The organism is Wolbachia endosymbiont of Phyllotreta cruciferae, from assembly GCF_918697765.1.
Lineage (GTDB): Bacteria > Pseudomonadota > Alphaproteobacteria > Rickettsiales > Anaplasmataceae > Wolbachia > Wolbachia pipientis.
In genome coordinates this window covers 576,715-634,385 of sequence record NZ_OU953855.1, presented here as the reverse complement: position 1 = coordinate 634,385, position 57,671 = coordinate 576,715, and the positions used below count along the sequence as shown (strand labels likewise).

At 34.7% G+C, this 57,671-nt stretch carries 44 protein-coding genes, 1 tRNA gene, 2 other RNA genes and 9 pseudogenes (2 of these 56 only partly in view); 29 read left to right on the top strand and 27 right to left on the bottom strand.

Annotated features, from left to right (window positions below; genetic code table 11):
- The 3 genes from NL281_RS02985 to NL281_RS02975 form a co-directional block, all read left to right on the top strand.
- Positions 1 to 511: the end of an ankyrin repeat domain-containing protein gene (locus NL281_RS02985; protein ID WP_253303595.1), read on the top strand. The gene continues 527 nt to the left of window position 1, outside the view; only the last 511 of its 1,038 coding nucleotides appear in the window; the start codon falls outside the window, past its left edge; the stop codon is at positions 509 to 511.
- Positions 454 to 1,095 carry an ankyrin repeat domain-containing protein gene (locus NL281_RS08695; RefSeq protein ID WP_370274053.1) on the top strand — a complete coding sequence of 214 codons (642 nt, stop codon included), beginning with the start codon at positions 454 to 456 and terminating at the stop codon, positions 1,093 to 1,095. Before NL281_RS02985 ends, NL281_RS08695 begins: the two co-directional genes overlap by 58 nt.
- A 145-nt stretch (positions 1,096 to 1,240) precedes the next feature.
- Complete coding sequence (locus NL281_RS02975; RefSeq protein ID WP_253303594.1) at positions 1,241 to 2,569, top strand: hypothetical protein; 1,329 nt, start codon at positions 1,241 to 1,243, stop codon at positions 2,567 to 2,569.
- A gap of 297 nt (positions 2,570 to 2,866) precedes the next feature.
- On the opposite strand, the pseudogene NL281_RS09140 reads toward NL281_RS02975, so the two are convergent.
- Both NL281_RS09140 and NL281_RS02960 read right to left on the bottom strand, forming a co-directional pair.
- Positions 2,867 to 3,968: pseudogene (locus NL281_RS09140) on the bottom strand (IS3 family transposase).
- Between the two features lie 142 nt (positions 3,969 to 4,110).
- The gene (locus NL281_RS02960; protein WP_253303592.1) at positions 4,111 to 5,631 is read right to left on the bottom strand and encodes an HlyD family type I secretion periplasmic adaptor subunit; all 1,521 of its coding nucleotides are present in this window, start codon (positions 5,629 to 5,631) and stop codon (positions 4,111 to 4,113) included.
- A 266-nt stretch (positions 5,632 to 5,897) separates the two neighbouring features.
- Here NL281_RS02960 and fabG point away from each other — a divergent pair, with 266 nt between their 5' ends.
- On the top strand, positions 5,898 to 6,632 hold the full coding sequence (gene fabG, locus NL281_RS02955; RefSeq protein WP_253303591.1) for a 3-oxoacyl-[acyl-carrier-protein] reductase: 735 nt from the start codon (positions 5,898 to 5,900) through the stop codon (positions 6,630 to 6,632).
- An 88-nt stretch (positions 6,633 to 6,720) separates the two neighbouring features.
- Positions 6,721 to 7,056, top strand: coding sequence for a TrbC/VirB2 family protein (locus tag NL281_RS02950; protein ID WP_236514837.1), 336 nt, complete (start codon positions 6,721 to 6,723; stop codon positions 7,054 to 7,056).
- Between the two features lie 28 nt (positions 7,057 to 7,084).
- On the opposite strand, the pseudogene NL281_RS02945 reads toward NL281_RS02950, so the two are convergent.
- The 4 genes and pseudogenes from NL281_RS02945 to NL281_RS02930 all read right to left on the bottom strand — a co-directional run.
- Positions 7,085 to 7,783: pseudogene (locus tag NL281_RS02945) on the bottom strand (tetratricopeptide repeat protein); the annotation flags it as partial.
- Positions 7,784 to 7,810: 27 nt separating this feature from the next.
- Positions 7,811 to 9,048 (bottom strand): annotated as a pseudogene (locus tag NL281_RS02940) (IS4 family transposase).
- 106 nt (positions 9,049 to 9,154) lie between these two features.
- A pseudogene (gene ltrA / locus NL281_RS09135) lies at positions 9,155 to 10,252 on the bottom strand (group II intron reverse transcriptase/maturase).
- Positions 10,253 to 11,232: 980 nt separating this feature from the next.
- Positions 11,233 to 11,382 carry a WPE palindromic element domain-containing protein gene (locus NL281_RS02930; protein WP_253303448.1) on the bottom strand — a complete coding sequence of 50 codons (150 nt, stop codon included), beginning with the start codon at positions 11,380 to 11,382 and terminating at the stop codon, positions 11,233 to 11,235.
- A gap of 41 nt (positions 11,383 to 11,423) precedes the next feature.
- Here NL281_RS02930 and NL281_RS02925 point away from each other — a divergent pair, with 41 nt between their 5' ends.
- The 3 genes from NL281_RS02925 to NL281_RS02915 all read left to right on the top strand — a co-directional run bounded on the left by NL281_RS02925 (position 11,424) and on the right by NL281_RS02915 (position 15,296).
- Positions 11,424 to 12,380: an IS5 family transposase gene (locus tag NL281_RS02925; protein ID WP_253303449.1), complete on the top strand. Its 957-nt coding sequence runs from the start codon at positions 11,424 to 11,426 to the stop codon at positions 12,378 to 12,380.
- Positions 12,381 to 13,404: 1,024 nt separating this feature from the next.
- A complete protein-coding gene (locus NL281_RS02920; protein ID WP_010082437.1) occupies positions 13,405 to 14,025 on the top strand; it encodes a superoxide dismutase in 621 nt (206 codons plus the stop codon).
- Complete coding sequence (locus NL281_RS02915) at positions 14,022 to 15,296, top strand: M16 family metallopeptidase (protein WP_253303590.1); 1,275 nt, start codon at positions 14,022 to 14,024, stop codon at positions 15,294 to 15,296. The genes NL281_RS02920 and NL281_RS02915 overlap by 4 nt, the downstream gene beginning before the upstream one ends.
- A gap of 6 nt (positions 15,297 to 15,302) precedes the next feature.
- On the opposite strand, the gene NL281_RS02910 is transcribed toward NL281_RS02915, so the two are convergent.
- The 3 genes from NL281_RS02910 to nuoE form a co-directional block, all read right to left on the bottom strand.
- On the bottom strand, positions 15,303 to 15,620 hold the full coding sequence (locus tag NL281_RS02910; protein WP_253303589.1) for a WD_0736 family protein: 318 nt from the start codon (positions 15,618 to 15,620) through the stop codon (positions 15,303 to 15,305).
- A gap of 191 nt (positions 15,621 to 15,811) precedes the next feature.
- Positions 15,812 to 17,026 carry a tRNA guanosine(34) transglycosylase Tgt gene (tgt, locus tag NL281_RS02905; protein ID WP_010082445.1) on the bottom strand — a complete coding sequence of 405 codons (1,215 nt, stop codon included), beginning with the start codon at positions 17,024 to 17,026 and terminating at the stop codon, positions 15,812 to 15,814.
- Positions 17,027 to 17,527, bottom strand: coding sequence for an NADH-quinone oxidoreductase subunit NuoE (gene nuoE / locus NL281_RS02900; protein WP_182320564.1), 501 nt, complete (start codon positions 17,525 to 17,527; stop codon positions 17,027 to 17,029).
- Positions 17,528 to 17,751: 224 nt separating this feature from the next.
- On the opposite strand from nuoE, the gene NL281_RS02895 reads away from it, so the two are divergent.
- Both NL281_RS02895 and NL281_RS02890 read left to right on the top strand, forming a co-directional pair.
- Positions 17,752 to 19,479 carry a hypothetical protein gene (locus NL281_RS02895; RefSeq protein WP_253303588.1) on the top strand — a complete coding sequence of 576 codons (1,728 nt, stop codon included), beginning with the start codon at positions 17,752 to 17,754 and terminating at the stop codon, positions 19,477 to 19,479.
- Positions 19,480 to 19,595: 116 nt separating this feature from the next.
- Positions 19,596 to 20,684 (top strand): IS481 family transposase, encoded by a 1,089-nt coding sequence (locus NL281_RS02890; RefSeq protein ID WP_253303703.1) that lies wholly within the window; start codon positions 19,596 to 19,598, stop codon positions 20,682 to 20,684.
- Positions 20,685 to 20,718: 34 nt separating this feature from the next.
- Here NL281_RS02890 and NL281_RS02885 read toward each other — a convergent pair.
- Together NL281_RS02885 and ltrA (NL281_RS02880) are read right to left on the bottom strand one after the other, a co-directional pair.
- Positions 20,719 to 21,252, bottom strand: a pseudogene (locus NL281_RS02885) (helix-turn-helix domain-containing protein); the annotation flags it as partial.
- 65 nt (positions 21,253 to 21,317) lie between these two features.
- Positions 21,318 to 22,277 (bottom strand): annotated as a pseudogene (gene ltrA, locus NL281_RS02880) (group II intron reverse transcriptase/maturase).
- 851 nt (positions 22,278 to 23,128) lie between these two features.
- On the opposite strand from ltrA (NL281_RS02880), the gene NL281_RS02875 reads away from it, so the two are divergent.
- Positions 23,129 to 23,467 carry a hypothetical protein gene (locus NL281_RS02875; RefSeq protein ID WP_253303587.1) on the top strand — a complete coding sequence of 113 codons (339 nt, stop codon included), beginning with the start codon at positions 23,129 to 23,131 and terminating at the stop codon, positions 23,465 to 23,467.
- 224 nt (positions 23,468 to 23,691) lie between these two features.
- Here NL281_RS02875 and gatA read toward each other — a convergent pair whose 3' ends face one another.
- Entirely contained in the window at positions 23,692 to 25,161 is a 1,470-nt protein-coding gene (gene gatA / locus NL281_RS02870) for an Asp-tRNA(Asn)/Glu-tRNA(Gln) amidotransferase subunit GatA (protein WP_044471200.1), read from the bottom strand.
- Positions 25,162 to 25,550: 389 nt separating this feature from the next.
- Between gatA and mtaB the strand changes: the two genes are divergently transcribed.
- Both mtaB and NL281_RS02860 read left to right on the top strand, forming a co-directional pair.
- Positions 25,551 to 26,777, top strand: a complete 1,227-nt coding sequence (gene mtaB / locus NL281_RS02865; RefSeq protein WP_253303586.1) for a tRNA (N(6)-L-threonylcarbamoyladenosine(37)-C(2))-methylthiotransferase MtaB — start codon at positions 25,551 to 25,553, stop codon at positions 26,775 to 26,777.
- A gap of 66 nt (positions 26,778 to 26,843) precedes the next feature.
- Positions 26,844 to 27,782, top strand: coding sequence for an outer membrane protein (locus NL281_RS02860; RefSeq protein WP_253303585.1), 939 nt, complete (start codon positions 26,844 to 26,846; stop codon positions 27,780 to 27,782).
- Positions 27,783 to 27,789: 7 nt separating this feature from the next.
- Here NL281_RS02860 and NL281_RS02855 read toward each other — a convergent pair whose 3' ends face one another.
- The 3 genes from NL281_RS02855 to NL281_RS02845 all read right to left on the bottom strand — a co-directional run bounded on the left by NL281_RS02855 (position 27,790) and on the right by NL281_RS02845 (position 32,298).
- Positions 27,790 to 29,277, bottom strand: a complete 1,488-nt coding sequence (locus NL281_RS02855; RefSeq protein ID WP_253303584.1) for a type II secretion system protein GspD — start codon at positions 29,275 to 29,277, stop codon at positions 27,790 to 27,792.
- A gap of 134 nt (positions 29,278 to 29,411) precedes the next feature.
- Complete coding sequence (locus tag NL281_RS02850; RefSeq protein WP_155968480.1) at positions 29,412 to 30,776, bottom strand: ankyrin repeat domain-containing protein; 1,365 nt, start codon at positions 30,774 to 30,776, stop codon at positions 29,412 to 29,414.
- An 847-nt stretch (positions 30,777 to 31,623) separates the two neighbouring features.
- Complete coding sequence (locus NL281_RS02845; protein ID WP_320157037.1) at positions 31,624 to 32,298, bottom strand: septal ring lytic transglycosylase RlpA family protein; 675 nt, start codon at positions 32,296 to 32,298, stop codon at positions 31,624 to 31,626.
- A gap of 26 nt (positions 32,299 to 32,324) precedes the next feature.
- Between NL281_RS02845 and murC the strand changes: the two genes are divergently transcribed.
- The 4 genes from murC to NL281_RS02825 all read left to right on the top strand — a co-directional run bounded on the left by murC (position 32,325) and on the right by NL281_RS02825 (position 37,447).
- Positions 32,325 to 33,848: a UDP-N-acetylmuramate--L-alanine ligase gene (gene murC, locus NL281_RS02840; protein WP_253303582.1), complete on the top strand. Its 1,524-nt coding sequence runs from the start codon at positions 32,325 to 32,327 to the stop codon at positions 33,846 to 33,848.
- Positions 33,849 to 33,852: 4 nt separating this feature from the next.
- Positions 33,853 to 35,127 carry a phosphopyruvate hydratase gene (gene eno / locus NL281_RS02835; RefSeq protein ID WP_253303581.1) on the top strand — a complete coding sequence of 425 codons (1,275 nt, stop codon included), beginning with the start codon at positions 33,853 to 33,855 and terminating at the stop codon, positions 35,125 to 35,127.
- On the top strand, positions 35,115 to 36,137 hold the full coding sequence (gene cgtA, locus NL281_RS02830) for an Obg family GTPase CgtA (protein WP_253303580.1): 1,023 nt from the start codon (positions 35,115 to 35,117) through the stop codon (positions 36,135 to 36,137). The genes eno and cgtA overlap by 13 nt, the downstream gene beginning before the upstream one ends.
- A gap of 353 nt (positions 36,138 to 36,490) precedes the next feature.
- Positions 36,491 to 37,447, top strand: a complete 957-nt coding sequence (locus NL281_RS02825) for an IS5 family transposase (protein WP_253303014.1) — start codon at positions 36,491 to 36,493, stop codon at positions 37,445 to 37,447.
- Between the two features lie 334 nt (positions 37,448 to 37,781).
- On the opposite strand, the gene NL281_RS02820 is transcribed toward NL281_RS02825, so the two are convergent.
- The 3 genes from NL281_RS02820 to ffs form a co-directional block, all read right to left on the bottom strand.
- Positions 37,782 to 38,114: a YbaB/EbfC family nucleoid-associated protein gene (locus tag NL281_RS02820; protein ID WP_010963017.1), complete on the bottom strand. Its 333-nt coding sequence runs from the start codon at positions 38,112 to 38,114 to the stop codon at positions 37,782 to 37,784.
- Between the two features lie 3 nt (positions 38,115 to 38,117).
- A complete protein-coding gene (dnaX, locus tag NL281_RS02815; protein ID WP_253303579.1) occupies positions 38,118 to 39,602 on the bottom strand; it encodes a DNA polymerase III subunit gamma/tau in 1,485 nt (494 codons plus the stop codon).
- A 15-nt stretch (positions 39,603 to 39,617) separates the two neighbouring features.
- Positions 39,618 to 39,717: signal recognition particle sRNA small type (gene ffs, locus NL281_RS02810), an RNA gene on the bottom strand.
- Positions 39,718 to 39,949: 232 nt separating this feature from the next.
- On the opposite strand from ffs, the pseudogene NL281_RS08670 reads away from it, so the two are divergent.
- Both NL281_RS08670 and NL281_RS02800 read left to right on the top strand, forming a co-directional pair.
- Positions 39,950 to 40,066: pseudogene (locus tag NL281_RS08670) on the top strand (WPE palindromic element domain-containing protein); the annotation flags it as partial.
- A 107-nt stretch (positions 40,067 to 40,173) separates the two neighbouring features.
- Positions 40,174 to 40,827, top strand: a complete 654-nt coding sequence (locus NL281_RS02800; RefSeq protein WP_065094500.1) for a glutathione S-transferase family protein — start codon at positions 40,174 to 40,176, stop codon at positions 40,825 to 40,827.
- Between the two features lies 1 nt (position 40,828).
- On the opposite strand, the gene NL281_RS02795 is transcribed toward NL281_RS02800, so the two are convergent.
- Positions 40,829 to 41,476, bottom strand: a complete 648-nt coding sequence (locus tag NL281_RS02795) for an O-methyltransferase (RefSeq protein WP_253303577.1) — start codon at positions 41,474 to 41,476, stop codon at positions 40,829 to 40,831.
- 250 nt (positions 41,477 to 41,726) lie between these two features.
- On the opposite strand from NL281_RS02795, the gene NL281_RS02790 reads away from it, so the two are divergent.
- The gene (locus NL281_RS02790) at positions 41,727 to 42,005 is read left to right on the top strand and encodes a DUF2671 domain-containing protein (protein ID WP_006279425.1); all 279 of its coding nucleotides are present in this window, start codon (positions 41,727 to 41,729) and stop codon (positions 42,003 to 42,005) included.
- A gap of 29 nt (positions 42,006 to 42,034) precedes the next feature.
- Here NL281_RS02790 and NL281_RS02785 read toward each other — a convergent pair whose 3' ends face one another.
- From NL281_RS02785 to ssrS, 3 genes are all read right to left on the bottom strand, one after another.
- A complete protein-coding gene (locus NL281_RS02785; RefSeq protein WP_065094498.1) occupies positions 42,035 to 42,739 on the bottom strand; it encodes a DsbA family protein in 705 nt (234 codons plus the stop codon).
- A 54-nt stretch (positions 42,740 to 42,793) separates the two neighbouring features.
- The gene (locus tag NL281_RS02780) at positions 42,794 to 43,255 is read right to left on the bottom strand and encodes a type II toxin-antitoxin system RatA family toxin (protein ID WP_010963012.1); all 462 of its coding nucleotides are present in this window, start codon (positions 43,253 to 43,255) and stop codon (positions 42,794 to 42,796) included.
- 19 nt (positions 43,256 to 43,274) lie between these two features.
- Positions 43,275 to 43,435, bottom strand: a non-coding RNA gene (ssrS, locus tag NL281_RS02775) — 6S RNA.
- Positions 43,436 to 43,551: 116 nt separating this feature from the next.
- On the opposite strand from ssrS, the gene NL281_RS02770 reads away from it, so the two are divergent.
- Entirely contained in the window at positions 43,552 to 44,142 is a 591-nt protein-coding gene (locus NL281_RS02770) for an MlaC/ttg2D family ABC transporter substrate-binding protein (protein ID WP_182321265.1), read from the top strand.
- Positions 44,139 to 45,428: a bifunctional folylpolyglutamate synthase/dihydrofolate synthase gene (locus tag NL281_RS02765; protein ID WP_253303576.1), complete on the top strand. Its 1,290-nt coding sequence runs from the start codon at positions 44,139 to 44,141 to the stop codon at positions 45,426 to 45,428. Before NL281_RS02770 ends, NL281_RS02765 begins: the two co-directional genes overlap by 4 nt.
- Here NL281_RS02765 and NL281_RS02760 read toward each other — a convergent pair.
- On the bottom strand, positions 45,396 to 45,908 hold the full coding sequence (locus tag NL281_RS02760; protein WP_246484378.1) for a hypothetical protein: 513 nt from the start codon (positions 45,906 to 45,908) through the stop codon (positions 45,396 to 45,398). The genes NL281_RS02765 and NL281_RS02760 overlap by 33 nt on opposite strands.
- A gap of 256 nt (positions 45,909 to 46,164) precedes the next feature.
- Between NL281_RS02760 and NL281_RS02755 the strand changes: the two are divergent.
- Positions 46,165 to 47,104, top strand: a pseudogene (locus NL281_RS02755) (IS110 family RNA-guided transposase).
- 480 nt (positions 47,105 to 47,584) lie between these two features.
- On the opposite strand, the pseudogene NL281_RS08665 reads toward NL281_RS02755, so the two are convergent.
- Positions 47,585 to 47,713, bottom strand: a pseudogene (locus NL281_RS08665) (DnaJ domain-containing protein); the annotation flags it as partial.
- 849 nt (positions 47,714 to 48,562) lie between these two features.
- On the opposite strand from NL281_RS08665, the gene recA reads away from it, so the two are divergent.
- The 6 genes from recA to plsY all read left to right on the top strand — a co-directional run bounded on the left by recA (position 48,563) and on the right by plsY (position 54,831).
- The gene (gene recA, locus NL281_RS02745; RefSeq protein ID WP_010963008.1) at positions 48,563 to 49,630 is read left to right on the top strand and encodes a recombinase RecA; all 1,068 of its coding nucleotides are present in this window, start codon (positions 48,563 to 48,565) and stop codon (positions 49,628 to 49,630) included.
- Between the two features lie 187 nt (positions 49,631 to 49,817).
- Positions 49,818 to 50,510, top strand: coding sequence for a phosphatidylserine decarboxylase (locus NL281_RS02740; RefSeq protein ID WP_007548750.1), 693 nt, complete (start codon positions 49,818 to 49,820; stop codon positions 50,508 to 50,510).
- Positions 50,507 to 51,277 carry a CDP-alcohol phosphatidyltransferase family protein gene (locus tag NL281_RS02735; protein WP_015589351.1) on the top strand — a complete coding sequence of 257 codons (771 nt, stop codon included), beginning with the start codon at positions 50,507 to 50,509 and terminating at the stop codon, positions 51,275 to 51,277. The genes NL281_RS02740 and NL281_RS02735 overlap by 4 nt, the downstream gene beginning before the upstream one ends.
- A 22-nt stretch (positions 51,278 to 51,299) precedes the next feature.
- Positions 51,300 to 52,643 (top strand): alanine/glycine:cation symporter family protein, encoded by a 1,344-nt coding sequence (locus NL281_RS02730; protein WP_038199325.1) that lies wholly within the window; start codon positions 51,300 to 51,302, stop codon positions 52,641 to 52,643.
- A gap of 1 nt (position 52,644) precedes the next feature.
- Entirely contained in the window at positions 52,645 to 54,111 is a 1,467-nt protein-coding gene (locus NL281_RS02725) for an alanine/glycine:cation symporter family protein (protein ID WP_077188354.1), read from the top strand.
- Between the two features lie 147 nt (positions 54,112 to 54,258).
- Entirely contained in the window at positions 54,259 to 54,831 is a 573-nt protein-coding gene (plsY, locus tag NL281_RS02720) for a glycerol-3-phosphate 1-O-acyltransferase PlsY (protein WP_253303573.1), read from the top strand.
- Here the strand turns inward: plsY and NL281_RS02715 are convergent.
- From NL281_RS02715 to NL281_RS02705, 3 genes are all read right to left on the bottom strand, one after another.
- Positions 54,826 to 56,646, bottom strand: coding sequence for a hypothetical protein (locus NL281_RS02715; RefSeq protein ID WP_370274019.1), 1,821 nt, complete (start codon positions 56,644 to 56,646; stop codon positions 54,826 to 54,828). The two genes, plsY and NL281_RS02715, sit on opposite strands and share 6 nt — an antisense overlap.
- A gap of 52 nt (positions 56,647 to 56,698) precedes the next feature.
- A complete protein-coding gene (locus NL281_RS02710) occupies positions 56,699 to 57,595 on the bottom strand; it encodes a cation diffusion facilitator family transporter (RefSeq protein WP_077188352.1) in 897 nt (298 codons plus the stop codon).
- A gap of 26 nt (positions 57,596 to 57,621) precedes the next feature.
- Positions 57,622 to 57,671 (bottom strand) — tRNA-Val (locus tag NL281_RS02705) (it continues 23 nt past the right edge of the window).

Sequence of the window (57,671 nt, the reverse complement as noted above, 5' to 3'; positions counted from 1 at the left end):
CTATCGTGGCACTACCCCCTTACATGCTGCTGTTAAAGGTGGTTACTTAGACATAGTTAAATATCTTGTAAAAAACGGAGCTACTCTTGATCTACAAAGCAAGAAGGGTGATACTCCTTTATATGCTGCTGCTTTAAGTGGTCACTTAGATATAGTTGAATGTCTTGTAGAAAACGGAGCTCCTCTTAATCTACAAGACCCGATTGGTAGTATCACTTTATACTGTGCTGCTTCAAATGGTCACCTAAACATAGTTAAATATTTTATAGAAAAAGCTGATGTTGAGACAAAAAACAGTTATATCTACACTGCTTTCTATTTTGCTATTTCAGAAGGTTACTTAAACATAATTGAATATCTTGTAAAAAATGGAGCTGCTCTTAATGTGCAAGACTCGATTGGTAATACCCTTTTACACCATGCTGCCACTAAGGGTTACTTAAACATAGTTGAATATCTTATAAAAAACGGAGCTACTCCTTACACCATGCTGCCACTAAGGGTTACTTAAACATAGTTGAATATCTTATAAAAAACGGAGCTACTCCTGAGGCAAACTATCGTGGCACTACCCCTTTACACCATGCTGCTTTAAAGGGTCACCTAAACATAGTTAAATATTTTATAGAAAAAGCTGATGTTGAGACAAAAAACAGTTATATCTACACTGCTTTCTATTTTGCTGTTCTAGGAGGTCACTTAAACATAGTTGAATATCTTGTAAAAAACGGAGCTGCTCTTAATGTGCAAGACTCGATTGGTAATACCCCTTTACACCATGCTGTTTTAAACAAGCACTTAGATATTGTTAAATATCTTGTAAAAAACGGAGCTGCTCTTAATGTGCAAGACTCGATTGGTAATACCCCTTTACACCATGCTGCTTTAAAGGGTCACCTAAACATAGTTAAATATTTTATAGAAAAAGCTGATATTGAGACAAAAAACAGTTATATCTACACTGCTTTCTATTTTGCTGTTCTAGGAGGTCACTTAAACATAGTTGAATATCTTGTAAAAAACGGAGCTGCTCTTAATGTGCAAGACTCGATTGGTAATACCCCTTTACACCATGCTGTTTTAAACAAGCACTGATTACAATGATCTCATCTCTTCACTTCTGGATAGTGGAGCTAGATCTGATATATGTGATAAACAAGGAAAGACCCCACTAGACATAGCAATTGATAATTGTAACTACTATGCTGAAGGTTATCTTTTAACTGAGGATCACAAAAGGTTGCAGCAAGAATTAGACTGTATTCTTGGTGGTGTTGACAAAGATAACCCTTCTTCTCTAAGTAAAGGTCTTACTGTATTAGAAAAGTTTTTGAATGAACGCAAGGGTACTCAAGACTTAAAGAGAGTTTTAAGCCTTCATAACAATAAAGGGAAGTTACGAATCTTTCAATATATCAGAAATGTTTTTCATAGTGATGAAACTTGTTGTAAAAAAGCAGAAAGATTGTTGCTGGCAGCAGGAATAAAAGATTTCAAAGGGTTAGATAGTGAAAAGCATCTGCTTAAATCTAGGACTCTATGGGATAATTTAATACTAGACCAGCAGGCAAAGTTAGAAGTGTTTTTAGATGAAGTAGGTAAAGCGCAAGACATGAATCAATTAGAACAAGTTGTAAACGAAGCTATAAAGTCTGGAATAAGGTTTAATTTTCCTCATCAAGGAAAGCTATATGGAAAGATGTATGAAGATAAGTATAACTTTATGGATTGTGTGATGAAAAGAATAAAAGAGATTAGTGAATTAGAAAAGAACTCCAAGGTTGCTAGTGATATAATATGTAAATTAGTATCAAAAGGAGCGGTGTGGTATGTTGTAGATAGTATGTATGTGCTCAATACACTGGAATTAGAATTTGAAGATCATGAAACTAATATGATAAAAGCTCATGGAAGTTGTGCAAATCTTACTCTCAAGTTTATGGAAGTTGTTAGAGGTGCAACTAATGGTAAGTTAAAAGATGCAAAAATGGACAACTCTACTTTCTACTTAGAGTATTCAGAGGATAGCATAATAGATGTCGCAAAGATAACAGATGGGGCAAGGAGCTTAGGGTTAACTCAAGGAAAAATAGAATACGGAAGAGATATAGTAAAGATCGGTAAAAGTGAGGTAGAAATTATAACGGAAAATGGCATAAGGCATTACACTAATCTTGCAGACAATAGTAATATAGTGTTAACTTTCTCTACTAGTTTAGGAGAATTAGAAGTTAATTTGTACCCTGACAAGCAAGATAAAATAATAGTAGAAGTTAGTAACAAAAAGGAAATACTGGAAAAGTTCAAAAATTGTAAAGAAGAATTAGGTGAGAATTGCTCGCTTGGTGGATATTGGGTCTACGATGCTATTAAACAGGGATATTTTGAAAGGTCTGGAAAACTTTGTCAATCTTTTGAAACAATTAGTCTATCTAAAAAAGTCTCAGAAGGAGTCAAAGCAGCGGTAAAAGGTTTAAAGTGTGGTGATATAGTGAGTTCTTCATCCAGTAATATATTTCCTCCAAAAGCGATTATGCAGGAAGGTAAAGCAAGAGTACCAGGAGCATGAACTCAAAGTTGCTTAGGGTCAAGTTTTGAGTATTTTACTAAAATAGCTTTAACATTTTTTGGGGAATGTTTTAAATCCTATGGTGATGTTAAGTTAATAGCTTAAGAGATATTCTAAAGGAGTTATCTTATTTAAAAATTACTTGGACGCTTATAGTTTTTTGAGCATAGCCTTTCATGTTAGATTCAAAGAAGACTGAATAGGCTGCTCCACACTTTCTACTTTCTCGAGCTTGGTGTTGGGCTTAAAGGTATTGACCTTACCCAGAAAAAGTGGAGAGAAAGTTTGGAATGTTTTTCACAAAGAGAATGATGAATCAAAATGCTCAGGAATGCAATAGTTAATAGTGACGTTGTTTGTTATAAAAAATTTCTATATATTCAAATATTGCAGTTCTAGTTTGTTGAGCAGAGTGTTGTGAAGTATCAATAAGTATTTCTCTTTTCAATGAGCTAAAGAAGCTTTCTGCAACAGAATTGTCGTAACAACAGCCTTTATTACTCATCTATATTCTTTACAGCTAAGAGATATTGATAACCTTGCGAAGTATATTGTGAACCTTGATCACTATGTAATAGTAGATTTTTGGCAGGTTTACGCTTGTTAACGGCCATTAATAAAGAGTCCATAACCAATTGTTTATTTATTGAACTGCTCATTGACCAGCCAACTACCATGCGTGAATATAGATCGATTATTGTTGCCAAATATAGCCATCCTTCTTTGGTTTTTATATAAGTAATCCCATACTTTATTTGGTTGATCGACAATAAAGTTTTGGTCTAATATATTGGGAGCTACTGTCCGTTTGTTGTTTCTTAATTTTAAATTTTCTTCTCAATATAGCCTGAATACCATTTTTCTGCATAATACTTTGCACTGTTTTTAAGTTGCAACTTTTACCCAAAGCCTTTAATTCAGCATGAATTTTAGGAGCTCCATATCTACATTTAGAAGCTTGATATATTTTTTGAATATCTGCTAATAACTCTTTATTTGCTGATTCTCTACTGCTTATTTTCCTTGTAGTCCACTTATAGTAGCCACTAGCAGAAAACCCTACATAATTCCTGCACTTTATAGTGTTTACTATGCTCTTTTATGAAAAAATATTTTACTCTTTTTGACTGGCCAGGGCTTTTTTTAAAATGTCTCTTTCTCTTGTTACTTTTGCTAACTCTTTCTGTAAATCAAATCTCTCTTTGTCATAAGGTGCTACATCTGGAAATGCATTTGCCGCTGACTTTTTTTCGTTATATTTCTTCATCCATTTTCCTAATACACTATCCCTTATTCCTAGATCTCTTGCTACTTTTGCAACTGGTTGACCTACCTTTCTTTGTTCATTTGCCAGCTTAACAGCTTCCAATTTAAATTCTGCCGTATATTCTCTTGCCATTTCTAATCCTCCAAAATTTTATTTTACCCGAAAAAACTCCTTTCTTTCTCTCCACTTTTTCTGGGTAAGGTCAAAAAGCCTATTGTCTAATTATGTACCTAAATTTTATTACGGCACTTTCACTACTACTTTAACGAGTGAGCTACCTTTCTATAAAAGACCTATCGACTGTTGCAATTATAGGCGTAAACAAGAATGATAAAAGAGTACGAGATTGAGTAACTATGTACACTTCTGCTGGCATACCAGGGTATAGGTATACGTTTTTAAACTGAGCAAGCTCTGGTTTTGGTATCACTACACGTACTGAATAATAACGCCCTAGCCTTGGATCATCAAGGGCATCGGGAGAAATATTGCTTACTATACCATTAATTAAACTTAAACGACGTGCACTGTAAGCACTTAAACGAACTTTAACCTTTAGCCCTTCTAGCCCATCAATAGAGACTATATTGCTATCTTTCTTTTGTGCTGACAGTATCTCTTCTATGTTTCTGGTCTGAATTTTAGCATCTATTATTAGGTCATCATCCGATGGCACTACGCTCATGATCGGAACTCCAGATTGTATAACACCACCTTCAGTATGGTATCTTATATCTGTCACTATCCCATCTTGAGGCGATTTTATTATTGTACGTGCTAATGAATCTTCAGCAACTATCAGCCTCTCTTTCAAGTCTGCAATAGACGTACTAACTTCCTTAAGTTCAGCGTTTGCTCTTTCTTGAGAATCATTTTTTACGTTTATAATTTCTAATTCATTCTCTCCAATTTTTTGCTGCACTTGAGATATTGCAGAACGGTAATGTCCAACTCTGCCTTCAATTTCAGCAAACTGTTTTTCTAAAGCTAAAATGTGTGGTTTGCTTATATGGCCACTATCAAGTAATTGTCTTTTTGTTTCCAACTCCTCAGTTATCAAGTCATATTGCTTATGAGCTGCATTTAGTTGAAAGTTTAGCCCCGCTAATTCATCATTTAACTGCTTTATACGTTGTTGCAGTATGTCTGTTTTTCCCAATATGCTCTTTCTCTGAGAGTTGAACAACTTTACTTGATTCTTTATCGCTTTATTTACAAGTTCATCGTGAGATAATTTTTTAACCTCATCAGGAAACTCGAGCGTGTCCAAATCTACTCTGATTGCAAGAAGCCTTGCTTCTGTTGCTAAAAATGATAAGAGCTTCTCTTTGATGATACTTAAATTCGCCTTCTCGTTAACATCACTCAACAAAACTAGAGGCTCATCTTTTTTAACTGCTTGACCCTCTTTTACTAAAATTTTGCTTATTATTCCTCCGCCCAAGTGTTGAACTATTTTTCTATTTGAAGATACAATAACTTCTCCACTTGCATGCACCGCACCGTCAATTGGAGCTATAGCCGACCAAATACCACCTATCCCAAAAAAGATGAGTATTACTACCAGACCAAAAAATAGTGGTCCCCATGTTACTTTCAGGACTTCATTTACGTTATTACTTTCGCGTTTTAAAATAAAATTTATCACTGCATCAATCAATGCAAACGTCTTATCCAAAAATTTTGGGTACTTCTTCTTTTTATTTTTTGCTCCTTGCATATTTATATTATCACCATGGCCAATCAAGCCTGTCAAAGAAAATCCAGCGCTAAGCTTTTTTAACTTACTTATCATAATACTACTGTGAATTTGTGTTAACTCAAGATAACACACAAAAACAAAGAATCTATAATTTAAGCATTCCATTTAGACTGTAGAGCACCAGAATAAACTATTTAGTAACAATTCCTGCATCAACTATGTTTTTAAAATTTTTTGACGTTTAACTTTATTATAACTTTTTCTTTATTTTGTGAATATCTGAGTTACTTATATTATGTAAGAAATCTATTGCCAACTAGTCAATATTCTGTTAGGAATTAAGATAATATAAAGTTATTATGCTTAAATTGGAAAGCAGAAAGTTCCTGATTACTGGCGCATCAGGCGGAATAGGGCAAGCAATTGTAAAAATTATGCACAAAGCCGGAGCAACTTTATGTATTTCTGGCACAAAAAAAGAAGTGCTCGAAGAAGTTGCTAAACAATATGAAAAAAATATGCACGTACTCCCTTGTGATTTATCAAATGCTGAGGAAGTAAATCAACTAGTAAACAGAGCAAGTGAGTTGATGGAAGGCTTTGACGGGCTTGTATGCAACGCGGGCATTACGCAAGACAGTTTATTATTGAGAATGACAGATGAAGCATGGCAAAAAGTAATTGATATTAACTTGAGCTCTACATTTAAGCTGAGTAGAGAAGCATGCAGGAAACTAATTAAGAATAATTGGGGAAGAATTATAAATATTTCCTCAATAATAGGGCTAACAGGAAACGCCGGGCAAGCAAATTATGCAGCGTCTAAAGCTGGAATAATAGCCATGAGCAAATCTATAGCAAAAGAAGTTGCAAGTCGTAATATAACAGTAAATTGTATTGCTCCTGGGTTTATAGATACTAAAATGACTGAAGTTTTAAATGAAGGACAAAAGGGAAAAATATTAGATAATATTCCAATGAAAAGAATGGGAACAGGGGAAGAAATAGCAGCAGGGGTCTTGTTTTTAGCAAGTGATGAAGCAAAATATATAACAGGGCATGTGCTCAATATTAATGGTGGGTTATTTATGTAGCAACACTTATGTATGGACAAATTATAATTTTTACTTTAAAATAAAAAATGTGTAGGTTTACGTTAATTTATTACTTAGAGGCAAAAAAATGAGCTCTATAATAGGATTTTTTGGTGTCTTGTGTGTAGTATTGCTTTTCTCTTTCTCAGGTTACGCAGCTATCACTGGTCCTGATATGGATGATACAACACAAGTAATATGTAATATTATTGGTTATGTTTGGGGGATAGGCGGTCCACTTATGACGGTAGTAATAATTGGTGCAGCTTTGCTTGCAATATTTGGCAGGATGCCGTGGCCAGCCCTCTTTGCTCTAGGCGTGTTTTGTGCTGTATTTTTTGGCGCTAAGACGATTATAATAAAAGTTATGCCCAATGTAAGCGATGAAGCAAAAGCTATGTTGGAAAAGTGTGGAAAGAAATAACCCATAAAAGTACAGAAATGCTTTTTTGTTATCCATTAAATCGCTTCATATCTTCAACTTGCAACAAATAAGGGCTATCTTTTGGTAAAGTTTTAACAGCTAGCTCAGCATATTTTGTAAATTGCTTTAAATCACCTTCAATACAAGCCTTTTTTGTCAAGGCAAAATAATGCATTGCCGTATCAGCTTCACATTTATATGCAATGCTTAAATACTTCCAGACAAAAGCGTTATTTGGTTCTATATTCAAAATCTGCTCCAGGTAAAAAATCGCCTTTTTTGCATCACCGTGTAATAATAAAGTATGAGATAATGCAAGTTTCACTAAATAACTGTTTTTCTCAGATAAATACCTAAGCGATTCCTCATACATTTTTATTGCTTCACTTAAATTTCCGGCCTTGTATAGCATTTCTGCTTTTAATTCATATAGGTATGGGTCATTGCGTGACTCTTGAATCAATGAATTAACTTTAGCAATAGCCTCTTCTATCTTTCCTTGCCTATAGCAAACTATAGCATTTACATACTCAGAATTATTTTCATATTTATTAGATAACACATGAATAGGAGCAAAGAAAGAGTCTAGCTTGGCAACCACACGCTCAAACTTTAGTAACTTATCCGCAAAAATTGGTTTTACGTTGTTTTTAACCTTATAATTTTGTACAGCAAATATACGTTTCTCACTAAGTGGGTGAGTGCGGAAATATTCCTCGGTGTTCTCACAATGGCGTCAACTTAAGAACTTTCATTAGCAAACTCTCCTAAAGACATGATGGCGTTTGGGCTTATCTACCTTATCGCGGCTATACAATCGTCCCGGTCGGATTTTAACTTTAGCGCGTATACTTGCTCTATCAAAAAGGGCTTGAAAGTTTTTTGGCGCAATAAGTACCTGATAGAGTTTCTGCCTCATTACACCAAATAAAACCGAAAAATTTAAACGATACTCAGCAATTTGATCTGGATTCCAAGGCCCTTGTGCATTACACATATGAAGCGACAATATATTACACATGACTAAGTTTGCCCAAAATTCTTGTAATACAGCCTCTAAATTTACGCCAGAAAAATTCTCTAATTCTGCACCTATTTTGAGTCGTTTATAGCACTCCTCTATATGCCACCTTAACACATAAGCTTTGCTGATATCTTCCAAAGTAAATTTTACTCGGTCAAAAAGTGAAGTAATCAATACCTCTGTTTCTCCGTTGGCTAATGTCAGCACTATTACTCTTACTTTCTGTCCTTTCATTTTATTTTTTAGCTTTTCATTTTCTAATATAAAATCGAAATCTAATTCTCCAGATGCAATTCGTTCCCATAGCTTGCTATAATTTCTTTTTTGCAAGCGAAAAATAAAATCTACTTCCAAATCATAATGCTGCTGAATGAATTTTACTGAAGACGATCATAGATAAATAATAATTTCTTTTGATTTAATGAACGCATTTGAGTGATAACTTCGGGTAATTGCTCTTCCGCCAACGTTTGTTCACCTATATTCCAAGCCGCAAGACGAGCACTACAAATCAGCGAAGTACACAAATCAACAAACAAATTGCCAATGGTGGCATTATACCTGTTGTTCCATTTGGTTTAAAACGGCCAAACTCGGATACAATTTCTTCAGAGCTCGGTAATCGAATACCAGAACCATCTGCTGCAATAAGCCTATAGCCTCTCCAACTCAGGCTCATCTTGATAGGCTGTTTGGATGCTTAAATTCTTTAAAACCTGTATGACAAATCTTATATCTTGCTTTAGAAAAAGCTTGCTTTGAGGGTACATGTCAATGGCTCCATAAGTTCACATTCTATTCCCAAACTTTTTTTAACTAACTTTAAAATCATAGAAAATACTGTCGAAAAAGGAAGTTTTCTTGTTCGTGTAAAACTCAACACAATGGATTCTCTGAAAAGCTTTCGAGTATATTATATTTTTAATTTGTAGAATAAGATTTTTTCCTTTTTGTTTGGTAGAAGTCATAGTTTTAAATCCTCCTGATTAAGTTTTATCGCTATGACTCCCCCACCAGAACCGTGCTTGCAGCTTTCCCGCACACGGCTCCACAATGTAGTATTCACAGCATTTCCTATTTTGTATATAATGAGTAGCATATTCTTGGTTTTGGTAATGGATTAACTTGTAGATAGTGTATAAATTGCTTTGAATTCATACTCTTCTTCTGACTACGTCGGTTTATCCATTTATACGCTAGCTTGATTACCCGCCAGAAGAATTTATTCAACCACCGGTAATTTCCGCTAACTCCGAAGTAGTTATAGTGTCCTGTTAGTTTTGCTTTAAGTATTGACCACCAATCTTTAAGGTGAACTTTATTTCGAATCTTTTTCACCCATTCTTTGATTTCTTTAAGTTTTCTAGATAGATTTTCTTTCGAGGTTTTATGACCTACCATTACTCTACCTTTACGACTCCTTGTACCATAATGGGTGAATCCTAGAAAGTTGAAACTTTCCGTTTTTCGTTTCTCCCTTATTCCTTGTTGCCACTCCTTTTTGCCAAACTTTACTATTCTTGTTTTGTCTTCAGATATTTCCAGTCCAAATTTTCCTAGCCTTTGTTTCAGTGACTCTAAGAGTTCTCTAGCATCTTTTTCTCTTTCGCAGCAAATCAGGTGATCGTCTGCATACCTAACTAGCTCCATATAACCTTTAGATCTTAGCTTGAATTTCTTTTCAAACCACAAATCCAGCACATAATGCAACTATATATTAGCTAGTATAGGACTTACTATTCCCCCCTGAGGTGTGCCTAGTTCAGTTGCTTCATAATGTCCTGCTTCGACTACTCCTGCCTTAAGAAATCGTTTTACTAACCACAGTATGTTTGGGTCTGTTATCCGTTCTCTCAAGCATCTCATTAGCCATTTGTGCTGGACATTATCAAAGAATTTCTTGATATCAACTTCTACTACATAGTTAGTTGGTCTGTACATAACTGCTTTATTTAGTGCATTTACCGCTTGATGACAGCTTCTACCAGGACGAAAACCATATGAGTTATCCAGAAAGTTAGCTTCATAAATATTTTCTAATATCTTCTTCAGCATTATCTGGACTAACTTATCTTCTGTAGACGGTACTCCAAGCCCGCGTTTCTCTTTGCTTCCAGCTTTTGGTATATATACTCTTTTCACTGGTTGCGGTTGATATCGCTTTCTTTTCATACTATCCACCAGAGTGTTGAGCTTCTCTTCAAGATTTTCTCCATAAGCTTCTACTGTCACCTGGTCTATACCGCATGCTTTGTTATGCTTTAGCTCTTTATAACATTCAGCAAGATTCTCTGCGTTTATCAGATGAATTAACGATTAAATTTCAATCGTTTATCTTGCCTGGCTCTTACTGCTATCTGATTTAGTTTTCTTTGCACGTTATTCCAACCTCCGTTGTATTGGCATAGCAATTCCTAAACCAGTCACTATATTGCTGACCGCTTCCCCTTGTATGTGGCTTTCCCACACTCTGAGTACTATCAATCAGTCCGACTTCCTTTATATCTTCCGTCAGTACTCGCCTTTGTTGACTTGTTCCAACGTACCTTAATAGGAATACAAAGGATCTCCCAAGTTTACGTAAACTCCATCTCAACACGTGATACGGCCTCAGATCCCGATAGAGTGAGTGATAACTTGCCCTATTGTTACCCTTCTTGCTGTCTTCCACTATATGCAACGTGTCGACCTCTATGACATCGAGAATTTCGGGACTCAATACCTTCACTTTCGTTGTACCCTGTGTTGTCCATTCCACTAGCTTTACTACGCTCGTTACCTTACGCAGCATAGTGGTTTGTTCCAGCCTGCTGGCTAGGCTTTGCCTGGGTTGGATTTTCACCAACTGGACTTTACGCACTTTGCTTGGCGCACGCATGTTTCACCTAAAAAGGACACATTTTAAACTTCTTTGTTGAAATAAAATAGAAACAAAAGTGCTGTTTCCTGCGGCTTCTGGATAATTTAATGGTAAAAGTTTTAGAGAGAAATTTTATACACTATCGCTGATATTTTTCCTTAAGTTGACGCCATTGTCCGTTCAGCAGAGTGGCAAAGTAGGTAGGCAAGATAAACTAAAAAATCAAGAAAAAGTGAGTGTACAACAAATGGTGTCATGCAAGTAGCTGACACTGGTTCACTTTATGATGGTGTCATCCCAGTGCTCCCTTTCTTGTCATCCCAGTGCTTGACACTGGGATCCAGCTTTTGATCGAAAATGTTGTATAGTGCACAATCAATTTTTCTGGATTCCAGTGGGCTTTGTTGCATAGCAACTGAAAAAATCTGGTGGCTACTGACAAAATTCATTATAAAATAGCCATTTAACCTTGAAAGAAAAAATATGCCACAAAAAATGAGGGTCAGTAACCATAGCGAATATAACAAATTTCTAGAAAAAAGAGGAAATATTTTTCATTATATCAACGAAGCCATAGAAAAGTGGTACGAGAATGGTCCAAAAATACCAGGTGGCAACAATATTTATAGCGATAAAGTTGTAATTTTGGTGCACATAATAACTTGTTTATTTAGAATAGGCCTGAGGCAAACAGTTGGGTTTATAGCAGGATACCTTGAGCAAATTGGGAAAAATTTGCAAGTTATCAGCTATTCACAATCATCAAGAAGGTTTAAGAAACTCAATATTAAGATCAATGATTGCAGAATTGATAAAAATAATATGGAAGATATCGAAATTACTATAGACAGTACAGGAATTAGTATATACAACAACACTCCTGGTCATAGCAAAGAAAATAGCGAAGATAGAAAGTATCGCAGCTATGAACAGACAAGAAAATTGCATGTAATGTTGAATACAAACAGCAAAAAAGCCATAGCTGTAAAATACAGTAACGGTGTCTACTCTGATCACTATGGAGCTTGTGATTTGCTAAAAGAAGTCGATTTTCAGTATGTCATAAAAGTACTATATGCAGATAGGGCATATGACAGAGAAAAGCTCTATAAGCTGTGTAATCAATATGGTATAAAAACGAAAATTCCTCCGAAAAACAACGCAGCAGAGCATCCAAAATTGGATTATATGCTTGATAGAAATGCCGCTATTCAGTTAATGAAATTACATGGTGAGAATGGTATAAAAAGATGGAAAGAAGAAGTAAATTACGGAAAAAGATCGTATATTGAAGGATTTTTCTCAAGGTTGAAGCGAATATTTGGGTTTAGTTTTAGGAGCAAATCTGAGATTAATCGTGAGAAGGAACTGCTACTCAAGTGTTATTTGCTTAACAAATTTACTGAAATAGGCATGGCTAAGTTTGAGATAGCTTCATGAATTTATTGTACGTTACCTACTATCCGAAGAGCGATACAACAAAGCCCACTGGGATCCAGGAATTTTATTAAGTTGGTAAGCATAAAAGTAGCCGTTTTATGTTAAAACACAACGTTCTTGATGAGATTACGGCAAGGCTGGATCCCAGTGTCAAGCACTGGGATGACACCCTTTTTGGGTCCTCTAAGTAGCCTATATAGTGTCATCCAAGTAGCTGACACTGGGATCTAGCAAGCTTTGCTTGCAAATAAGTCTAATACGCGTCGCGTTTTATGCCAAAACACAATTGGAGTTACATGCAAAATAGATCCCAGTGTCAGCTACTTGGATGACAAAAAAAGGAGCACTGGGATGAAACCATTTGTTGTGTTTAACAAAGTTCGTACTTAGCTTCATGTTAGCTACAAATATTAAGAAATTTACTAAATGAAAAAAAAGGCAAAAGAAGCCCCGTGGTTATTATCCGCTTTAAAATATTGGCGTTTTTTATGTTTTAAACGCTTGACAAGCGAAATTCAGCTGCTTTTAATTGCAACTAACTTACGCTGCAAACGTTTAAGAAATTTACTAAGCAGAAAAAAAGACAAAGAATCCCCGAGTTAGCTAGTCTTTTACTATCTCTGTCGAGTATTGGCATTTTTTGATGTCTTGTAACGCTTTATAAGCGCGTTCAGCTTATTTAGATAAAAATCTAGATGTAGATGAAGTTTTGTAAAGACATACAGTATCTATATACTGCAAAAAATTAAACATAAGACGCCGATACATTAAGTAATCCTTACCTTTTAATCTGCAGATTGGCGAAAGCAAATACAATAGCTTCACTATCATGATAAGGGCGCTGGCGAAGGGTGTCAAGTAACTTTTGCATTTAATCCATTTCTATGGCTTATATAATAATCGTTATTGTAGTATAATTTAGAATAATGCAATAGATACCTAAATGTTTTAGCTATTAATTATATGTTGCATAAAAGCATATATTGCCCTACCATCCAAGTAGGTCAAAAATAAAGAGGTTGGCATGAGTTTTACTTTACCTGAATTACCATATGATAAAACAGCTTTGGAGCCTTACATATCTGCAAAAACTTTGGATTTTCATTATGATAAGCACCATAAAGGATATTTAAATAAACTCAATGAGCTAGTTGAAAATACGGATTATCAACATGTAAAAATTGAGGAATTAATAACAAAAGTGCATGGTAATAGCGGCAACTTGCCTATATTTAATAACGCAGCACAAGTTTGGAATCACACTTTTTATTGGAATTCAATGAAAAAAAATGGTGGTGGTAAGCCTAAAGATGGTAGTCTTCTAGCAAAAAAAATTCAAGACGATATCGGTGGCTTTGATAAATTTTATGAAGAATTTTCGAGTCATGGAGTAAGCCAATTTGGCAGTGGATGGGTATGGTTAGTGCTCGAAAAAGGTAGGTTAGGAAAGCTCAAAATCACCAAAACTCCAAATGCAGATTTGCCAATAATTTATGGCCAAGTGCCACTACTCACTATGGATGTGTGGGAGCACGCCTATTATTTAGATTGTCAAAACCGTAGAATTGACTACATAAAAGTTTTCCTTGATCATTTGATTAATTGGGATTTTGCAGAAGAGAACTTAGAAGAATATATGAGATGAATATACCCCGGGTAACAAAATTAGATAATGGTCTGCGCATAATAACTGAGCAGGTGCGTGATATTGATTCCGTAGCTTTAAGCATACGAGTTGGTGTTGGCAGTAGAGCAGAAAGTGCAAAGCAAAATGGAATATCCCATTTTTTAGAACACATGGCTTTCAAAGGGACGAAGACAAGAACTGCCTTTGAAATTGCAAAAGCTTTTGATGACATAGGTGGGGTTTTCAACGCCAGCACTGGTAGGGAAAGCACCACCTATTATGCAAAAGTCCTCAAGAAAGACATCAAAACTGGTATTGATATACTAATAGATATATTGATGAATTCAACATTTCCAGAAGATGAATTGGAGCGTGAGAAGGGCGTTGTAATACAAGAGATTTTTCAAACTAATGATTCACCAAGTGACATTGTTTTCGATAAATATTTTGAGGCAGCTTATAAAGATCAACCTTTCGGCAGGTCAATCTTAGGCACGCAAGATACTGTAAAATCTTTTACTCGAGGAGATCTAGATAATTACATAAATGAGCATTACTTTGGCGAGAATATGCTATTTGCCGTTGCAGGAAATGTTGAACATGAAGAAGTTGTTGCATTAACCAAAGATTTTTTCTCAAAGATTCATTCTAAAAAGCTGAAAAAAAGCCAAAATGCGACGAGCCACACTGGTGGTGAGTATTTAGAACATCGTAAATTAGATCAGGTACACTTGCTAATTGGTCTACCTAGTGTTTCTCGCCATGACGATAAATATCACACGTTTCAAGTGCTTGATTCTATATTAGGGAGCGGAATGTCATCACGTTTATTCCAGGAAGTAAGGGAAAAGCAGGGATTAGCTTACTCTGTTTATTCATTTAATTCCAGCTATACTAATACAGGAATGTTTTCCATTTTTGCTGGTACAGACAGTAGTAACTTAGATAAGCTTTTAAAATCTATAACGACAGAGTTGAAGAAGTTGTCTACAGATGATCTGAAGGAAGAAGAAGTAAATAGAGTGAAAGAGCGAGTAAAATCCCAAATTTTAATGTCACGCGAAAGTGTTAGCTCACGTGCTGAAACATTGGGACACTACTACGGTAACTATAATAGGTACATCAGTAAAAATGAATTAATAGAAAAAATTAGTGCAGTTACCACTGCTAACGTAAAAAAAGCAGCAGAAGAATTGTTATCTCAGCATGAAAAAACCACTCTAGCTGCAATTGGAGAAATTGAATCATTGCCAAGTTACGATAAAGTGGTTTCTATGCTTAAAGCTTAGTGTACTTTAATTATGTTGCTTAAGCTCACTAAAAAGTTCAATGAACGGTTGCAAAATCCTTTCTATAAAAAGTTTGCTTTCTGGTTCATCGCGTATATTACTTATCAGTTTATTCAAAGTTTTCTCGCTGTTTCGTAAAAATAAATAGCTTTCTACTGCTTGCACACCAGACAAGACAGTCAAAATTCCTTCTATCACTAGACAAGCAGCTATAGCAGGTACGGTACCCACTGCAATTGCAGTTGCGATTAATGATAACCCAGCTAAGAATGTAACGGCTGAAACGCAAAACGCTATTTGATGTTTTTCTTTATTGTTAACCATAAATACCTCACAAAAACTATATTTTTAACATACCAGTGTTGTCATGTATTGTCAAGTTTTTAAAGAAGATTAAAAAATGCAACGCACATGTGCAAAAAACGCTAACTATGGATTAGCCAAGGAAGAAAGAGTAGGAAGAGGAAGGCTTTTTCTGTTTTAGGGAATATAAAATAAGCGTAGAAAAATATGAACTAGGTGTATAATTCACAGTGTAGTGGTGTCTCACTAATCCAATTATTTTTCTCCCGATCTAGCCTATCATCTAATATAGCCTGCCTTATTGATGCCATTAACTTATTCATAAAGAAAATATTATGAATGGTAACGAGCGTGTAAGCCAGGAGCTCTTTAGCTTTCAGTAAATGGTGTATATAAGCTCTTGAATGTTTTCTGCAGGTAAAACATAAACAGTCACTTTCAATTGGGTTGTTGTCCAGCTCAAATCGTTGATTCCGCAAATTAATATGCTCTTTGCACTTTGAAGAAATAGAATTTCTGTTTTTTACTTTAACAAGTGCGCCACCATGCCTTGCTAAGCGGGTTGGATGCACGCAATCAAACGTGTCAATTCCAAGCTCTACTCCGCGAAAGATGTCCACAATTCCACCAATACCAAGCAAATGAGTAGGCCTGTCTTTTTTCAGGTGGTCCATAGTGAAAGAAACTACATCATGCATCTGCTCTTTACTTTGACCAAGTGATCCACCTATTGCTTGACCAAAAAATGGCAAATCGTTGATAAAATCACAACTTTCTCTACGTAAATCTTGATACACTCCGCCTTGACTAATTCCATACAGTGCCTGCTTGCCATTATTGTTTTTTTCAAATTCATTTAAAGAACGTTCAGCCCATCTGTGGCTCATGAGCATTGATTTTGCTGTGTATTCTTTGCTTACGTGAAATGGAGTGCATTCATCTAAAACTAGGATTAAATCTGCACCTAATTTCTGTTGAATTTGTACAGATTTTTCAGGAGTTAAGCAATAAATTTTACCATTAATGTAAGAACGGAAAATTGCCCCATCCTCATTAATTTTGATCAAAGTTTTTTGTTTTTTTCTTATTCCTTTTATCTCTTCCGAAACTGATCCGTGGCCTAAGCTAAATATCTGATATCCACCTGAGTCAGTTAGCATTGGCCCATTCCATCCTATCATCTTGCGCAAACCACCAAGTTTTGCAACAGTATTCTCTCCTGGTTGAAGCATTAGGTGATAGGTGTTGGAAAGTATGATTTGGGTACCAGCTTCACTTATTCTTTCAATATCTGCAGCTTTAATTGCAGCTTTTGTTGCGCAGAATATAAAAGCGGGGGTTTCTACGCTTCCATTTGGAGTTTTAATTGTTCCAACTCTTGCAGAACCTGATTGCTTGATTCTCTTGAATGAAAATTCTTCTTTCATCTATTTGCCTGAAAGTTCTGTTATGATGTTTTCTACTTTCTCAGGAGTAAGATTTTCATAGAAGTCATTATTGATCTGCACAACGGGAGCATTAACGCATGCACCTAGGCATTCAACTTCTTTTAAAGTGAACAAATTATCTTTAGTAGTCTCACCGATATTGATTCCAAGTTTTTTTTTAAAGGTATTTAAAACTTCTTCACTATTGCACAACCAGCAAGGAGTTGTTCTACAAATTTGTATTAGATATTTGCCTACTGGTTTTAAATTATACATGGTGTAAAAATTTGCCACTTCATATACACGAATATGTGGAATATGCAGCATATCAGCAACATAACGCATAGCAGATTCAGAAACCCATCCGCATTGCTCTTGAACCAGATATAGTAAAGGCATAACAGCACTACCTTCTCTACCTTTGGGATACTTCTCTATAAACTTTCCCGCTTTCTTGAGGTTTTCTGATGTAAAACTAAACTGCTCTTCTTTTTCTATCATTCATGAGACTCGTGTAAACTTTAACAGATTATACCTGTAGAACCAATGATTGCAATTGTTGGTTTTTTGAGAAATAGCATAAAGCTTCTTAGCCCTCTTCAAGCTTATATTTACCTTTTAGTATAAAATATTATATTAATTTTTTAATTTTAGTTAAAATTTTCATTGACATTAACACACAGGAGTAATCATAATAGCATTTTATTAATATTTTAAATAAAATTATGTCTATATTAAGAAGATTGCTCGGGATCAACTCAAATACACCGGAAATTAAAGAAGCGATAGGTTTTAATCCAACAAACGTAGAATTAATTGAGGGGAATGGAGTTGCTTACGGACTCAGCTATCAAGATAATGGTAATGGGAGCAGTAAAGTAAAATTACTTATTAGTCCATTATATCAATCAAAAACATACGAATGTGGTACAAATATCAGCGTAGCAAATGAATTCAAAGATCAATTATCTCTCACATTAATAGAAGATTCAGCTGAAATAGATAAAGTTGGAGTTATCTTTCCTGAAGAAGGAATTAGCGAAGAAGGAGAAAAATGCGTTAAAGGCTTATCTTTTAACACTTACGGAATTAAACAATCAGTTAATACTCCTTCAGTTGAACATTTAGATAAAAGAAAATTACAAAAGAATATTGATAATAATAGTCTTGCAAATGTGGGCAATAGTTACTTTCAACCAAGAGCAGTGAAAGTTGGTAATGGTGACGTAATTGTAATCGCCCATAACTTAAAGGATCAAACTTTAGTTTCTTGGTACTTAAAGTCAAGCGAGAGCGGAAAATTTAAGGTATTGACTGGAGAAAAAGGTGTTACAGAAAGAAAATTGTTCAATTTTGATAATCAGGGGCAATTGGCATTAAATGGAAACACGATGCTTTATTCGCAAGTGAGCAAAAGGATTACTAAGGAAAATCAAGAGGTGAGAAAAACACGTATTTTTAAATTTGATATGGCTAAAGTGATTCAGGGTCTGAAGGATGGAGTTAATGGCTTTTTACTTGGTAATCGAAAAGGTCAAATAGATAATAAAGCACTATCTCTTTCTAGAGAACATGAAATAAGCTTTTTGCAGTATGTTGAACAAACGGAAGGAAATGATCTAGTTGCTTTTCTTGAAAATGACCAATCAGCTAATGAGCAGAGGTTACATATAGCAACTCTACTTAAAAATGGATCAGTGTCAGATTTTCCTATCTATCAATTTACAGATCCTATAGAGCAATTATATATTAAAGGCAACGGTCAGGGTGGTTTTATCGTAACTGCGGTAAGTGGAGAAAATATTGTAACTTTTAATCAAAACGGCTCTGGAAAATCTTCTGAAGCAACAATAATACCGGCAAATAGCATCAAAACTCTCAGTGATTTTGTTAATATCATTAACGGTCGATTAACGCCAGATATTATTTCTAGTAGTACCGTGGCTCCTATAACTGTTGCAGAAACGGTTGTGACTTCTAAGAAAACGCCGACTGCTGCAATTACTAGCACAGCAGAAACCGACGCTGTGAAGACTACTAAATTGACAACGGAAGCCGTTGCACCTACTTCTACAATAAGTAAACCTTCAACGGAGTCAACGACAGTAGCAAAAACAACTACTACTTCACAAGCGACCACGGTTGCTACAACGTCAACTAGTGTGCCGATAGTAACTTCAGGGACTGAGACAAGTACTGTAAAACCTACAGCAGCGACTGGTGCGTCGACTTCTACGATGAGTAAACCTTCAACAGAGTCAACGACTCAAACAAGTACAGTAACAGTGAAGCCAACAACAGAAGCCGTTGCACCTACTTCTACAACGAATAAACCTTCAACAGAGTCAACGACTCAAACAAGCACAGTAACAGTGGAACCAACTGCGCCAACAACAAGCTCAGAGAAAACTACACAAACAGTATTTAGTTGTAAAAGACAAGACTTAATCTGACAGACAAGAATTAACTGACAGAAGAATTGAGGTAGTCAAAACTTGTATTAAACAAGACTTGATCTGACACTTTAAAAAAGTAAGTTATAAAATAATAAAAGAAAGGAGTGTTAGAAATGAGTACAATACAAACAAAAATACTAAAACCAAAGCTAGGGTTATTAGAACTAGCAAAACAACTAGGAAATGTATCTCAAGCATGCAAAGTGATGGGATACTCAAGAGATACATTTTATCGATTCAAAGAGTTGTACGAAAATGGAGGAGAAGAAGCATTACATGAGATAAGTAAGAAAAAACCTCTATTAGCGAATAGAGTTTCCGACGATATAGAAAGAGCAGCGATTGGTATAGCAACAGAATTTCCAGCATATGGGCAAGAAAGAGCTGCAAATGAACTGAGAAAAAGAGGTATAATAATTTCTCAGGGAGGAGTGAGATCTATATGGCTGAGAAATGATCTTGAAACTTTCAAGAAAAGACTTAAAGCACTGGAAGCAAAAGTAGCTCAAGATGGAATTATATTAACCGAAGAGCAACTTGCAGCTTTAGAAAAAGTTAAAGAACAAAGAGAAGCACATGGTGAAATTGACACCGAACATTCAGGTTATTTGGGTTCTCAAGATACCTATTATGTAGGTAATATAAAAGGTATAGGAAGAATCTACCAGCAGACCTTCATTGATACTTATTCTCGAGTAGCATTTGCCAAGCTTTATACAGACAAAACGGCTATTACTGCTGCTGACTTGCTGAATGATAGAGTGATACCATTTTTTGATGAGCAAAATGTGCCATTATTGCGTATCCTTACAGACCGAGGAACAGAGTATTGTGGTAAGCCTGAAAATCACGCTTATCAGCTTTATTTGGGAATCGAAAATATCGATCATTCTAGGACCAAAGCCAATTCTCCACAGACTAATGGCATATGTGAAAGGTTTCATAGAACTATGCAAGATGAGTGTTACAATATTATCTTCAGAAAGAAAATCTACAATTCTTTGGAAGGTCTACAGATTGATGTTGATTATTGGTTGCGTTCTTACAATGAAACAAGACCGCATTCAGGTAAATATTGCTATGGTAAGACGCCTATGCAGACTTTTCTTGATAGCAAACATGTTGCTTTTCAGAAAAATATTAGTAGCATTACACAAGAGACTGATATTAGTTTTGACTACCTCAATTCTTCTGTCAGTTAATTCTTGTCTGTCAGATTAAGTCTTGTCTTTTACATTTTATATTACCTACATAATAGGTATCTTGAGAACCCAAATAACCTGAATGTTCGGTGTCAATTTCACCATGTGCTTCTCTTTGTTCTTTAACTTTTTCTAAAGCTGCAAGTTGCTCTTCGGTTAATATAATTCCATCTTGAGCTACTTTTGCTTCCAGTGCTTTAAGTCTTTTCTTGAAAGTTTCAAGATCATTTCTCAGCCATATAGATCTCACTCCTCCCTGAGAAATTATTATACCTCTTTTTCTCAGTTCATTTGCAGCTCTTTCTTGCCCATATGCTGGAAATTCTGTTGCTATACCAATCGCTGCTCTTTCTATATCGTCGGAAACTCTATTCGCTAATAGAGGTTTTTTCTTACTTATCTCATGTAATGCTTCTTCTCCTCCATTTTCGTACAACTCTTTGAATCGATAAAATGTATCTCTTGAGTATCCCATCACTTTGCATGCTTGAGATACATTTCCTAGTTGTTTTGCTAGTTCTAATAACCCTAGCTTTGGTTTTAGTATTTTTGTTTGTATTGTACTCATTTCTAACACTCCTTTCTTTTATTATTTTATAACTTACTTTTTTAAAGTGTCAGATCAAGTCTTGTTTAATACAATTTATTCAACCACCGGTAATTTCCGCTAACTCCGAAGTAGTTATAGTGTCCTGTTAGTTTTGCTTTAAGTATTGACCACCAATCTTTAAGGTGAACTTTATTTCGGATCTTTTTCACCCATTCTTTGATTTCTTTAAGTTTTCTAGATAGATTTTCTTTCGAGGTTTTATGACCTACCATTACTCTACCTTTACGACTCCTTGTACCATAATGGGTGAATCCTAGAAAGTTGAAACTTTCCGTTTTTCGTTTCTCCCTTATTCCTTGTTGCCACTCCTTTTTGCCAAACTTTACTATTCTTGTTTTGTCTTCAGATATTTCCAGTCCAAATTTTCCTAGCCTTTGTTTCAGTGACTCTAAGAGTTCTCTAGCATCTTTTTCTCTTTCGCAGCAAATCAGGTGATCGTCTGCATACCTAACTAGCTCCATATAACCTTTAGATCTTAGCTTGAATTTCTTTTCAAACCACAAATCCAGCACATAATGCAACTATATATTAGCTAGTATAGGACTTACTATTCCCCCCTGAGGTGTGCCTAGTTCAGTTGCTTCATAATGTCCTGCTTCGACTACTCCTGCCTTAAGAAATCGTTTTACTAACCACAGTATGTTTGGGTCTGTTATCCGTTCTCTCAAGCATCTCATTAGCCATTTGTGCTGGACATTATCAAAGAATTTCTTGATATCAACTTCTACTACATAGTTAGTTGGTCTGTACATAACTGCTTTATTTAGTGCATTTACCGCTTGATGACAGCTTCTACCAGGACGAAAACCATATGAGTTATCCAGAAAGTTAGCTTCATAAATATTTTCTAATATCTTCTTCAGCATTATCTGGACTAACTTATCTTCTGTAGACGGTACTCCAAGCCCGCGTTTCTCTTTGCTTCCAGCTTTTGGTATATATACTCTTTTCACTGGTTGCGGTTGATATCGCTTTCTTTTCATACTATCCACCAGAGTGTTGAGCTTCTCTTCAAGATTTTCTCCATAAGCTTCTACTGTCACCTGGTCTATACCGCATGCTTTGTTATGCTTTAGCTCTTTATAACATTCAGCAAGATTCTCTGCGTTTATCAGATGAATTAACGATTAAATTTCAATCGTTTATCTTGCCTGGCTCTTACTGCTATCTGATTTAGTTTTCTTTGCACGTTATTCCAACCTCCGTTGTATTGGCATAGCAATTCCTAAACCAGTCACTATATTGCTGACCGCTTCCCCTTGTATGTGGCTTTCCCACACTCTGAGTACTATCAATCAGTCCGACTTCCTTTATATCTTCCGTCAGTACTCGCCTTTGTTGACTTGTTCCAACGTACCTTAATAGGAATACAAAGGATCTCCCAAGTTTACGTAAACTCCATCTCAACACGTGATACGGCCTCAGATCCCGATAGAGTGAGTGATAACTTGCCCTATTGTTACCCTTCTTGCTGTCTTCCACTATATGCAACGTGTCGACCTCTATGACATCGAGAATTTCGGGACTCAATACCTTCACTTTCGTTGTACCCTGTGTTGTCCATTCCACTAGCTTTACTACGCTCGTTACCTTACGCAGCATAGTGGTTTGTTCCAGCCTGCTGGCTAGGCTTTGCCTGGGTTGGATTTTCACCAACTGGACTTTACGCACTTTGCTTGGCGCACGCATGTTTCACCTAAAAAGGACACATTTTAAACTTCTTTGTTGAAATAAAATAGAAACAAAAGTGCTGTTTATTGCACTCTTTGGATAATTTAATGATAAAAAATTTAGAGAGAAATTTTATACACTATCGCTGATATTTTTCCTTAAGTTGACGCCATTGAAAGAACGCTTACAAGGGATAGAAGAAGAGAAAAAAAAGGTAGTTGATCAGAAGGCAGTAGAAAAAGGAATAAGTCTTATTATAAATAGCATAAAGAATTTTTATTCTAGTGTAAAATCGAACCTGGAACAGCTAGATTGGCAAACTAAGCGCGGCATTATTAAAGCATTAATAGGACAAATTAACATTGGTTGTGATCAGGTAGAAGTAGGATTTCAGATCGAAGAACCAGCACAGGATGGGGGAATTCTTAATTTGTATCATTGTACTACACATCATAATAAGGGGTTGGCAAAATGTGTCAAGCAAGTTTTTTCGTTTCTATAAATCTGGATTTCAGCGTTATGCGCTGGAATGACAACGTGAGGTAAATTTTTCAACATCCCAAAATTACAGAATTCAGTCTGTTTAATTAAGTGTGAACTGTTACACGAAAATTTTGTAAACAGATTAATATACCCTGTTTTTGCTATTCATCTAAAAATGGAACCATAGAGTACGTTGAGGAGCGTAAGCAAATTTTAATGCAAAAATTACTATCAAAAAATAGATTATGCAAGAGGTCTAATTATTCTGCCGCAATTTTGCTCTATCACACTTGCCACATTTAATATTCCAGCTTCATCATAATAATTTCCAATCACTTGCAAGGCAAGTGGTAAACCCTCATTGGAGAGCCCAACAGGAACAGAAATAGCAGGCAATCCTGCCAGACTTGCCGGCACAGTAAACACATCATTGATGCACATAATTAGCGGATCTGGCTTTTCATTTAAGCCAAAAGCTTCTGTTGGAGCAGATGGCACAAGTATGTAATCTATTTTTTCAAACGCTTTTATAAAATCATTTCTGATTAATGCCCTAATGCACTGCGCTTTTTCGTAATATTCATTATAATGACCTGAAGAAAGCGCATAAGCGCCAATTAAAATTCTTCTTTTCACCTCTTTACCAAAACCTTCTGCTCTTGTTAGTGAATACATTTCTTCAAGGGTATCAGCATCAACCCTTAATCCATAACGCACACCATCGTAACGAGCAAGATTGGATGAAGTTTCAGCAGAACAGATTAAATAATAGACTGGTATTGCATATTTAGTATGTGGCAGAGTAATGTCAACAACTTCAGCGCCATTTTCTTTTAAATAGGAAGCAACTCTTTCCCAATTATGAACTATTTCCTCTGAAATTCCATCCATCCTATATTCTTTTGGTATACCAATACACTTACCCTTGACATCACCATTTATAAAGCTAGAAAATTTAGGCACTGGCTTTTCGCTCGATATTGAATCTTTTGTATCATAGCCACAAATTGCTTCCAGCATTAATGCTGAATCAGAGACAGAACGAGTAATGACTCCTGCTTGATCCAGAGAACTCGCAAATGCAATCATACCAAAACGCGAGCATCTTCCATAAGTTGGCTTTATTCCAACTACTCCACAATAAGCTGCTGGTTGGCGTACAGATCCACCGGTGTCGCTCCCTAACGCTCCAGCGCATAAAAATCCAGCAACCGATGCTGCAGATCCACCAGATGATCCACCAGGAACAACTTTTTCCCCATCGCTTTTTCTAATCCACACATTTTCAACAGGGCCAAAATAGCTATTTGTGTTCGCAGAACCCATAGCAAATTCATCCATATTAAGCTTACCGAGCATGGCTGCTCCACTTTTTAAAAGCAAGTCAGACACCGTAGATTCGTAAGTCGGAACGAAATTTTCCAGCATTTTTGAGCATGCTGTTGTTTTTATTCCTTTTGTACAGAATAGATCTTTGATGCCAACTGGTACACCCATGAGCGGCGAGATTAAATCATCCTTTTGCCTAGAGAAATGTTCATCTGCAGCTTTAGCAGCTTTCATTGCTATCTCTGGGGTTTTTGTTATAAATGCATTTAATTTCTCATTTTCAACCGCACTGATGTGCGCCTCTACGAGTTCAACGGCAGAAAAACTCTTTTTTTTGAGCCCGTCATGCATTTGTGTAATACTTAACTTTCTTAGTTCATTCATCAATATTTAATTTTTAGCAAGACGTTAATTATAACATGGCACGATAAAAAATCCATACATTTATAGTTACAGCTAGAAATGTAGCTAAGGTAACTTAGATTCACCGACAATCGTCATCCCGCTACTTGTTAGCGGCTAAGAGATACCGCAGCGGTATGACGTAGAAGCTATACTTTTATACTCACCAACTCAGTATCCAATCCGGATTGTATCTTAAAAAGGTCAAAAGACTATAATAAGCAAAGGAGTGATACTGTGTCTGAGTGAAAATCGTTGAGATCCCAGTGTCTGCTGCTTGCATAGCATTTATTTACAAAAAAATAGTCATGCAAGAGACTTTGCTTGGATATTTGATATAATTTAGGTCTATTAAAGCAAAAAATACTAACATGAATGAAGTGATAACATTTGGTTGTCGTCTAAATTTTTACGAGAGCGAGTTAATCAAAGAAGCATTAAAAAAAGCAAAGAGAGAAAATGTTGTTGTGGTGCATAGCTGTGCAGTGACAAACGAAGCAGAACGTCAGGTAAAGCAAAAGATACGTAAGATTTACAAAAATGATCCAAATAAAGAAATTATCGTAGTTGGTTGTGCTGTTCAGTTGGATCCAGAAGTTTACAGTAGCATTCCTGGTGTAAGTAAAGTGCTCGGTAATCAAGATAAGCTAAAAGCTGAAAATTACTTACTAAATGACGATAAAATCTTGGTCAGTGATAACCAAGTAGAACCTGTTCTAATTAATGGATTTGAAGATAAGTCAAGGGCATTTATTGAAATTCAAAATGGTTGTAATCATAGCTGCACATTTTGTTCAATTACTGAGGCAAGGGGGAATAATCGATCTGTGCCAATAAACAGTATTATAGAGCAAATCAGGATCTTTGTAGAAAATGGATATCAAGAAGTAGTGTTTACAGGGGTTGATATTACTGACTTTGGTACAGATTTGTTGGGTAAGCCATCACTTGGTTCAATGATTAGGAGAGTTTTAAAGGATATACCAGAGTTGAAGAGGCTAAGACTTTCCTCTATCGATGTTGCTGAAGTTGACGACGAATTAATGGATTTAATAGCTAATGAGTCAAGACTTATGCCTCATTTACATTTGAGTCTACAATCTGGTAATAATTTAATACTAAAGAGAATGAAGCGTCGTCACAACAGAGAACAAGTGATAGAATTTTGTCATAAAATGAAGAGCTTGAGGCCTAATATAGCATTTGGCGCTGATATTATTGCTGGATTTCCAACAGAAACTGATGAAATGTTTCAGGATACAGTTGATTTACTGAAAAAAACAAATATAGTTTACCTACATGCTTTTCCATATTCAGAGCGGAAAAATACACCTGCTGCACGAATGCCACAAGTACCAGAGAATGTGCGTAAAGAACGAGTAAAAAATTTAAGAGAAATGAATAGAGAAATGATGAGCAGTTTTTGTCAATCCTTGATCAACACTAAGCAAAGTGTTCTGGTTGAGCAAAATAATGTCGGTAGAGCAGAAAATTTTGCATTAATAAAGCTTGAATCAAGAGCACAAGCTAAAAGTATTGTGAAAGTTAATGTTACAGGCGTAGAGAATAATTATTTAATTGGAAATACTCTTTCTTAATTTTTGTACATTAAAGAAATATATGATATGATGGTTATACTATAAATGATAATTATGGGTTCATTTGTGATAACTAAAAGATCTATTACTTTATTTTTGATTTTAATTTCATGTGTCTATTTTTTTATTACTTATATCGGTAATTATGTACACGTTGAACAAGTTATTGGAACACAACTCTTAAAACTAGAAACGGACAATAATGAAGATGTAATGCATTCTAAAGAGGTTACTGAAAAAGAAGTACTAACAGAGGATTTAAAATATCAAGAACCTGAAAATAGTCCTATTGAACAACCTTCTATTCTCCAAGTAGCTGATCAGAAAAATATGTGGTCACGTATTGCAGATCAAGCTGAGCCTACAAAAGAAAAATCAAAAAAACTTGATTTTTATGTTAGCGCTAACGGTGGTAAGGTATACCATGATAATTCAGAAACATTTGTAAAGGGTATAAAGGCAATAGGGGAGAGAGTCCTAACTTTAGTTGAAAGTCATTATGGTTTTATAATAAAAAATATAGTGGCAGATGAAATTAAAAGTATACAGCAATTTGATGGTAAAATTGATTTCCAGTGGTTTAGCAGCATGTCTTTAGGTTACTATGCTGGAGAAAATGGTAAAATTGATTTTGAAGCCGCGTATTCTATAGCCAATATTGAAGATAGTAATTCTCCTCCGGTATTTGATAAATCAGCAAGTATATTTGCGTTTTTGTTAAACTTCTATTATAATCCCAGCGTTCAGGATACACAATTTGCTCCGTACATCGGTCTTGGTATAGGACCAACAGTTTTTAGATTAAAAAGGATTAATGGGTCACCCCAAAATTCAATGCCACTGAATGTTCCTTGGTTTGCTTATCAAATAAAACTTGGTGTTGATTATTCAATAATCCCAAAAATCAAAACCTTTCTCGGCTATCGTTACTTTAGCGTTCCGATACCTGTTGCAGATGACATATCTACTCACAATATTGAAGTTGGTTTGATATTTAATTTTTAGTGATAATTTAATATATATATAAATTCTTATCTTTTCTATCTAACAAACCAAATGTTGGTACGATTGTTGCTTTTAAAAAAATGACAGTTTCTACTGTTCTAATATTATTCGCTAGCCTTTTTGATTTCTGATGCAATAAGCTTTGCTTATCTTCTCTATGTTCTATAAGCCCGCCGATTACCATAATTTCACCGCTCTTAATTTTTAACATAGAGTTCATTTCTCTGATTTCAACAATTGGAATGTTGCTATTTAATTTCATTTTACTCTGCTGTGCGACGTACTCTATATCTGGATCTTTAGTGTAGCCGTTAATTCTTGATAAAGTTGGATGTATATCCATGAATATTTCACTAGTATCAATGTTAATGCTTGGGTGGATTATTAGCACAACACCTATTGGGACGCTATTCATCTTGGTAATTAAGGTCTGATTAGAGTTTCTAGTATCTTTTTGTATATCGGAGGTAAAATAAATATGGTTTTTAGTAAATGAAATCATCGCTTGCTGATTATTTATAGCATGTACTCTGGGGCTTGAAATTACAGTTGAAGTGCCAAATTTGTCTAAATTTTTTACTAAATCTCCTAGATCATTTGCACCAAAGTTCATTGCTAGGTTAATAATGGAGTTATCTTGATTTATTATAGACTTAGTTCCATCTTGTAAGTCATTTAAGTTCATACCAGAAAGGTATTTGTCATCTAGCACAACTTCAACTATTTTTGCCTCTATCATTACTTGAGAAGACGCTAACTTCTTAACCTTATTAATATATTCTTCAACAGCTTTGTGGATATCTTTTCTAGCATTCAAAATAATAACACCAGCTTCTCTGTTGGATGAAAGGAATTCGCCATCATCCACCCCGTTAACATCCATTATTGCATTCAAGCCTTTTTCTAATGAATTCCATAAGTCACTACTGTATTGAGACTTCATAACATTGTTATAGTCCCTATCAACGTTACTTCCATCACTGTTAGTAATATTGTTATTAATGACGAAACTGCTTTGAGCAGAATGTTGAATATTGATGAAGTCTACGTAATAATTTTGTGCGTATGGCAAGTCCTGCTCAATTCTAATTACACCATTACTTGTTGAGTAACGCAGTTTGGCGCTATTTGCTATACTCTGAATTACTTCGTTTATATCCTTATCTTTTAGCTTTAAAATAATATTACCTGATATTTTTGGGTCCATATCCAAGTTAACGTCAGAAAGTTTTCCTATCTCAATCAGCAAATCCTTTACTGATACTTCTTCACTAACATTAATAGAAATAAGCTGATTACTGATTGTGAGATCGGGAAACTCTATTGGTAAAGGCATAATTTCTGGTATTGCCGGTTCATTAATCTCCAAAGAGGTGTTATATTGTTGCAACGGATAATCGTGCTTATAATTGTCTATGTTAATAGGATATTGCTTGGTAGGTAGATGTGTGCAAGAAATAATGAAGAGGAGTATTAAGCATTTAAAAATAGCCATTAGAACAGCATACAAAATCTATACTAATAGATTTCTATAAAAATATTAAAAATGTATTTAATCTCATTTTCATCGAGCAGATAATTGTCGTGTATTAGCTTTGGCTATGTATTTTTTGTATACTCTTCTTGTACTTAAATGTAGACCAGCATAGCCCTAATTTTTTTATATATTTTACTTCTTTCTCTGTATTTAATAATAGGCTTGAAAATAAATGGTAAGCCTATAATTGTTAAGCTTAGAGCTAGGGTTGAAAGTATACAACAGGCTTTGTGTTTACTATGTAGCTCTTTCAGGTAAAGCATCAAAAATCTACAAAATTTTTTGTAATTTTCTTCGATGTTTTTTTTGCTATGAGCCTTGCTAATGAACATATCTATTGCGGTATGACCGTTATTGCACTTAATGTTAAGGTCTGCACCTTTTTCTGTTAACAACTGAGCTATATCAAAATAATCCTTTTGAACAGCAAGATGTAGAGGTGCAAAACCTTGTTGCTCACAAATGTTCATATTGGCTCTAACTTCCAATAACATTTTCACAATTTGTGTATGGCCTTTTTTAACTGCGAGTAGCAAGGGAGTTCTGTTACATTTAGTAACAGCATTAACGTTTACCTTAAGCTTCAATAAGAGCTTAACTGTTTTAGTGTTACCATTATGGCTAGCTTTATGCAGCCTAGCGTTACCATTAAAATCTTGATCGTTTGCTTCTATTCCCTTTGAAACAAGAAATGTTACCATTTTTCTATTATTATGCTCAATAGCGCAATCTAACGCATCAAAACCATGGTTGTTTTTTGTGCAAAAAAACTCTTTAAGTTTAATTTTATCGTTACTTGCTTGCTGTTTTTTTGCAATAAGTTTTACTATTTGCATTTTGTTGTTATACGCTGCTAGGAAAAGCGTAGTGTTATTTTCTGCATCTTTGGCTTCTATATTTGCACCTTTCTTTATCAGATATTCTATAATTTCTGCTCTGCTGTCATAATGTGCGGTGCATTGATAAATGGTTAAAAACAAAGGAGTACGAAAATTGTTATCTTCACATTCGAGATTTGCTCCGCTATCAATTAAAATTTGAACACTTTTTTTAGAACCGTATAGTGAAGCTATATGAAGAGGAGTATAGCCCTCTTTGACATCTTTTTCATTAATTTTTGCGCCTTTTGTTATCAAAAAATCTATTAATTCCGTGTCATCTTGTAGTGCAGCAAGGTGCAGTGGAGTGAATCCATTTTTATCCTTGGAATTAATTGTCAGTTGGTTAACAAAAAGTTTAGCAACTTTCTTGTGTCCATGCATAATGGCGTAATGCAGAGGGTTTCTATTTTCGTTGTCTACGACATTGAAATCAGCTTCGTGCTCTAGTAATGACTTTACTCCAACTAAATCGCCTTCTTTTGTGAACTTATGCAAGAGAGTGATTCCACTTGCATCTTTTGAGTTAATATCAAATCCATTTTCTACTAATTGGTTTATATCTTCCTCACGCGCCATATCACTTAAATCTCTAATTAAACTCTTTTCGCGTTAATAATACTCCTACTTGATTAAGTTTAAATGAATCTGTGAGAAATGGCTAGTGCATTCTTGCATAACAAACTTTTGGCAGCGCATTGGATGAAACGAAAAACTTACTTGACAAACTCCGCCAGCCCTCTTATCATGAAACTGAAGCTATTTATTTATCTTCGCAATCTCTGCAGTGGATTAATGACAAAAAACTTAATGTATTTGGCGTAAGTCATGCTTAATTTTTTGCACTATGTGCACCTCATGTCTTTATAAAACTTTTAGGTTTCTACCTATACAAGCCGAAACGCGCTTATAAAGTGTTTAAGACAGTAAAAGACGTCAAATAGACAAGGGAGAATTTGAATACTAGCTACCCTAGGGTTTCTTTGCCTTTTTTTTTATTTGGTAAATTTCTTAACATTTATAGCTAAACGACAACTGTCATTCCTGTAAAGGTCAAGTATCCCGCTACTTGTTAGCGGGATCTAGAGATACCGTGACGGTATGACGTAGGATTGCTGTCATTCTGCTACTTGTTAGCTGCTGAGATACCGCGAATGAATCGCGGCATGACGGTTCGCGGTGGCATGACGATAAGCTCGTCATCCCGCTACTTGTTAGCGGCTGAGATACCGCGAATAAATCGCGGTATGACGGTTAGCGGTGGCGTGACGATAAGCTCGTCATTCCGCTACGTGTTAGCGGCTAAGAGATATCGCGGTGGTATAGCTATAAATTGTTGATATCTTTTTTATATCACATTTTTAACTTACAATAGTTAGCCAGCGTTCCTTACATTAACCAAATCTTTCAAATTCTGCACTCACCACTACCTATAACTCACTTTCACGCAATATTGATCGTTCTTAAAAAGCAATCTAACATTTTTTATTCCTTGATTGCGAAGCTTTGATGCAGCTGACTTAGCAGCCTGAGCACTTTTAAAAAATGCAACATATCCCTTACTTTCTGCATTGTCTTGTTTTGGGTGACGTTTCTGTATTTCTTTTTCATACTGCTTTCTGTAATAAGGAGTATTTTGTATCAATTGTTCTGACATCTTTCTTAGGTATTGGACTTTTACTTTTGCAAGCCCAGATTTATGAAATCCTAAGACTTGAGCTGCTTTTTCTGATAAGTCTATTATTCTACCTTCAATAAATGGTCCTCTATCGTTAACCCTTGTAACAAGCTTTCTTCCATTTTCTAAATTAGTGACAAGAACAAAGCAGGGTAGGGGCAAAGTCTTATGCGCTGCAGAGATCAAGTGACGGTTAAACACTTCACCATTTGCTGTAAGCGTGCCATGATCTTCTATTCCATACCACGACGCTGTCCCTATCTCTTCATAGTGTTTACAGTTTTTTGGATAATAAGTTATACCATTTATTGTGTAGCTGCTGCCAATTTTATAATGACCTGCAGTGCAGTTAAACCTGTTGCTAAAACTGCAGCTACTTATCAAACCAAATATTAGACATAGAAAGGTTAGGTTTTTTATCATTGTATTCGGTAAGAGGGTTCGATACTATGAGGATTTTAAATTATACTATAATAAATTTAGTAATGAGTAAACATCTACTGCTAAATATTAACAAAACTCAAAAAGGAATAATACATATTATTGGTATAGGTGGAATCGGAATGAGTGCCATTGCTGAAATTCTTCACAATTCCAATTGCAAAGTTCAAGGCAGTGATGCACAATCAAACGACAATATAAATAAGTTACAAAAGCTAGGTATAGAGGTTTTTATTGGTCACAATGCTAATAATATAAGCCAAGCTCAAATAGTTGTACATTCTTCTGCAATAGAATCTGATAATGTGGAGTTAATTGCGGCAAAAAATAACAATAAAACCGTTTTGCATAGATCAGACATACTTGCTGAAATTATGAAAGGTAAATATGTGATAGCGGTTTCAGGTTCAAGCGGAAAGACAACAACAACCGCTATGATTGCTTCCATTTTTGATCATTCTGGCATTGATGCGACTGTAACTGTAGGAGGGATATTAAATTCCTATAAGAGCAACTTCAAACTTGGAGGGAGTGACACTTTTCTGATCGAGGCTGATGAGTCTGATGGAACTATGCTAAAAATCCCTGCAAAGATTGCTGTCATAACAAGTATCAACAATGACCACATAGATTATTACGGCACATTTGATAATATCAAAAATGCATTTTCCCAATTCGTGAATAATGCAGGTTCTGCAGTTTTACCTGATTCTGTAGACATCGATTATGATGCGAGTAATTCTATAACGTTTGGGTTTGAGAATGGTAGCATAAGAGCCAGCAACATTAAACAGCATGCTAACAGCATAGAATTTGACGTGTTGAACAACTGGATTCCAGCATCAGCTACTTGCATGACAAAAAAGCAGGTGTCATCCCATCACCTTCTGTCATCCCATCACCCTCTGTCATCCCAGTGCGTGACACTGGGATCCAGCCCTTTAAAAAACATAGTACTATCAAACGCAATAGGTATTCACAAAGTAAGCAACGCCTTGGCTGCAATATCAGTTGCGATAAAACTCGGGATTAGCGATGCAGAGATTAAAAAAGGCCTTTTGGAATTCAAAGGAGTAGCAAGAAGATTCTCTTTGATTGCCAATATTAAAGGTGTTAAGTTAATTGAGGATTATGCCCATCATCCAAATGAAATATATGCAACTTTAACGGCTGCACGTTCAATTACTAAAGGAAAAGTAATAGGAATTATCGAACCACTTCGTTTTGCTCGCATTCGTAATTTTTTTGATGAATTCATACGAATTTTCATGATGTTTGATTATGTCATCCTTACTCCTGTTCATCCTCCAGAAGATAAGCCCATTTCTGGTTGTGGAATTGATGATATACAAAAAGCTTTAATCAGTAATGGATTTAATAACACAAAAATTATGAATGATGCTTTGCTCATTTCACATTTTATTAGTAATTCGACAAGTCCAAGTGATATAGTATTATTTATTGGTGCTGGTAGTAATATAGCTAAATTGGCAAAGGAAACTGCAGCACTTATTGCGGAAGTTAAGGTTTAATGTAATGAATAAGATAATCAATAACGTATTTGCAAGAGAAATTTTAGATAGCAGGGGTTACCCCACTATTGAGGTAGAAATTGAGCTCTGTGATGGTGCAATAGGCAGGGCATCTGTACCTTCTGGAGCTTCAACCGGTAAATTAGAAGCCTTGGAACTCAGGGACCAAGATGAGAAAAGGTATTGTGGTAAGGGAGTGCTGAAAGCTGTTCAAGCTGTAAATGGGATAATAGCAGATGAAATCATTGGAATGAATGCAGCGGACCAAAATGCAATTGATAAAGCATTAATTGAACTGGATGGAACAAAAAACAAATCAAAACTTGGAGCAAATGCAACTTTGGGTGTGTCTCTTGCAGTTGCAAAAGCAGCAGCAAACAGTTTCAAAATGCCGCTATATAGATATTTGGGAGGAAAGCAGACGAGTGTTATGCCGGTTCCACTCATTAACATAATTAATGGTGGAGTACATGCAGACAATAAGCTCGATTTTCAAGAATTCATGATTCTTCCGGTCGGTGCCGAGACTTTCAGTGAAGCAATCAGAATGTCTGCGGAGGTGTTCCACAACTTACGTAGCATTCTTAAGAAAAAAGGTTATAGCACAAACGTAGGAGATGAAGGTGGTTTTGCACCAAATATTGAAAGTACTGAAGAAGCACTTGATTTGATCATATACGCTATAGAATCAGCAGGTTATTCAGCGCAAAGTGATTTTGCACTAGGCCTTGATGTTGCTTCATCTACTTTTTATGAAGATGGAATTTACAAATTTGAAAACAAAGAACTTACTTCGGAAGAATTGGCTGAATACTATTGTAACCTTGTGGAAAGATATCCAATAATTTCTATAGAAGATGCAATGAGTGAGGAGGATTACGAAAGTTGGAAATTACTTACTGCAAAATTGGGGAGTAAAATTCAATTGGTTGGGGATGATTTGTTTGTTACAAATTGTGAACTGATATGCAAAGGAATAGAGGAAAAAATGGCAAATGCTGTACTGATCAAGCCAAATCAAATAGGGACGTTAACAGAGACTTTTGCTGCTATTGAAATGGCAAAATCAAATGGCTATAAAGCTGTTGTTTCTCATCGCTCAGGTGAAACAGAAGACACAACAATATCTCATATAGCAGTTGCGTCAAATTGCGGGCAAATAAAAACCGGGTCGCTATCGCGTTCTGATAGACTCGCGAAGTATAATGAGCTAATGAGAATAGAAAGCACGTTAGGAAAGGATGCTAAATATTATCGTGGGTTAGCATGGGTTTTATAGACGAAGTAAAATTGTGTTTAAAAGCCGGTGACGGTGGTGATGGCTGTGCAAGTTTTCGTCGAGAAAAGTTCGTTGAATTTGGTGGTCCAAATGGTGGTAATGGAGGAAAGGGTGGAAACATAGTTTTCATCAGCGACGCTAATCTCAACACTTTGCTTCATTTTCGTTATAGAAGACACATTAAAGCAGATAGTGGAAAAAATGGTGCAGGCAGGGATAGATCTGGCACAGCAGGGAAAGACGTTATACTTAAAGTTCCAGTTGGTGCACAAATAATTGATGAAGAAAGTGAAGAGATAATAGTCGATCTTGACAAGCCTGATATGGAATTTTTAATAGCACAGGGTGGAAAAGGTGGACTTGGAAATACTAATTTTAAATCTTCTACTAATAAGGCACCAAGACATTTTACTTACGGTCAGCCTGGCGAAGAAAAACATGTATTATTAAAACTAAAAGTTTTATCGGACGTTGGAATTATTGGCATGCCAAACGCAGGTAAATCAAAATTTTTGACTCGCTGCTCAAATTCCGATACAAAAGTAGGCGATTATCCATTTACCACCGTAAGACCCCACTTAGGTGTGACAAAAGTGGATGATAGCGAAGTTATAATAGCAGATATTCCTGGAATAATCACCGATGCTCACCTTGGAGTTGGGCTCGGACATAAATTTTTAAAGCACATAGAAAGGTGTAAAATTTTACTTCATTTAATCGATGTAACTCATGATGATGTTATTTCGGCTTATAATTGTATCCATAATGAATTGGAACTTTACAATAGTGATCTTGTTGAAAAAGAAGAGATTGTAGTATTAAACAAATGCGACTTATTGAGGGAAGCAGAAATTCTGGAAAAGAAGAATCACCTAGCTAATTATCTCAATAAAGAAGTGCTGTGCTTATCAATTAATGGTGATTTACAGCCTATTTTAAGATTATTAAGTGAAAAATTGAAAAAGAGTAATTCTAAGGAAATCGATGTATATGATCCTTTTAAGATGTGAATTTCATTTATTTTATCATATAACTAGAATATATTTGTACGAACATTTGTTTTTGTTAAACACAACAAATCCCAGTGTCAGCTACTTGCATCTACCACACAACTGTACGAACATTGCAATTTGCAGGCAATTTGCGTGGCAGATGGTGTCATCCCAGTGCCCAGACACTGGGATCCAGCCTTTTCATAATCATCAAAATGTTGTATTTTAACATAAAACGGCTACTTTTATGCTTACCAACTTAATAAAATTTCTGGATCCCAGTGGGCTTTGTTGCATCGCTCAAGTGAAAAGAACTGGCAGTTACTGACAAAATTCATTATAAATAGCCATTTAACTGTTGAAGAAAAAATATGCCACAAAAAATGAGAGTCAGTAACTGCCATGAATATAACAAATTTCTCCAAGAAAGAGGAAGCATTTTTTGTTATATCAATGACGCCATAGAAAATTGGTACGAGAATTGTCCAAAAATGCAGGGCGGCAACTATATTTATAGTGATAAAGTTGTGATTTTGGTGCATATAATCGTCAGTTTCTTTAGAATTGGTTTAAGACAAACAGTCGGGTTTATAAAAGGGTATTTGCAACAAATAGGAAGAGATTTGGCAGTTATCAGCTATTCACAAGCATCAAGAAGGTTTAAGAAACTTAATATTAAGATAAATGATTGCAGAATTGATAAAAATAATATGGAAGATATCGAAATTGCTATAGACAGTACAGGAATTAGTATATACAACAACACTCCTGGTCACAGCAAGGAAAATAGCACTGACAGAAAATATCGTGGCTATGAGCAAACGAGAAAATTGCACGTAATGTTGAATATAAACAACAAAAAAGCCATAGCTGTAAAATACAGTAACGGTGTCTACTCTGATCACTATGGAGCTTGTGATTTGCTAAAAGAAGTTGATTTTCAGCATGCCATAAAAGCACTATATGCAGATAGAGCATGTGATAGGCACAAGTTTTATAAGTTGTGTAACAAATATGATATAAAGACAAAAATTCCACCAATAAACAATGCGGCAGAACATCCAGAAATAGATTATATGTCTGACAGGAATGCTGCTATTAGGTTAATAAAATTATACGGTGAAGATGGCATGAAAGAATGGAAAAAAGAAGTAAATTATGGGAAAAGATCTTATATTGAAGGGTTTTTCTCAAGATTAAAGCAAATATTCGGATTTAGTTTTAGGAATAAATCTGAGATAAATCGAGAAAAAGAACTGCTAATCAAATGCTATTTGCTTAATAAATTCACTGATATTGGTATGGCTAAATTTGAGATAGTTACATGAATTTACCATAAATCACCATCTCATAAAGTGTGATGCAACAAAGCCCACTGGGATCCAGGAATTTTATTAAGTTGGTAAGCATAAAAGTAGCCGTTTTATGTTAAAGCACAACGTTCTTGATGAGATTACGGCAAGGCTGGATTCCAGTGTCAAGCACTGGAATGACATCGTTTACTATGTGATATCGTGCCATATTGCAATGTTTGTACAGTTGTGGAATGAATCACGGTATGACGTAGGGCTATGCTAGTATAGGTACATTATATGAAGAAGCACTAGCGTTGGGAATATTAGAAAAAAAATACTTACACTAAAAGAAACTTCAGTAGTAAATTCAAAAAGGAAGTTTAAACCCAGATGGTAAACCCATCATACCTGCAAGATCAGAAGTTGCATTCGCCATATCTTCTTCTGCTTTTTTAACGGCATCATTAAACGCTGCTGTTACTAAATCCTCTACTATATCTTTTTCCTCATTTCTCATAAGTTCTAAGTCTATGTTCACCTTTTTAGCTTTATAGCTACCTATTTTTATGACTTCCACTAATACAGAAACTTTGCCACCACCAGAAATACCTTGAAACTCTTTTCCAACATATTTTTCTTGAGCTTCTGCAAGCTTTTTTTGCATCTCTTGCGCTTGTTTCATTATTTGACTAAAATCCACAACTTACTCCTTATTTTCTATATTAACTACTTTTGCACCTTTAAACGTGTCAAGGATATCCTTAACTGCAGGTGCATAATTTAAATTACTCACTTCCCTGTTTATATAACCTGTATCAACTGCAATAACCCACTCTTGCTGAGTCACCTGGTTTAAGTAATTTTTTAAATCATTGCAAAAATTACTATCCAACTTAGATACAGCTTTTAATTTTAAATATCCAGGTTTACAATCTATTAATTGTAGATTATTATACAGTTGTTTGTAAAGATAAATTTGGTTACTCCGCCTTAATAGTTGCAAAACTTTGTCAAAATCATAATTTTGTTGCTGTTCATTTCTTACATTACGCGTATTTTCCGGCTGTGCATTCTGCGAAAGAATTTTTTTGACCACCTGTTCCGGAGAAGGCAGATCAGAAAGATAACAGAGGCTAATTAACATCATTTCAGCAGCAACATCGTTGCATGTTGAAGTTTTTATATCTTGAATACCTTTAAGCAACATCTTCCACAATCTCGAAAAAAATATTAAAGATCTCTTTATACTTAAATCTTTTATCCTATTCTTTTCATGCTCTGTAACTGCATTATCAATCTCTTTTGTAATCAAAAAACGGCATACTAACTGAATTGTTTGCAATAGACCTTCAAAAATACTAAGTGGGTTTGCTGTTTTTACCGCCTTGTCAAACACTGATAGAGCTTTCTGTAAATCACCTTCTAATATTGCCCCTAATAGATCGAATATAATATCTTTATCCACTAGGCCAAGTATGTCTGTCACATTTTTAGTGGATATTGCACCATCTTTGCTATATAGCACTGCTTGATTCATCAAAAACAAGGCGTTACGCATTGAATTTCCAGAGTGTCGTGCAATTAATTCTAATGCTCCCTTTTCAATGGAATAACTCTCTTTTTGTGCAACATCATTTAAACGTTCCACTATTTTAGCTACAGGAATGTTGTGTAAATCAAATCTTTGACAACGTGCAATAATAGTTATTGGTATCTTTTTTATTTCCGTAGTTGCTAAAATGAACTTTACACTAGATGGTGGCTCTTCTAGGGTTTTAAGTAATGCGTTAAATGCACTGCTAGATAGCATGTGTACTTCATCTATAATGTAGACTTTGAATTTAGAGCTTATAGGTGAATAGCAAATATCTCCCAGGATTACTTTAATATCGTCAATGCTAGTGTGACTTGCTGCATCGATTTCAATTACATCTGGATGGCTTGAATTTTTTATTGCTAGACAATTTTCACATGATCCGCAAGGTTCAAAAATTGGCCCCAGGGAACAATTCAAACATAAAGCTATTATCCTTGCAGTGGTGGTTTTACCAACTCCACTACTACCAGAGAGCAGTATAGATTGTGGGATTTTGTTTAAAATAAAAGCATTTTCTAATACACGCACTAATATATCTTGACCTACTAGATCTTTGAAGCTACTAGGACGATGTTTTAATGCTATATTCATAGCCTCGGATAAAACAAATAATGAAATAGGTATGCAACCCAAAAAGGTTCTGATATGGCTGCTTCATTTCTGATCTGACCAAATTACAGAGTTTTTGCCTGCATACCTTATAAAATATTATACTTTTTTTTTTATTTAGCAAGGTATATCCTATGTTAGTTTTATAATTTGATATGTCAGATTTTTTGCAGTGCTATTTTGAAGTAAACAAAAAGTTAGTTGTCATGCAAGTCACTACAAGATTGTCACTCCAATGTTTATTTATGTCATTTCAGCGCTTATTTATGTCATCCCAGTGCCTAGGCATACAGCTGTATGAATGTTGTGATATAAGAGCAATTTTTACCGAAAAGGATGTCATCCCAGTGCTTGACTACTTGGATCCAGAAAACTTAACTGTAAATGAGCGCACTAGGCAATTGTATAACAAGAACTGGATTCCAGTGTCAGCTACTTGCATGACACTACCTGCTACGCAAACTTCTGTGGACTACAAAGAAAGTTCGTACAGTTGTAGGTCAAGCCATAGAGTAACAAAAAAAGGATATTGGTATAACAAAAGAGGAACATTATGATTTTATATCATTTTCCTCTTTGTCCATTTTCACGAAAAGTTAGAGCTTTTCTAAAAGAAAAAAAATTAGGCTGTGATCTAGTGTATGAAAATCCGTGGGAAAAGCGGAATGAATTTATGGAGATCAATCCAACCGGGCAAGTACCAGTGTTAATAGATAATAACTTTGTAATAGCGGATAGTAATGCCATTTGTGAATATATAGAAGAGACTTACAATAGCGACGTCAAATTACTTGGTTCATCCACTATTATTAAGTCTAAAATACGCGCTCTAATCAATTGGTTCGATAACAAATTTTACAATGAAGTTACTAAGTATATTATGAATGAAAAAGTAATTACTAACCGCAGCCCTGACTCTAGATTTCTTCATGCAGCTCAGCATAACCTGCCTTGCCATATGGAATACATCGAACACTTAATTAACAAGAACGTTTGGCTTGCAACTGATAAGTTCACTTTAGCTGATATTACTTTAGCATCGCATATTTCCGTAATGGATTATGTAAGTAGTTTTCCATGGGAAAAAAGTAAAATTTTAAAAGAATGGTACTCCATTGTTAAATCAAAGCCTTGTTTTCGTGAGATATTATTAGAGAGGATTTCTGGTTTAATCCCTCCTAAACATTATGCTGACCTTGATTTTTAACTTATGTTAGCTTTAAAGCTACAGTCATTCCTTCATCAGTTGGAATCAATATAGAGAAATATTTTTTTTCATCTGATAATCTATTATTAAACTCCCTCATGGCATGCCATGATTTTTCTGATACTTCTTTTGGAGGCGATTCTAAAAATACTGTGTTAAACAGTAGAGTGTTATCTGCAACGATTAGCCCATCTTGTTTAATGCATGACTCTGCCCAATCTAAATACTTAGGATAACTACTTTTGTCAGCATCAATAAATATCATGTCAAATGGTGCTTTTGCTGATAATTCATTAATTTTTTCCAGTGCATCGCCTTCTATTAGAGTAATTTTATCACTTAGATTAAAAGCACTAAAATTTTTTTTTGCTATTCTTGAGTGTTGAGGATTATTTTCTATTGTATATATATGACCGTCTTTTAGTAGAGCTTTTGCCATGCAAATCGACGAGTAACCGTATAACGTGCCAATCTCAACAATACTTTTGATTTTTTGGATTTTTATAAATAAACTTAATAGCTTTCCTTCTTCAGGGCCAATTTGAATATGTTGCTTTTTTTCAAGAATACAATATTCTTCTATTTTTTTATATTCTTTTGCAAATAGATTTCTTATGTATGACAATTTTATACTAAAATTATTACGCATATATTATAAATTAGGGAGACTTAATTCATACACAATTTATAAATATAATAATATAGTTTAAAATAATAAAAACATTTATTTTAAGTTATTATTTCATAGTATAAAATTTTAAGTGACAAAAATTATTATATATCGTACTATAGTTAACTAGTATAATAAACAGTCGATTATTATGCTAGAATTAAAGGGATTGTTTATGCGCATTTCTCTTTTTAAAATATAATTTTTATAATCAATTAGAGGGGGTTATATGTCTTATACTATTGCTGGTGAAGTTGAAACGTTAAACAAAAAATCTAACAAGAATGAAGGGGTTATGTTACTACATAATCCAGCTTATCGTGAAAAGTATAAAGAACGTTTTGATGAAGCTCAGAGAAAAGTTATGGATATGGTTCAGTTTTATGATGGGACAATAGTATTAATAGAGAATAAAATCGCTATGTATTACTACACTTGGCACAGTAAAAAAAGAGAGTTTGAGCGTAAAAAACAACAAACAGTAGTGAAAAACAATGACTCAGCATAGAGTCTTTTATATGGTAAGCTACAGTGGTATTACTTCACTATAGCTTTTCCATATAATTTATCTATCACATTAGTGAAATATTTCAGCTCTTTATACCCTCCATGTTTAACTTTATTATGCTCTATATATGATTTATCATCGTTAAGCTTGATGAAAAATATTGGAGTGGCTGTGATACCAAGTTTATTAATTGCCAGTGATTTATCATTTACGATTTTATCCATTATTTTCTTATCATTAATGCATTGGTTAAATGCATCTTGCTTTAAGTTGCTTAGTGCAGCAATTCTTTGTAGTAAAGTCAAATCACTTAAATTGTAGTAATTCCACGAATCTATTGAGTTAAAAACAGCTTTGTTAAAATTAAAGTAGTCTTCTTGTTTTTCGTAGCAATGACTTAGCATTGCAGCCTTTAGCCCTCTGTAATCCAAAGGAAAATGACGAAATATATATAACATCTTACCTGTGTCTATATATTTCTCTTTAATTTTAGGAAAAACATTCCTATGAAAAAGAGAGCAGTGATAACAAGTTAATGAAGCATATTCTATCATTAGAATTGGTGCTTTTGGATCTCCTAATAATTTATCATCAGGTAATGGCGATAATAGCTCATTTGATGTTATTTCATTGGGTTTTTTTTGAATGTATTGGTTATCGGATAAATCTTGCTTAACAACTGCATAAGAATTAACACTTATGAAAATTAATAAAAACAATAGTCTAAAAATCATTACAATATAAACACTTAACTTACTAAAAAAAATTATACATTTATATTAATAATGTCAAGATAACTTTTGTTTAGCAAGGCTTTCAGCCCTATCTTTAAATGCAGCAATTATTTTACTTTGTGTATACTTATATACTGAGTTTAATAAAGTGGAAAATGAGTTGGACTTAAACTTAAACTCTATATAAAACTTTACCATAGTTTTATTTTCATCTATGGGAATGAATTGCCATTCATTGTATAGATGTTTAAATATTCCATTTGATGATACAGCTTTTATCCAACCTTCATTTGTTCCACTTGGAGAAAGAGAAGTAACTTCTGATGTATATCTACCTTTAATTCCATGAAAAGCTGCGAGGAGATCCACAACCATTTGGTTGTTAATTTTTTCTTTTATATAAACGGCTTTGCACCAAGGAACAAAATCAGGATACCTTTCAACATCAATTACAATTTGGAATACTTCATTAGGCAAACATAGGAAAACACCCTGTTCTTTGTATTGATGAAGCATAAATGTTAAACCAATCAAAATAGGATCCGTATCTACCGTCAGCCTTAGTAGATTCCTGAGACTAAAGTTAAGGTGGGCATCGCGTATCAATTTCAACGAAATTAACAGAGGCAATTCCCTTGACTAGAAATTATCGCTCGGGAAATTTAACTTAACTCATAACGCATAGAACAGACCCTTAATTAATTGTAGATGATTTATACAAGGTGTGTCTATAGATATATTAAAGCTAGCGATTATTATTTAATCTTTATTAAACTTTGCATTCTAAGTATCATAGCTAATAAATATATCTTATGAACATTACTAAAGTTTTAACTATCATTGTTTTTATTGTAATTTCTTCAAGTGCTTACACTAATTGTACAGATCACAAAATTTTTGTGCATACTATGAAGCAACAAGTGGATGGTATATCTACAAAGGAGAATAAAAAAAACCGGGAATGTGTGCAAAAAAAGCTTCAGGAGGTCATTCAAAACAATGTTAACCTCAAAGGAATATCACAATTCGTTATAGGGAAACATTGGGCTTTAGTTAAACAAAAAGAAAAAGAAGATTTTTTAAGAGAGTATGAAGTGTATCTTACGCGTTTGTGCGTTAAAATTTTATATAAATACATGCATGATAGTGAAATGATCATAATGAGTACAAAAGCAGTTGACGATGAAACTTGCTTAATTGGTACAAGATTTTCTTACGGTGATGAAGAATTTACAAATATTGATTTTAAAGTTACTAAAAATAACAGTTCTTTCTTGATAAGTGATGTTGTAATGAGTGGAATAAGTATTGCTATTAATCAACGTTATCAATTTAGTGAAAAAATCGACACACATGGCATAGCAAGTGTGATAGATGAATTAAAATGTAACAACAATCTATGATATATATGCCTCATTGGCCTAAGCCACTTGGTAGCAGGCCGAATGATTTTTCTCTTGATCGCATAAAAGGCTTTCTTAGCAAACTAGATAACCCCGAGAAAAAAATGCCTCCCGCAATTCATATAGCTGGAACTAATGGGAAAGGCTCAACACTAGCATTTATAAGATATATAATGCAAGCAGCAGGGTATAAGGTACACGCATACACTTCTCCACATTTGGTGAATTTTAATGAAAGAATAGTTATTGCAGGCAGTTATATCGACGATAATGAATTATATAGCTTGTTAGAAGAATGCCGTGCCGTAATTGCAGAACAACCTATCACTCTGTTTGAAGCTGCAACTATTGCAGCTTTTTTAGCTTTTTCTCGTCATAAAGCCGATATAACTTTAGTTGAAGTGGGTATGGGTGGAAGGCTTGATGCAACAAATGTTATAGATAATCCGATTTTAACAATCATTACTTCCATTGCACTTGATCATACAGAATATCTTGGCCCTACTGTAGAAACCATAGCAGGTGAAAAAGCTGGAATAATGAAACCTAATATTCCTTGTGTAATAGCACCACAAAAAAAGTCTATAATGAATACACTAGAATTCCATGCAATAAATAAGAAATCTCCTCTGTATAGAGGAGGCCTTGAATGGAATTGCAAAAAAAAGAACAACAAAATGGTTTTTCAATCAGCTATTCAATCAATAGAATTTCCTTTGCCATCTTTAAAGGGTGATCATCAGGTGATTAATGCAGGCAATGCTATTGCAGCATGTAGTATTTTAAGTGGAAAGTATGAATTTGATATTGGAGAAGAGGATATCACTTCAGGTTTACAGTGCACTTATTGGCCTGCACGGCTAGAGTCTATAAAAGAAGGTAATTTAATTTCCCTACTACCGAAAGATTGGCAATTATTTTTAGATGGTGCACACAATAATGATGGTGCTAGAGTACTATCTCAGTGGGTAAGAGATAACTTTGCTGAAGGTGTCTATATAATTTTTGGTGTTACTCGTAACAGAAATGTAGAAGAGTTCTTAGAACACTTAAAACCATATATCAAACTACTATGTGCGGTTTGTGTTAAGTCTGAACCTAAAGCAACAAATACAAATTTGATTAGGGAAAAAGCCAATAACATAGAAATAAAGGCAGTTGAATGTGAATCAATTGGCGATGCAATATCAAATCACATATTAAAAGCCTCTACCCAAAACGTCAAAACCATACTAATCTGTGGCTCATTGTTCCTAGCTAGAGACTTCGCTATGGAGAATAGCTAACTTTGATGATATTAACTGACCGATGGGGAAATAACTTTGATTGCTCATAGTACTGCTTGGCTTTTCGTTATCGACTTCTATAAACTGATCATCACCTTTAAATTGCTCCTCAATTGAATTTATAGCTGTCTTTTTGAGAATATAATTACTTGCAGCATTTAAAATAGGTGAAGTAACAATTAAAAGCGTGAATGGTAATGAAAGTAATAAGCCGGATAACATCATAGAGTTAGTTATACCAAAGCCGTTGGCAACTAAATCTAATCCCACACCGAAAAACATTAAAGATGTACAGATTGTGTTGCTCAAAATAACTGAATTTTTTAGCCACTTTAATTTAGTCCTATCACTCTTTGAAAAATTTTCGCATTCTTGGTCAAAGTTAAACAATAATAAAATATTAGTCTGATGATTAAACTCTTTCCCATTTCTAGTATAAATGCTCTTAACAGCTAGACTCAAAATAGATCCTGCTAACAAGGGAGCAAGAAAACCTACTGCTATTGGTACATTAGAAGAAATTGTAAGTTAAAAACGTGATATAAAAGAGATAAGAGAGAAAGATAACCCTGCTCACTAGGAATAGCGGGCGTGCGCGACCGAAAGGAAATTGGTATTACAACCGTTGGTATCAAGGTACGCTAGCCCTATCTCTCGATACGTTTGAATAGTTGCTTGGGACATATATATGCACCCGTTTACAATCTTAAATTAACTAAAACTATCGAGGTTTATTATGGTTACATCTTATCAAAATTTTATTGGCATTGACATCGGAAAATTTAAAAATGTCGTTGCAATTCACAAACAGAAGAATGCTGTCGAATTTGATAATAATGCTTCTGGTTGGCAACAATTATTTCAAGAGTTTTCAGATATTCTACCTAATGCTTTAGTGACTTTAGAAAATACAGGGAAATATGAGCTTGGCTTATCACATTTTCTTACCGACAAAAATATTGCCGTGCATCGAGCTAATACTCGTAAAGTAAAAAGCTTTATTTTATCTCACGGAACTTTAGCAAAGTCTAGATGCAAGAGCTCTTGCTCAATATGGATTTGAACGCCATAGAACTATCTCTCTATTTGTACCTACCTCTACAGAACAATCAACTTTGGCTGCACTTTGTCAACGTCGTGATGATATTACGCAAATGAGAACTCAAGAAAAATGCAGACTTGAAGCACCGGAAAATGATCATATAAAAGAAAGCTGTCAAAAGACCATTGAGTTTTTCGATAGTCAAATAAACGAACTCAATGATACTATACAAAAGATTATTGATGAAAGCCGCGAATTACAACAACGCCAAAAAATTCTTAAAACAGTTCCTGGAATAGGTAAAAAGTTATCACAAGATTTTTTGTGTTTAATGCCAGAGCTTGGTTACTTAAATAGAAAAGAAGTAGCAAGTCTTGCCGGAGTTGCACCGCATCCAAAAGAAAGTGGTAAAGCTGTTGGTTACCGAAGGATTACAGGTGGTAGAAGTAACGTTCGTTCAAAGCTCTTTACAGCCGCTATGGCTGCTACAAGGTCAAAATCTATACTTGGCGCCTTTTATTCTAAGCTTGTTGAAAGTGGTAAGAAGAAGATGGTGGCTATAACAGCCCTAATGCGTAAAATTATAGTAATTGCTAATACAAGACTTAAAGAAGCAATTAATTTGCATACTTAAAAATCTTCACAACGGTAACTGAAATTGGCTAATGAATATGTGCGTCCACACAGACTTAAAGCACATATTCATTAGCTTAAGCAGAAATTGCTGTGGTAGCTGTTTGATATAAAATTCTATTTCTATGACAAACGGGTTTTTATTGCCCATATAATTTGCAAAATTACACAAATAAAAAAATTTTTAAAAAACATAGTTGATACCATTAATTATTAAAAATGCAATTGATGTGAAGGATACTAAAAGAACTCCTAAGAGATTTGAATAAGAAGAATATTTTACATAAGCAGTTACATTATTGTTAATTGACTGCTGCTTATTATAGAGTTTATTTCTGCACTTATCATCTAAGTATTTTTGCAATTCTTCATAACTGCGACTCCACAACTTACCGCGTAATTCTTTTATTAAATTATTTCTTTTATTGAGACCTTTCTCCAATGGCTCTATTATAAATTCTTCAAAAAATGGCTTATTTAATGCAATAACCTTAAATTTCTCCTCCGCTTCTTTATTGTTTGGGTTTTTATCTGAGTGATATTTTAACGATAATTTACGGTATTGTTGACTAAGCTTTTTCTTAATATTCTTAATGTCAGAATTTACCACATCCTCCTTTTGAATATTAAATGTTAAAAACAACTGCTTTAAAGCGTGGTACTCATTTTCATTCAAAACATTTCTAGCCACATTACACCTACAAATTAACTAACTATTAATGTTCTATAATATACATATTTCCAAACTATGTCAATTATTTCATAAATATCTTTGGTAAAAATTATTTCTGTTATGACTAGCATGATAAGTGTATGAAGCGACTAAAATTGTCATTACAGCGCTTAGTGTACGACAGTGCTCCAACATTTAGGGCTTACTATTACCCACAAATAAAAACATAGTATTGTATTTACTCAAATAATTTAATTTTATTAACCTGAAAGCTTATTAGATTAAAATTATTAAACTAAGAGTTATAATTTTAGCAACTAAAAGCTGTAAATTGCACCATATAAACAGTTATTTCAAGCAAAAGTTATGCCATTAAGAGCTATGCAACAAACATTTATATTTGTGGGTAATAGTAAGCATTTAGGGTTGCAGTTTTCATGGCAGATCTGAGTAGCTGACCCATCTAAGAGGTATCATTCAAGTAGCTGACACTGGAATGGCTTTGTTGCATCGCGCCTTATACGGTAGTAATTTACAATAAATTCATGTAGCCATTTCGAATTTAGTCATTTCAGTGTTGGCTACTTGGATGACACCACCTGCTATGCTGCAAATTGCAACGTTCGTACACTAAAGCATAGTGTGTTACTAACGAAGGCAAACAAATATCTGCTTTATGAAAACGTTAATATTTTTCATTGAAATAATACATAAATACTAGAAAAACCTTGGCAGGTTATTCGCGTTTGATTATCATAGAGAATTATATAAATTAATAAATGATCTATGGCAAGTAACCCAGAAGAAAGAAATAGTGATAAACAAAAAGCGCTAGATAACGCAATAAGCCAGATTGAAAAAGCATTCGGTAAAGGTGCAATAATGAAGTTGAAGCAAAACCCTGTAGAAAAAATAGACACAATATCCACAGGATCAATTGCGCTTGATTCGGCTCTAGGTGTTGGAGGTCTGCCAAAAGGGCGTATAATTGAAATATTTGGCCCCGAGAGTTCTGGTAAAACCACTCTTGCCTTGCACGTGATTGCTGAAGCACAAAAAAAAGGAGGATCATGCGCATTTATCGATGCAGAACATGCATTGGATGTCTTATATGCTCGTAAACTTGGGGTAAGCACTGATGATTTAGTGATTTCACAACCAGACACTGGAGAGCAGGCGTTGCATATTGTTGAGTATTTAGTGTGTTCTGGTGCGGTTGATGTGATAGTTATTGACTCTGTCGCAGCATTAACTCCAAGAGCTGAAATTGAAGGTGATATGGGTGATCAACATATGGGGCTGCAAGCAAGGCTTCTAAGTCATGGGCTACGGAAACTAACCTCTGCCGTTTCAAAAGCGAACTGTATATTGATATTTATTAATCAAATTCGTATGAAAATAGGAGTAGTGTATGGAAATCCTGAAACTACCACGGGTGGAAATGCATTAAAATTCTATACTTCTGTAAGGCTTGATATAAGAAAAGTTGGTGTAATAAAAGACAAAGAAAATATTACAGGTAATGAAACAAGAGTTAAAGTTGTAAAAAATAAAGTTGCTCCTCCATTTAGAGAAGCGAAATTTGATATAATGTACAATGAAGGTATATCAAAACTCGGAGAAATAATAGATATGGGAGCAAAGCTTGGTGTGCTTGAAAAAGCAGGCGCTTACTATTCATATAACAACACACGTCTTGGGCAAGGAAGAGAGAATGTAAAAACTTACCTAAAAACAAACAAAGAAGTCGCAAATGAAATAGAAACGAAAATCAGAGATTTACTCAGAAATCATGATAATTCTATCATAATAGACGAGGATAGTGAGCAACTTTTAGAAGAATCAGTTTTCTGATCTAAACTTAGGCATTAGATTTTGTGTTGGACGGGTTGTTACAGTATGACGGTAATTCTATGTGCTAATATAACAATCTGTAATGTTACCTTGTATCAAAAAGACTTTGCTGAAGCAGTTAAAAAAAGCTTTTCATGAGAAATTATAAATGATAAATTGTTAACAATAGGTTATTGTTAATAAGATTATGTGTTTTGGTTTACCTAATATAAACAGGGAAGGTTATTCATTTATAGTAGTTTCCTTTATAGTAACGTGTATAGCATTCTCTATATCTTGGGGGTTTGGCGTTACGTGCTTGTTTCCGACATTATTGTGTACTTATTTCTTTCGTGATCCAGCAAGAGCTGTGCCAAACAATAAGAATCTTATATTAAGTCCTGCTGATGGTGTGATTTCAAAAATTGAAGAAGTTAATTATCCTTTATCAGCAGAAAACGGAGAGGAGAAGAAGTTTACGCTTGTTAGCATATTTTTAAGTGTTTTGAACGTCCATGTGAACCGTATACCAATATCTGGTACGATAAAGGAAATGAGTTATAAAAAAGGCAAGTTTGTATCCGCAATGAGCAATAGGTCTAGTAATGAAAATGAAAAGCAGGTTATTGTAATTGAATACGAAAAGGGGAAAGAAATTATTGTGGAGCAAATAGCTGGATTAATTGCACGTCGTATCGTTTGTAATTTAGGAATATCCCAGAACGTAAAAGCAGGTGAAAGGTTTGGAATTATAAGGTTTGGCAGTAGAGTGAATATCTATGTTCCTGCTGATACAGAAGTCAGAGTTTCAGAAGGGCAAACTGTTATTGGTGGTGAAACAATTATAGCAAACTTAAATAAGGAAAACGTTCAAGAGAAGCTTACTTTTGACGTTATATGAATAACGATGGAAGTAACAGTAGATTCTTACCTATTACTAAATTATTCCCAAACTTTATAACTTTATTGGGTTTATGTTCTGGTCTCACTTCACTTAAATTTACATTTAATGAACAATGGGAATTCTCAGTAATTTTTATCATCATTGCAGCAATAATAGATGGAATGGATGGCAGAATAGCTAGAATTCTAAAATCAACTAGCGATTTTGGAGCCCAGCTTGATTCTTTTGCAGATTTTCTAAATTTTGGTGCAGCGCCTGCATTTCTTTTGTATTTTTGGAAGCTAAACGAAATCAAAGTCATAGGTTGGATTTTAGTAATGATATACGTAATCTGCATATCAATAAGACTTGCAAGATTTAATGTTTCGCTACACTCAGAACAACCATACTGGGAAAAATTTTTCTTTTCTGGTGTTCCAGCTCCAGTGTGTGCTTTACTTTCTTTGTTACCAATAATTATTACCTTTCAATCTCATGAGAGTGAATACTTACTTCTCATAGAGCGATTTTTTAACACAAGAAACGTAGCTTGTTACTTTCTGGCCATTTCATTTTTTTCGATAAGTCACATTCCAACTTTCTCTGCAAAATATATTTATATTCCCAAAAGCCTATCCTATATATTTGTGTCATTTTTTGGAGTACTTATTGTATTTTTCATCAGTAAGCCCTGGATGACTCTACCAATTTTAGGTATAGTGTATACACTTACTATTCCAATAAGCATCGGGTTTTACATATATTTTACATATAAAACTCGTTAGCTAACAAAAAATAGAAAACTGCATGATTTTGAAGATAAGTGAACTATTAAATTCATTTCTGTATATAAAGATATTCAACATTCCATTTATAATTATTTGGGTAATTGCAACTGGAATCTTTTGTACTGCCCAGTTCAAATTCATTAACTTTAGGTTACTTAAATATGGAATACAGACGCTATTCAATCTAAAGTGTAATAACAGCAACAATGGCATAATCACTCATATTCAAGCGTTTGCAACAGTAATTTCAGGAACAGTTGGTCTTGGAACAATATCAGGAGTTGCAATAGCTATCACAATAGGGGGCCCAAGTGCAGTTTTTTGGATGGTAATTACCGGAATACTTGGTATGTCGATAAAGTTTGCCGAGGTGGTGCTTGCATTTACTTATCGCTCTGAAAATACAACTGGCGGGGCTTTTTATTACATGAAGTACGGGCTTGCAAAAATTGGATTTGCAAAAACTGGTAGATTTCTTGCCTTCACTTATGCGATTATGCTACTTATTGCAATGATTTTGGGCGGTATACCATTTCAAGCAAATCAAATAGCAGCACTATCAAATAACCTCCTAGAATACAACGCATCCATTATTATATCCCTGCTTGTCTTTATTGTAATATTGGGAGGAATAAAGCGCATTGCTTTCGTTTCAACGAGCTTAGCACCAATTATGATAGTGCTATATGTGGGTATGTGTATATATTTAATTTATGTAAACGGAAGTAATTTGCTGAATGCTCTATCCATAATATTCCAAGATATCTTCAATAAATCAGCTATAGGAAGCGGAGTATTGAGCGGATTAATAGCCGGAGTGAGAAGATCAGTGTTTGCTAACGAAGCAGGTACCGGAACAGCAGCTATAGCACATTCAGCTGTAAAAGAAGAAGATCCAATTAAAGTTGGGTGCGTTGCAATGATTGCACCACTTATAGACACAATATTAATCTCATTTTTGACTGGTATTGTGATAATTATCACTGGTATGCATAGCACTGATAACGTGGGTGATATTACACTAATTAGTTCGATATTTTCAACAGCTTTGCCCTTGTTCAGCAAGTTAGTTTTTCCGCTAATGATGTTTTCCTTTGCATTTTCCACAATAATAGCTTATTGTTACTACTGTGAAGTTGCTTTGCTGTATTTATTTGGTAGTAAAAAAATACTGATACCGTTCCAAATTCTTATAGTGGTTTCAGTGTATATCAGCTGTATGTCAAAGAATATAGAATTTATATCTTATCTAGGTGACAGTTTGTTTATGTGCCTTATGATTCCAAATGCTGTTGCAATATATCTACTAAGAAGGGAAGTTTTGAATACAATAGATTCTTATTACAATTCTAAAGGGTATTAACATGATTTATAGATTGCTTTGTATGGTGTTATTTTGCCTATTGTTTAATGATGTGTACGCTGCTTCAGGTTTTTACGAAAGTTATGACGCTGTGTTGAACGGAATAAATAATTTCATGAATGAAGTACTGTTTTTCAAGATCCTTTACGTGCCATTTATAATCCTTCTACTAGTTTTTGGTTATGTGTTTCTAACATTACGGTTTGGATTTCTCAACATAAGAATGTTTAAGCATGCATTTGCTATTTTATGTGGAAAATATGACACGAATCACCATGATGGTCATATTACGCATTTTCAGGCATTTATGACTGCACTTTCAAGCACAGTAGGTCTTGGAACTGTTGCTGGAGTCGCAATTGCAGTTTCAATGGGAGGGCCAGGAGCGGTGCCTTGGATGATGATTACAGGTTTTTTTGGTATGTCAGCAAAATTTGCTGAGGTAACGTTGGCGTTTAGACATAGAACAGAAGATCAGGACCAATTGTTTAGTGGTCCCTTTCAGTATATAAGGAATGGTCTGGAGGAATTTGGATTTAAAAAACTTGGTATTGTGCTGGCTGCCATGTATGCAGTATTCTTTGTATTATCAGGTCTTGGTGGAAGTGTAGCGTTTCAAACCAATCAAATGGTTTCAATATTATCTGGCTATTCAAGTTGGGTAGATGGTCACTCTTGGTTTCTTTCTTCCATAATCTCTGCGCTGCTTGCTCTAGTGATTATTGGCGGAATTAAAAGGATAGCTAGAGTATCTTCTGCACTAGTGCCTATTATGTCACTTATATATATCTTTAGTTGTATTATTATTATTGCATTTAATATTCATAACCTTGGTTATACGTTAAAAATATTATTTTCCACTATGATAGATTTCAATGCTGTTGGTGGAGGGATGGTAGGAGCATTTGTTGCTGGAATTCAAAGGGCAATCTTTGCCAGCGAAGCGGGTGTTGGTTCTGCTTCAATTACTCATGCAACAACTAAAGATGAAGAACCAGTAAGAACTGGGCTTGTTGCTATGATAGAACCATGCTTTGACACAATGTTAATTTGCTGTTTAACAGGAATAACAATAGTAATAACAGGTGCATACCAGACTAGTGTTGGTGAAGGGATATTAATTACTCAAAAGGCATTTGAGACAGTTTCTCCATGGTTTCCTATACTTTTAACCATAGCTGCACCTTTGTTTGCATTTTCTTCGGTAATTTCATTTGTATATTGTTGTGAAATGGGGTGGTTATATTTGTTTGGTGCAAAAAGTATAGTGATATATCGCATAGCGGTAATAATTGTGGCGTTTTTCTCTGGCCTTTCTAAAGACATAATGGCTATTGCTAATATTGGCGGAACTTTATTCTCTTGTTTAGCTCTTATCAACATGACAGCGCTTATACTGTTTAGTAATCAGATTAACGAGGAAGTTCAGTGCTACCTAAAAAGGCTGAGGAATAATAAAATCAATTAAATTTTGGCATATGCGGAGAGGTATAGCTATAATAAGTAAGATTTCCCTACGTCATACCGCGATTTATTCGCGGTATCTCAGCATAGATCCCGCTAACAAGCAGCGGGATGACGAAATTTTGCGATTATTAATCAGTAAATTTTACCTGTGTTAGTTATAGTCCTTACACTATCCTACATACTCGGTTCAATACCGTTTAGCTTAATTATTACAAGAATAAAAGGGATAAACTTAAGAGAAGTAGGTTCAGGAAACATTGGTGCTACAAACGTTGCAAGGACGGGAAATAAATTTCTTGCTGCTTTGGCATTATTTCTGGATTCCTTTAAGGGATTTATTGCCGTTTATATAGCACAACAATTTTGTGATAATAACGATTTTTATGTATATGTATCTGCAATTTTAGCAGTTTTAGGACACATGTTTCCTATTTGGCTAAAATTCAGTGGAGGAAAGGGCGTTGCAACCACTCTAGGGATACTGATAGCATTTAACATTGATATTACTTTAGTATTCGTAATAATTTGGATAATAGTCTTTCTTGCCTTTAGATACTCTTCCCTTGCTTCACTCAGTGCTACTTCAACGGCTGTAGCATGGTCCTTTTTTTTTCAGAGGAATTTGTTCTTAACATTACTAATTATAGGAGCACTGGTCTTCCTAAAACACCACAGAAATATTGTGAATCTTCTGCAAGGTAAGGAAAATAAATTTTTATAAGTGTGCTGACTCTGTTGCTATATTACTAACAGATACTTCATGCGAGAAACGACTTGAGACTACTTCTTCTACTTCTTTTATCATTTCTTCCATGTTTTTTCCACTTTTCTTACATGCATCATCAAGTGCTAATTTTAGTTTACGTATATCATTCTCTTCTAGCATCTTATTCATTTCTTTTTTCGTTATCTCTAATTTTTTTAGTAAGATGTTCTCCATTATCTCTCTCTCATCACCTTCATACTGGCCACTTAGTCTGCTATATGCAATGCAACACTTCTTTTCTCGCGGCAAGGTTGACAGACCCCGCAATGTAACATCCACTTGAACTTCTATAGAGTTAACTTCCCTAGCCTTTTCAGCAGCTTCTGACCTAAATTTCTCAACTTCTCCTATTATTATTTTGTTAGCTATTCTTTTAGCTCCATCCAAAGATGAATCCTTGAGAGAAAAATCTGTCTCGAGTAGATCTCGATTTAATAGCTCTAAGAATACTTTTTTTCCGATGTTTTCGAGTAAACTTTCTTGGTCACCTAAACCATGCTCCTGCAGTTTATTTCTCATGTGCTGAACCAGCTCACAACATTGTAATTTATTTAACTTTATAGAGCTAATATTTTTCATTAACGTCAGCACAATTTGTTCACTATATTGAGAAGTAATACTCAATAATTTTCTCATTAAAGGAATACTTACTTCTGAAATAAAATCATCAACTATTTTTTGACTTTCATCGTCTTCATAACCATTTTGAACGTCATACCAAGCCTTAAAAATTTCTTTATTGTTTTTCTTGTTTTTTAACCTGTCTAACATGAACTTACGTGCTTCATTTTGTGCTTCTGAAAGTAATATTTGCCTTGGAGGAGTAAATCTAATTTCTGGATCAGGATGAATACCCTCTAGCGTGCTTAACATTCTATAGATAATACCGGTGAAGCAAGTGTTAGGAATTCGCTCTTTTCTAGAGAAAGTTTGGCTATCAAGCAAATTTGTAATTAACGCGTCTTTTTTATTTTTTACAGCTTCTCTGTCTCCATCATTGCAGGCTTTCAGAACTAAAAGTAAAATCCGTCCACCTGTAAAGCCGGAGCTATGCTTTTGATCATCTTTGCAAAAGTCATTTAAAAATGCAATTACTCTTCCTTTATCTTCATCACTAAATTGACGATAATTAAGTTCATATAAATCATTTATATATTCAATAAATTGCTTGAATTCCCTATCATTAATAACGTCTTTGGATACTTCTTCACCATACTTATCTTTTAATTTATCAATATTTTTAATGATATCATCATTTAACTTATGAGGAAGCAAATGCTCGAGCTTAACATCAAAACTATTAACCATACCACGTAAATTCTCTTTTATACCTTCCAAAAAGAAATTTATAGAAGCTTTAAGCAGCGTAAATGGGTTAAAATCTTTTGGCCTTAGTTCACTCTGCAATAAAATTAATAGCATTGCAAGTGGTATAGTTCCCAGTAACGAAATAAGCAAGAAAGTGGTAGTGAAAGTTAGATATGTTATGAAAGCAGAAAACAAGAGGAAGGCTGCTACCTTGATTGTATTGTTCTTAAAAAATATTTCCCAATATTCCCTTTTGCTCATTTTTTGCTGTTTTGCCGTTTTTATTTCTTTGTAGATATAAAGAGTTTTAATTTCAGACCTGAAGAATATAGTACCAAGAGAAAAAAGAACATTAACGGGATTAGTGATAATGCTTAAAGAAACAAAAGTTGCAAAATAACTAACAAACTTTAGCTTGCTAGATTCCTTTGAAGGAAATTGTATTTGAGAAATGCCTATCATAGCCTACCTTTGACATCATTACACTCTAGTAATAGCATAATAATTTAAAACGTCAATGTTTAAGTATTTTATTATCCGCACACTCATCGTATTCGATCTCGACTGTAGAGTGTGCTATCTCGAACCTATTTAGTAGTATTTTTTTTATCTCATACAAAATATCAGTGTGTTGTGCATCTTGCTTTACTTTGGCATGCATGGTAATTATAAAATAATTATCAGACAGTGACCATGCATGTATGTGGTGCACATCTATCACTTCAGGTAATTCTGATGTGATCTTACTTTTTATTTCCTCAGTAGATATCCCTTCAGGTGTACCTTCAAGAAGTATGTGGCAAGAATTCTTTAGAATTTTGTAGCCACTATTCAAAATGATTACACTGACAAATACCGATAAAATCGGATCCACCATTTGCCATCCAGTAAACATGATAATTATGGATGCAAGTATAGCAGCTACAGAACCTAAAATATCTCCTATAACGTGTAGTACAGCACTTTTTATGTTTATATTGCTCTCGCATTTACTATGCAATATAAAAAAGACTATGATATTAGAGATCAGGCCAAGTGTAGCAATTACTAACATTACTTTCCACTCAACATTGACTGGAAAAATAAACCTCTTTATTGACTCAATTATAATGATTACTGCAATGAGGAATAGAGTTAAACCATTAACAAATGCTGCAATTATCTGCAACCGATGATATCCGTATGATCTCTGCAAATCGGATTTCTTAGCTGAAAACCTATGTGCTAACCAGCTTAAAACCAAGGCAAAGAGGTCAGTGAGCATATGCCCTGCATCTGATAATAGAGCAAGCGAATGTGAAATTATTCCACCTACTATTTCCATAAACATTGTTATCGCAACTATTATTATGGAATAGATTAAGCGCTTGGACTGCGCTGCTGAGTGTTTACCGTTATGCACTGCTGTCATATAAAATCTTTTCATAAACAAAAACGTGGGTAACACTGGGTTCGAACCAGCGACCGCTTGCACGTCAAGCAAGTGC

Coding starts and splice junctions, on each gene's coding strand:
- NL281_RS02960 (WP_253303592.1), bottom strand. CDS start 5,631: ATGATAAGTAAGTTAAAAAAGCTTAGCGCTGGATTTTCTTTGACAGGC.
- fabG (WP_253303591.1), top strand. CDS start 5,898: ATGCTTAAATTGGAAAGCAGAAAGTTCCTGATTACTGGCGCATCAGGC.
- NL281_RS02950 (WP_236514837.1), top strand. CDS start 6,721: ATGAGCTCTATAATAGGATTTTTTGGTGTCTTGTGTGTAGTATTGCTT.
- NL281_RS02925 (WP_253303449.1), top strand. CDS start 11,424: ATGCCACAAAAAATGAGGGTCAGTAACCATAGCGAATATAACAAATTT.
- NL281_RS02920 (WP_010082437.1), top strand. CDS start 13,405: ATGAGTTTTACTTTACCTGAATTACCATATGATAAAACAGCTTTGGAG.
- NL281_RS02915 (WP_253303590.1), top strand. CDS start 14,022: ATGAATATACCCCGGGTAACAAAATTAGATAATGGTCTGCGCATAATA.
- NL281_RS02910 (WP_253303589.1), bottom strand. CDS start 15,620: ATGGTTAACAATAAAGAAAAACATCAAATAGCGTTTTGCGTTTCAGCC.
- tgt (WP_010082445.1), bottom strand. CDS start 17,026: ATGAAAGAAGAATTTTCATTCAAGAGAATCAAGCAATCAGGTTCTGCA.
- nuoE (WP_182320564.1), bottom strand. CDS start 17,527: ATGATAGAAAAAGAAGAGCAGTTTAGTTTTACATCAGAAAACCTCAAG.
- NL281_RS02895 (WP_253303588.1), top strand. CDS start 17,752: ATGTCTATATTAAGAAGATTGCTCGGGATCAACTCAAATACACCGGAA.
- NL281_RS02890 (WP_253303703.1), top strand. CDS start 19,596: ATGAGTACAATACAAACAAAAATACTAAAACCAAAGCTAGGGTTATTA.
- gatA (WP_044471200.1), bottom strand. CDS start 25,161: ATGAATGAACTAAGAAAGTTAAGTATTACACAAATGCATGACGGGCTC.
- mtaB (WP_253303586.1), top strand. CDS start 25,551: ATGAATGAAGTGATAACATTTGGTTGTCGTCTAAATTTTTACGAGAGC.
- NL281_RS02855 (WP_253303584.1), bottom strand. CDS start 29,277: ATGGCTATTTTTAAATGCTTAATACTCCTCTTCATTATTTCTTGCACA.
- NL281_RS02850 (WP_155968480.1), bottom strand. CDS start 30,776: ATGGCGCGTGAGGAAGATATAAACCAATTAGTAGAAAATGGATTTGAT.
- NL281_RS02845 (WP_320157037.1), bottom strand. CDS start 32,298: ATGATAAAAAACCTAACCTTTCTATGTCTAATATTTGGTTTGATAAGT.
- murC (WP_253303582.1), top strand. CDS start 32,325: ATGAGGATTTTAAATTATACTATAATAAATTTAGTAATGAGTAAACAT.
- eno (WP_253303581.1), top strand. CDS start 33,853: ATGAATAAGATAATCAATAACGTATTTGCAAGAGAAATTTTAGATAGC.
- cgtA (WP_253303580.1), top strand. CDS start 35,115: ATGGGTTTTATAGACGAAGTAAAATTGTGTTTAAAAGCCGGTGACGGT.
- NL281_RS02825 (WP_253303014.1), top strand. CDS start 36,491: ATGCCACAAAAAATGAGAGTCAGTAACTGCCATGAATATAACAAATTT.
- dnaX (WP_253303579.1), bottom strand. CDS start 39,602: ATGAATATAGCATTAAAACATCGTCCTAGTAGCTTCAAAGATCTAGTA.
- NL281_RS02800 (WP_065094500.1), top strand. CDS start 40,174: ATGATTTTATATCATTTTCCTCTTTGTCCATTTTCACGAAAAGTTAGA.
- NL281_RS02795 (WP_253303577.1), bottom strand. CDS start 41,476: ATGCGTAATAATTTTAGTATAAAATTGTCATACATAAGAAATCTATTT.
- NL281_RS02790 (WP_006279425.1), top strand. CDS start 41,727: ATGTCTTATACTATTGCTGGTGAAGTTGAAACGTTAAACAAAAAATCT.
- NL281_RS02785 (WP_065094498.1), bottom strand. CDS start 42,739: ATGATTTTTAGACTATTGTTTTTATTAATTTTCATAAGTGTTAATTCT.
- NL281_RS02780 (WP_010963012.1), bottom strand. CDS start 43,255: ATGCTTCATCAATACAAAGAACAGGGTGTTTTCCTATGTTTGCCTAAT.
- NL281_RS02770 (WP_182321265.1), top strand. CDS start 43,552: ATGAACATTACTAAAGTTTTAACTATCATTGTTTTTATTGTAATTTCT.
- NL281_RS02765 (WP_253303576.1), top strand. CDS start 44,139: ATGATATATATGCCTCATTGGCCTAAGCCACTTGGTAGCAGGCCGAAT.
- recA (WP_010963008.1), top strand. CDS start 48,563: ATGGCAAGTAACCCAGAAGAAAGAAATAGTGATAAACAAAAAGCGCTA.
- NL281_RS02740 (WP_007548750.1), top strand. CDS start 49,818: ATGTGTTTTGGTTTACCTAATATAAACAGGGAAGGTTATTCATTTATA.
- NL281_RS02735 (WP_015589351.1), top strand. CDS start 50,507: ATGAATAACGATGGAAGTAACAGTAGATTCTTACCTATTACTAAATTA.
- NL281_RS02730 (WP_038199325.1), top strand. CDS start 51,300: ATGATTTTGAAGATAAGTGAACTATTAAATTCATTTCTGTATATAAAG.
- NL281_RS02725 (WP_077188354.1), top strand. CDS start 52,645: ATGATTTATAGATTGCTTTGTATGGTGTTATTTTGCCTATTGTTTAAT.
- NL281_RS02715 (WP_370274019.1), bottom strand. CDS start 56,646: ATGATAGGCATTTCTCAAATACAATTTCCTTCAAAGGAATCTAGCAAG.
- NL281_RS02710 (WP_077188352.1), bottom strand. CDS start 57,595: ATGACAGCAGTGCATAACGGTAAACACTCAGCAGCGCAGTCCAAGCGC.